58 protein-coding genes, 1 tRNA gene and 1 pseudogene (1 of these 60 cut by a window edge) are annotated in these 56416 nt (G+C 66.1%); 35 read left to right on the top strand and 25 right to left on the bottom strand.

Annotation, left to right across the window (positions count from 1 at the left end; genetic code table 11):
- On the bottom strand, positions 1-866 hold the 5' portion of the coding sequence (locus A5784_RS02740) for an aldehyde dehydrogenase (RefSeq protein WP_064942099.1). 604 nt of this gene lie to the left of the window's left edge; 866 of the gene's 1470 nt are visible here — the first part of the coding sequence; the start codon lies at positions 864-866; its stop codon lies beyond the left edge, outside the window.
- A gap of 189 nt (positions 867-1055) precedes the next feature.
- Here A5784_RS02740 and A5784_RS02735 point away from each other — a divergent pair, with 189 nt between their 5' ends.
- The 10 genes and pseudogenes from A5784_RS02735 (at position 1056) to A5784_RS02690 (ending at position 8345) form a co-directional block, all read left to right on the top strand.
- Complete coding sequence (locus tag A5784_RS02735) at positions 1056-1643, top strand: TetR family transcriptional regulator (protein WP_064942097.1); 588 nt, start codon at positions 1056-1058, stop codon at positions 1641-1643.
- Positions 1640-2842, top strand: coding sequence for a cytochrome P450 (locus A5784_RS02730; protein ID WP_064942094.1), 1203 nt, complete (start codon positions 1640-1642; stop codon positions 2840-2842). The genes A5784_RS02735 and A5784_RS02730 overlap by 4 nt, the downstream gene beginning before the upstream one ends.
- 26 nt (positions 2843-2868) lie before the next feature.
- Complete coding sequence (locus A5784_RS02725) at positions 2869-3696, top strand: SDR family oxidoreductase (RefSeq protein WP_064942092.1); 828 nt, start codon at positions 2869-2871, stop codon at positions 3694-3696.
- Entirely contained in the window at positions 3693-5054 is a 1362-nt protein-coding gene (gene cyp51 / locus A5784_RS02720; protein ID WP_064942090.1) for a lanosterol 14-alpha demethylase, read from the top strand. Before A5784_RS02725 ends, cyp51 begins: the two co-directional genes overlap by 4 nt.
- A gap of 6 nt (positions 5055-5060) precedes the next feature.
- Positions 5061-5267, top strand: coding sequence for a ferredoxin (locus tag A5784_RS02715; RefSeq protein WP_064942088.1), 207 nt, complete (start codon positions 5061-5063; stop codon positions 5265-5267).
- 2 nt (positions 5268-5269) lie between these two features.
- Positions 5270-5818, top strand: coding sequence for a nuclear transport factor 2-like protein (locus tag A5784_RS02710; protein ID WP_064942086.1), 549 nt, complete (start codon positions 5270-5272; stop codon positions 5816-5818).
- An 83-nt stretch (positions 5819-5901) separates the two neighbouring features.
- On the top strand, positions 5902-7029 hold the full coding sequence (locus tag A5784_RS02705; RefSeq protein ID WP_064942084.1) for an NDMA-dependent alcohol dehydrogenase: 1128 nt from the start codon (positions 5902-5904) through the stop codon (positions 7027-7029).
- 60 nt (positions 7030-7089) lie between these two features.
- Positions 7090-7518, top strand: coding sequence for a nuclear transport factor 2 family protein (locus A5784_RS02700; protein ID WP_064942082.1), 429 nt, complete (start codon positions 7090-7092; stop codon positions 7516-7518).
- Positions 7519-7541: 23 nt separating this feature from the next.
- A pseudogene (locus A5784_RS02695) lies at positions 7542-7895 on the top strand (short-chain dehydrogenase); the annotation flags it as partial.
- 33 nt (positions 7896-7928) lie between these two features.
- Positions 7929-8345 carry an HIT family protein gene (locus A5784_RS02690; RefSeq protein ID WP_064942079.1) on the top strand — a complete coding sequence of 139 codons (417 nt, stop codon included), beginning with the start codon at positions 7929-7931 and terminating at the stop codon, positions 8343-8345.
- Here the strand turns inward: A5784_RS02690 and A5784_RS02685 are convergent.
- Entirely contained in the window at positions 8305-9747 is a 1443-nt protein-coding gene (locus A5784_RS02685) for a sensor histidine kinase (protein WP_062832012.1), read from the bottom strand. The genes A5784_RS02690 and A5784_RS02685 overlap by 41 nt on opposite strands.
- Before the next feature lie 58 nt (positions 9748-9805).
- The gene (locus tag A5784_RS02680) at positions 9806-10525 is read right to left on the bottom strand and encodes a response regulator transcription factor (RefSeq protein WP_064942077.1); all 720 of its coding nucleotides are present in this window, start codon (positions 10523-10525) and stop codon (positions 9806-9808) included.
- Between the two features lie 127 nt (positions 10526-10652).
- On the opposite strand from A5784_RS02680, the gene A5784_RS02675 reads away from it, so the two are divergent.
- From A5784_RS02675 to A5784_RS02660, 4 genes are all read left to right on the top strand, one after another.
- Entirely contained in the window at positions 10653-11675 is a 1023-nt protein-coding gene (locus A5784_RS02675) for a hypothetical protein (RefSeq protein WP_064942075.1), read from the top strand.
- 27 nt (positions 11676-11702) lie between these two features.
- Positions 11703-11777 (top strand) — tRNA-Thr (locus A5784_RS02670).
- Between the two features lie 45 nt (positions 11778-11822).
- A complete protein-coding gene (locus A5784_RS02665; protein WP_064942074.1) occupies positions 11823-12227 on the top strand; it encodes an HNH endonuclease family protein in 405 nt (134 codons plus the stop codon).
- Between the two features lie 40 nt (positions 12228-12267).
- A complete protein-coding gene (locus A5784_RS02660; protein ID WP_064942072.1) occupies positions 12268-12876 on the top strand; it encodes a dihydrofolate reductase family protein in 609 nt (202 codons plus the stop codon).
- Here the strand turns inward: A5784_RS02660 and A5784_RS02655 are convergent.
- Positions 12873-13235, bottom strand: coding sequence for a DoxX family protein (locus A5784_RS02655; RefSeq protein WP_064942070.1), 363 nt, complete (start codon positions 13233-13235; stop codon positions 12873-12875). The two genes, A5784_RS02660 and A5784_RS02655, sit on opposite strands and share 4 nt — an antisense overlap.
- Positions 13236-13352: 117 nt before the next feature.
- Here A5784_RS02655 and A5784_RS02650 point away from each other — a divergent pair, with 117 nt between their 5' ends.
- Genes A5784_RS02650 through A5784_RS02640 form a run of 3 tightly spaced genes read left to right on the top strand, consistent with a single transcriptional unit; the run spans position 13353 to position 16797 of the window.
- On the top strand, positions 13353-14261 hold the full coding sequence (locus A5784_RS02650) for an RNA polymerase sigma-70 factor (RefSeq protein ID WP_064942068.1): 909 nt from the start codon (positions 13353-13355) through the stop codon (positions 14259-14261).
- A complete protein-coding gene (locus tag A5784_RS02645) occupies positions 14261-15043 on the top strand; it encodes an enoyl-CoA hydratase/isomerase family protein (RefSeq protein ID WP_064942066.1) in 783 nt (260 codons plus the stop codon). The genes A5784_RS02650 and A5784_RS02645 overlap by 1 nt, the downstream gene beginning before the upstream one ends.
- 14 nt (positions 15044-15057) lie before the next feature.
- Positions 15058-16797 carry a DUF885 domain-containing protein gene (locus A5784_RS02640; protein WP_082944633.1) on the top strand — a complete coding sequence of 580 codons (1740 nt, stop codon included), beginning with the start codon at positions 15058-15060 and terminating at the stop codon, positions 16795-16797.
- Here the strand turns inward: A5784_RS02640 and A5784_RS02635 are convergent.
- A complete protein-coding gene (locus A5784_RS02635; RefSeq protein ID WP_064942360.1) occupies positions 16794-17936 on the bottom strand; it encodes a glycoside hydrolase 5 family protein in 1143 nt (380 codons plus the stop codon). The genes A5784_RS02640 and A5784_RS02635 overlap by 4 nt on opposite strands.
- Before the next feature lie 215 nt (positions 17937-18151).
- Positions 18152-18766: a M15 family metallopeptidase gene (locus tag A5784_RS02630; protein WP_064942063.1), complete on the bottom strand. Its 615-nt coding sequence runs from the start codon at positions 18764-18766 to the stop codon at positions 18152-18154.
- Positions 18767-18894: 128 nt separating this feature from the next.
- Between A5784_RS02630 and A5784_RS02625 the strand changes: the two genes are divergently transcribed.
- Genes A5784_RS02625 through A5784_RS02610 form a run of 4 tightly spaced genes read left to right on the top strand, consistent with a single transcriptional unit; the run spans position 18895 to position 23267 of the window.
- Complete coding sequence (locus A5784_RS02625) at positions 18895-21267, top strand: xanthine dehydrogenase family protein molybdopterin-binding subunit (protein ID WP_064942060.1); 2373 nt, start codon at positions 18895-18897, stop codon at positions 21265-21267.
- A 2-nt stretch (positions 21268-21269) separates the two neighbouring features.
- Complete coding sequence (locus A5784_RS02620) at positions 21270-21908, top strand: SRPBCC family protein (protein ID WP_064942057.1); 639 nt, start codon at positions 21270-21272, stop codon at positions 21906-21908.
- Positions 21905-22780 (top strand): FAD binding domain-containing protein, encoded by an 876-nt coding sequence (locus tag A5784_RS02615; protein WP_064942055.1) that lies wholly within the window; start codon positions 21905-21907, stop codon positions 22778-22780. Before A5784_RS02620 ends, A5784_RS02615 begins: the two co-directional genes overlap by 4 nt.
- Positions 22773-23267, top strand: coding sequence for a (2Fe-2S)-binding protein (locus tag A5784_RS02610; RefSeq protein ID WP_064942053.1), 495 nt, complete (start codon positions 22773-22775; stop codon positions 23265-23267). The genes A5784_RS02615 and A5784_RS02610 overlap by 8 nt, the downstream gene beginning before the upstream one ends.
- Here the strand turns inward: A5784_RS02610 and A5784_RS02605 are convergent.
- Positions 23245-23679 (bottom strand): YdeI/OmpD-associated family protein, encoded by a 435-nt coding sequence (locus tag A5784_RS02605; RefSeq protein ID WP_064942051.1) that lies wholly within the window; start codon positions 23677-23679, stop codon positions 23245-23247. The genes A5784_RS02610 and A5784_RS02605 overlap by 23 nt on opposite strands.
- Positions 23680-23720: 41 nt before the next feature.
- On the opposite strand from A5784_RS02605, the gene A5784_RS02600 reads away from it, so the two are divergent.
- Positions 23721-24608 carry an NAD(P)-dependent oxidoreductase gene (locus tag A5784_RS02600; RefSeq protein ID WP_064942049.1) on the top strand — a complete coding sequence of 296 codons (888 nt, stop codon included), beginning with the start codon at positions 23721-23723 and terminating at the stop codon, positions 24606-24608.
- A gap of 71 nt (positions 24609-24679) precedes the next feature.
- On the opposite strand, the gene A5784_RS02595 is transcribed toward A5784_RS02600, so the two are convergent.
- Entirely contained in the window at positions 24680-25513 is an 834-nt protein-coding gene (locus tag A5784_RS02595; RefSeq protein ID WP_064942047.1) for an SDR family oxidoreductase, read from the bottom strand.
- Positions 25514-25552: 39 nt separating this feature from the next.
- A complete protein-coding gene (locus A5784_RS02590; protein WP_064942045.1) occupies positions 25553-26464 on the bottom strand; it encodes an enoyl-CoA hydratase in 912 nt (303 codons plus the stop codon).
- 266 nt (positions 26465-26730) lie between these two features.
- On the opposite strand from A5784_RS02590, the gene A5784_RS02585 reads away from it, so the two are divergent.
- The 5 genes from A5784_RS02585 (at position 26731) to A5784_RS02570 (ending at position 29635) form a co-directional block, all read left to right on the top strand.
- On the top strand, positions 26731-27087 hold the full coding sequence (locus A5784_RS02585; RefSeq protein WP_029374141.1) for a hypothetical protein: 357 nt from the start codon (positions 26731-26733) through the stop codon (positions 27085-27087).
- Positions 27088-27144: 57 nt separating this feature from the next.
- Entirely contained in the window at positions 27145-27456 is a 312-nt protein-coding gene (locus tag A5784_RS02580) for a hypothetical protein (RefSeq protein ID WP_064942043.1), read from the top strand.
- Between the two features lie 107 nt (positions 27457-27563).
- Entirely contained in the window at positions 27564-27953 is a 390-nt protein-coding gene (locus A5784_RS02575; RefSeq protein WP_064942041.1) for a hypothetical protein, read from the top strand.
- A 47-nt stretch (positions 27954-28000) separates the two neighbouring features.
- Positions 28001-28165: a hypothetical protein gene (locus tag A5784_RS38090; protein ID WP_087079698.1), complete on the top strand. Its 165-nt coding sequence runs from the start codon at positions 28001-28003 to the stop codon at positions 28163-28165.
- Positions 28166-29635, top strand: a complete 1470-nt coding sequence (locus tag A5784_RS02570; RefSeq protein ID WP_064942039.1) for an alpha,alpha-trehalose-phosphate synthase (UDP-forming) — start codon at positions 28166-28168, stop codon at positions 29633-29635.
- Between the two features lie 4 nt (positions 29636-29639).
- Here A5784_RS02570 and A5784_RS02565 read toward each other — a convergent pair whose 3' ends face one another.
- From A5784_RS02565 to A5784_RS02510, 12 genes are all read right to left on the bottom strand, one after another.
- Positions 29640-30122 carry a hypothetical protein gene (locus A5784_RS02565; protein WP_064942038.1) on the bottom strand — a complete coding sequence of 161 codons (483 nt, stop codon included), beginning with the start codon at positions 30120-30122 and terminating at the stop codon, positions 29640-29642.
- Positions 30122-30814, bottom strand: coding sequence for an Rv1363c family protein (locus A5784_RS02560; protein WP_064942037.1), 693 nt, complete (start codon positions 30812-30814; stop codon positions 30122-30124). The genes A5784_RS02565 and A5784_RS02560 overlap by 1 nt, the downstream gene beginning before the upstream one ends.
- Positions 30814-32523, bottom strand: coding sequence for an MCE family protein (locus tag A5784_RS02555; protein ID WP_064942036.1), 1710 nt, complete (start codon positions 32521-32523; stop codon positions 30814-30816). The genes A5784_RS02560 and A5784_RS02555 overlap by 1 nt, the downstream gene beginning before the upstream one ends.
- Entirely contained in the window at positions 32524-33717 is a 1194-nt protein-coding gene (locus A5784_RS02550; RefSeq protein ID WP_082944641.1) for an MCE family protein, read from the bottom strand.
- Positions 33717-35141 (bottom strand): MCE family protein, encoded by a 1425-nt coding sequence (locus A5784_RS02545; RefSeq protein ID WP_064942035.1) that lies wholly within the window; start codon positions 35139-35141, stop codon positions 33717-33719. Before A5784_RS02545 ends, A5784_RS02550 begins: the two co-directional genes overlap by 1 nt.
- Positions 35138-36196 carry a virulence factor Mce family protein gene (locus A5784_RS02540; protein ID WP_064942034.1) on the bottom strand — a complete coding sequence of 353 codons (1059 nt, stop codon included), beginning with the start codon at positions 36194-36196 and terminating at the stop codon, positions 35138-35140. The genes A5784_RS02545 and A5784_RS02540 overlap by 4 nt, the downstream gene beginning before the upstream one ends.
- Complete coding sequence (locus A5784_RS02535) at positions 36189-37229, bottom strand: MCE family protein (protein ID WP_064942033.1); 1041 nt, start codon at positions 37227-37229, stop codon at positions 36189-36191. The genes A5784_RS02540 and A5784_RS02535 overlap by 8 nt, the downstream gene beginning before the upstream one ends.
- Positions 37229-38431, bottom strand: a complete 1203-nt coding sequence (locus A5784_RS02530) for an MCE family protein (RefSeq protein ID WP_064942031.1) — start codon at positions 38429-38431, stop codon at positions 37229-37231. The genes A5784_RS02535 and A5784_RS02530 overlap by 1 nt, the downstream gene beginning before the upstream one ends.
- A gap of 4 nt (positions 38432-38435) precedes the next feature.
- Entirely contained in the window at positions 38436-39278 is an 843-nt protein-coding gene (locus A5784_RS02525; protein WP_064942354.1) for an MlaE family ABC transporter permease, read from the bottom strand.
- A 52-nt stretch (positions 39279-39330) separates the two neighbouring features.
- Positions 39331-40095 (bottom strand): MlaE family ABC transporter permease, encoded by a 765-nt coding sequence (locus A5784_RS02520; RefSeq protein ID WP_029374128.1) that lies wholly within the window; start codon positions 40093-40095, stop codon positions 39331-39333.
- A gap of 261 nt (positions 40096-40356) precedes the next feature.
- Positions 40357-41271, bottom strand: a complete 915-nt coding sequence (locus A5784_RS02515) for a 3-oxoacyl-ACP reductase (protein WP_064942029.1) — start codon at positions 41269-41271, stop codon at positions 40357-40359.
- Positions 41272-41285: 14 nt separating this feature from the next.
- Complete coding sequence (locus tag A5784_RS02510) at positions 41286-41477, bottom strand: ferredoxin (RefSeq protein WP_064942352.1); 192 nt, start codon at positions 41475-41477, stop codon at positions 41286-41288.
- 165 nt (positions 41478-41642) lie between these two features.
- On the opposite strand from A5784_RS02510, the gene A5784_RS02505 reads away from it, so the two are divergent.
- The 5 genes from A5784_RS02505 to A5784_RS02485 are packed head-to-tail and all read left to right on the top strand — an operon-like array spanning position 41643 to position 47187.
- Positions 41643-42824 carry an acyl-CoA dehydrogenase family protein gene (locus A5784_RS02505; RefSeq protein WP_064942027.1) on the top strand — a complete coding sequence of 394 codons (1182 nt, stop codon included), beginning with the start codon at positions 41643-41645 and terminating at the stop codon, positions 42822-42824.
- A gap of 13 nt (positions 42825-42837) precedes the next feature.
- Positions 42838-43935 (top strand): acyl-CoA dehydrogenase family protein, encoded by a 1098-nt coding sequence (locus A5784_RS02500; protein WP_064942025.1) that lies wholly within the window; start codon positions 42838-42840, stop codon positions 43933-43935.
- 23 nt (positions 43936-43958) lie between these two features.
- Complete coding sequence (gene fadD17 / locus A5784_RS02495; RefSeq protein WP_064942350.1) at positions 43959-45461, top strand: long-chain-fatty-acid--CoA ligase FadD17; 1503 nt, start codon at positions 43959-43961, stop codon at positions 45459-45461.
- Between the two features lie 3 nt (positions 45462-45464).
- Positions 45465-46460 (top strand): NAD-dependent epimerase/dehydratase family protein, encoded by a 996-nt coding sequence (locus A5784_RS02490; protein WP_064942023.1) that lies wholly within the window; start codon positions 45465-45467, stop codon positions 46458-46460.
- Positions 46417-47187 (top strand): helix-turn-helix domain-containing protein, encoded by a 771-nt coding sequence (locus tag A5784_RS02485; protein WP_502687484.1) that lies wholly within the window; start codon positions 46417-46419, stop codon positions 47185-47187. Before A5784_RS02490 ends, A5784_RS02485 begins: the two co-directional genes overlap by 44 nt.
- Here the strand turns inward: A5784_RS02485 and A5784_RS02480 are convergent.
- A complete protein-coding gene (locus tag A5784_RS02480) occupies positions 47124-47519 on the bottom strand; it encodes a VOC family protein (RefSeq protein WP_064942019.1) in 396 nt (131 codons plus the stop codon). The genes A5784_RS02485 and A5784_RS02480 overlap by 64 nt on opposite strands.
- A gap of 197 nt (positions 47520-47716) precedes the next feature.
- Between A5784_RS02480 and A5784_RS02475 the strand changes: the two genes are divergently transcribed.
- Both A5784_RS02475 and A5784_RS02470 read left to right on the top strand, forming a co-directional pair.
- The gene (locus A5784_RS02475; protein ID WP_064942017.1) at positions 47717-49270 is read left to right on the top strand and encodes a succinic semialdehyde dehydrogenase; all 1554 of its coding nucleotides are present in this window, start codon (positions 47717-47719) and stop codon (positions 49268-49270) included.
- A gap of 209 nt (positions 49271-49479) precedes the next feature.
- Positions 49480-50541 carry a magnesium and cobalt transport protein CorA gene (locus A5784_RS02470; RefSeq protein WP_082944640.1) on the top strand — a complete coding sequence of 354 codons (1062 nt, stop codon included), beginning with the start codon at positions 49480-49482 and terminating at the stop codon, positions 50539-50541.
- A 111-nt stretch (positions 50542-50652) separates the two neighbouring features.
- Here A5784_RS02470 and A5784_RS02465 read toward each other — a convergent pair whose 3' ends face one another.
- Positions 50653-51774, bottom strand: coding sequence for an NAD(P)H-dependent flavin oxidoreductase (locus A5784_RS02465; RefSeq protein WP_064942015.1), 1122 nt, complete (start codon positions 51772-51774; stop codon positions 50653-50655).
- Positions 51775-51803: 29 nt separating this feature from the next.
- Complete coding sequence (locus A5784_RS02460) at positions 51804-53492, bottom strand: acyl-CoA synthetase (protein WP_197514617.1); 1689 nt, start codon at positions 53490-53492, stop codon at positions 51804-51806.
- Positions 53493-53525: 33 nt separating this feature from the next.
- On the opposite strand from A5784_RS02460, the gene A5784_RS02455 reads away from it, so the two are divergent.
- A complete protein-coding gene (locus A5784_RS02455) occupies positions 53526-54326 on the top strand; it encodes a crotonase/enoyl-CoA hydratase family protein (protein WP_064942011.1) in 801 nt (266 codons plus the stop codon).
- A gap of 296 nt (positions 54327-54622) precedes the next feature.
- On the opposite strand, the gene A5784_RS02450 is transcribed toward A5784_RS02455, so the two are convergent.
- The gene (locus tag A5784_RS02450; protein ID WP_064942009.1) at positions 54623-56218 is read right to left on the bottom strand and encodes a transposase; all 1596 of its coding nucleotides are present in this window, start codon (positions 56216-56218) and stop codon (positions 54623-54625) included.
- Positions 56219-56416 lie beyond the last annotated feature (198 nt).

The following is a 56416-nucleotide window of genomic DNA, read 5'->3' as shown; positions in this document are numbered from 1 at the left end:
GCATGCATGGCGACGGTGAAGGCCGCCATCGCGCACGCGCCGGCCAGGTCGGCGTCGTCGAGCACCAGGAACGCCGACTTACCACCGAGCTCGAGGAACACCTTCTTGATGGTCAACGCGGCGTCCGTCATCACTGCGCGCCCGGTGGCGGTCGACCCTGTGAACGAAACCATGTCCACCCGAGGATCTTTCGACAACAACGCGCCTACGGAGTGATCGCTGGAGGTGACGATGTTGATCACACCGGCTGGAAAATCCGTCTGCTCGGCGATGATCTGGCCGACAGCCGCAGCGGCCCACGGGGTGTCCGGGGCAGGCTTGAGGATCAGGGTGTTGCCCGCCGCCAACGCGGGTCCGACCTTGGCCAGGTTGATCTGGTGCGGGAAGTTCCACGGCGTGATGGCGCCGACCACACCGACGGCTTCGCGCGCCACCACGCGGTTGGTCGGAATCCCTTGCGGGGTAGCGTGTCCCAGGTCGGTGCGCCATTGATAGTTCTCCGCAGTATCGGCGGAGAACGCCAAATCGCTGATGGGGCCTTCCAACTGCGCGCCGGCAGTGAGCATGCGCGGTGCACCGACCTCCGCGATGGTCAGTTCTCGTAGATCTTCGAGGTTCTCCTGCAAGGCATCTCGCAGCTGACGCAGGCAACGTACTCGCAGTGCCGTGTTCGTCGACCAGTCGGTGTCGTCGAACGCCCGCCGCGCCGCCTCGATGGCATTGCCCATGTCCTCGGTATCGGCGTCGGCCGCGACGCCGAGCACCTCTTCGGTCGCGGGGTTGACGGTGTCGAACACGCCGCCGCGACCGGCGACGAGCTTGCCGTCGATGAGCAGTTGACTCTGGCGATCGGCCAGTACCGGCATCGGTGAACTCCACTTCACGATTTCTGGACAACTGTCCGGCTGTCTCATTTCGAACGATAGCCTCAGAGCCCGCAGACCCGCAAGAGCGCACCCGCAGACCCTGCCGAAACACAGGAAAGAGACATATATGAGCAGCGAATATGTGACGCACACTTGCCCAACGTCCGAGTCGTCGGATAATTTGGACATGTGTCCAGCGATGCCGTGGCAGCAGTCACAGAAACACCGCGCAACCGTCGGCAGGAAGAGACCTTTCGCAAGGTGCTCAGCGCCGGGATCGAGATGCTGCGCGAGTCCTCGTACGCCGATCTGACGGTGCGCGCCGTTGCCGCCCGCGCGAAGGTTGCGCCTGCGACTGCCTACACCTACTTCTCCTCGAAGAACCACCTGATCGCCGAGGTGTACCTCGACCTGGTCAACAAGGTTCCCTACTTCACCGACGTCAACGACGCGATGACCACACGCGTCGACAAGGTGCTGCGCGCGCTGGCGCTGGTCGTGGCCGACGAGCCCGAAGTCGCCGCGGCATGCACCACGGCCCTGCTCGGTGGCGGCAGCGATCCGGCGGTACGCACTGTCCGCGACCGCATCGGCGCCGAAATCCACAAACGCATCCGCTCCGCAGTCGGTCCCGACGCCGATCCACGCATCGTCTCGGCCTTGGAGATGACGTTTTTCGGCGCACTGGTCAATGCGGGCAGCGGCGCCTTCACCTACCACCAGATCGCCGACCGGCTGACCTATGTGGTCGGACTGATCCTGGGAGAGGACCAATGAGCGTGGAAGCCCCAGAACTGGTTTTCGATCCGTACGCCTACGACCTGCACGAGGACCCGTACCCGTACTACCGGCGGCTACGCGACGAGGCCCCGCTGTACCGCAACGACAAGCTCAAGTTCTGGGCGCTGTCGCGGCACAGCGACGTGCTGCGGGGTTTCAGGAACAGCACCGCGCTGTCCAACAAGCACGGAGTCTCGCTGGACCCGATCTCCCGCAACGACGAGGCCCACCGGGTGATGTCGTTTCTGGCGCTGGATGATCCGGCCCATCTGCGACTGCGCACCCTGGTGTCGAAGGGTTTCACTCCGCGACGCATCCGCGAGCTGGAGGGTCGGGTCACCGAGATCGCGGTCCAGCACCTCGAGGCCGCGCTGGACCACGAAACCTTCGACTACGTCGACGAATTCGCGGGCAAGCTCCCGATGGATGTCATCTCCGAACTGATGGGGGTGCCGCAGGAGGACCGGGTCCGGATCCGCGCGCTGGCCGACGGTGTCATGCACCGCGAAGACGGGGTGGCCGACGTCCCTGCCTCAGCCATGCAGGCCTCGGCGGAACTGCTGGTCTATTACGCCGACATGGTGAAGCAACGACGCAACCAGATCACCGATGATCTCACCTCGGCGTTGATCGAGGCGGAGATCGACGGCGACAAGCTCACCGACGACGAAATCATGGCCTTCTTGTTCCTCATGGTCGTGGCCGGCAACGAGACCACCACGAAACTGCTTGCCAACGCCGCATATTGGGGATTCAAGAATCCGGACCAGCTGGCGCCGGTGTTCGACGATCACGACCTCATCACCCCGTGGGTCGAGGAAACGCTGCGCTACGACACGTCCAGCCAGATTCTGGCCCGCGCGGTGGTCGAGGACATCACCCTCTATGACACGACCATCCCACAAGGCGATGTGCTACTGCTGCTGGCCGGGTCCGCCAACCGCGACGAACGCGTCTTCGACAGCCCCGACGAATACCGCATCGGCCGCGACATCGGCTCGAAGCTGGTGAGTTTCGGCAGTGGGGCGCACTTCTGCCTCGGCGCCCATCTGGCACGCATGGAGGCGAAGGTGGCACTGACCGAGCTGTTCAAACGAATCCGCGGATATGAGGTCGACGAGGCCAACGCCGTCCGCGTCCACTCCAGCAACGTCCGTGGATTCGCACACCTCCCCATTGCGGTGTCCCACCGCTGAAACCCATGACAGTGGAGAAACGCTAAATGGCCCGTTTTGAACCGCACCCAGACCGCCGGCCCGCGATCGTTGCCGGCGCCTCCTCGGGCATCGGTGCCGCGACCGCGAAGCAACTGGCCGCTCACGGCTTCCCGGTCGCACTCGGCGCACGCCGGGTCGAGAAATGTCAGGAACTCGTCGAGGAGATCAAAGCCGGTGGCGGCGAAGCGGTTGCGCTCCCGCTGGACGTGACCGACGCAGATTCGGTGAAGTCGTTCGTGCACGGTGCCACCGAGGCGCTGGGTGAGATCGAGGTGCTGGTCGCCGGCGCGGGTGACACCAACTTCGGCAGGCTCCACGAGATGAGCACCGACGAGTTCGAGGCCCAGGTGCAGATCCATCTCATCGGCGCCAACCGGATGGCCACGGCGGTGCTGCCCGCCATGGTGGAACGCCGACGCGGCGACGTCATCTTCGTCGGCTCGGACGTCGCCCTGCGGCAGCGCCCCCACATGGGTGCCTACGGCGCCGCCAAGGCCGGTCTGGTCGCGATGGTGACCAACCTGCAGATGGAGCTGGAAGGCACCGGTGTGCGGGCCTCGATCGTGCATCCGGGGCCGACCCGCACGGCGATGGGCTGGACGCTACCCGCCGAGAAAATCGGCCCGGCCCTGGAAGATTGGGCCAAGTGGGGGCAGGCCCGTCACGACTACTTCCTGCGGGCCGTTGATCTCGCGCGGGCCATCACGTTCGTCGCCGAGACGCCACGGGGCGGGTTTATCGCGAACCTGGAAATTCAGCCAGAAGCTCCGCTCGCGGACGTCAAGGACCGCCAGAAGCTCGCTTTGGGCGACGAAGGGATGCCAAACCAATGAGTAATGCCCTCAAGGAAGTACAGCGCGTTTCCGGTGGCGCAGAAGAGCACGGCCACCTGGAGGAGTTCCGTACCGACCCCATCGGCCTGATGCAACGGGTCCGTGACGAGTGCGGGGATGTCGGCTGGTTTCAACTGGTCGACAAGCACGTCATCCTGCTCTCGGGCGCGCAGGCCAACGAGTTCTTCTTCCGTTCTGCCGACGAGGATCTCGACCAGGCCGAGGCCTATCCGTTCATGACGCCGATCTTCGGCAAGGGCGTGGTGTTCGACGCCAGTCCTGAGCGGCGCAAGGAGATGCTGCACAACTCGGCGCTGCGCGGTGACCACATGAAAGCGCACGCCGCGACCATTGAGGGCGAGGTGAAGAAGATCATCGCCGGTTGGGGCGACGAGGGCGAGATCGAACTGCTGGACTTCTTCGCCGAGCTGACGATCTACACCTCGACGGCATGCCTGATCGGCCTGAAATTCCGCGAACAACTGGACTCCCGGTTCGCGCGGTACTACCACGAACTGGAACGTGGCACCGATCCCCTGTGTTACGTCGACCCGTATCTGCCGATCGAGAGTTTCCAGCGGCGCGATGAAGCCCGCGTGAAACTCGTTGCGCTGGTGCAGGAGATCATCGACCAGCGGCTGGCCAACCCGCCGAAGGACAAGTCGGATCGCGACATGCTCGACGTGCTGGTGTCGATCAAGGACGAAGAAGGTGGCCTGCGGTTCTCGGCCGACGAGATCACCGGCATGTTCATCTCACTGATGTTCGCCGGCCACCACACCAGCTCCGGCACCTCATCATGGACTCTCATCGAGCTGATCCGTCACACCGAGGTGTACGCCGAGGTGCAGAAGGAACTCGACGAGCTCTACGCCGACGGCCAAGAGGTGAGTTTCCATGCGCTGCGCCAGATCCCGAAGCTGGACAACGTGGTCAAAGAGACGCTGCGGCTGCATCCACCCCTGATCATCCTGATGCGGGTGGCCCAGGGCGAATTCGAGGTCGAGGGATTCCCCATTCACAAGGGCGACTTCGTCGCGGCGTCCCCGGCGATCTCCAACCGCATCCCGGAGGACTTCCCCGACCCCGACGCGTTCAATCCCGATCGCTACAACAAACCCGAGCAGGCCGACGTCGTGAACAGGTGGACCTGGATCCCGTTCGGCGCCGGTCGGCATCGCTGCGTCGGGGCGGCGTTCGCCCAGATGCAGATCAAGGCGATCTTCTCGGTGTTGCTGCGGGAGTATGAGTTCGAGATGGCGCAGCCCGCGGACTCCTACCGCAACGACCACTCGAAGATGGTGGTCCAGCTGGAACGCCCCGCCAAGGTTCGGTACCGCAGACGCACGAAGGGGTGAGCGCCCATGGGTTGCTACCGCGTTGAGGTCGACGCCGACCTCTGCCAGGGCCACGCGATGTGTGAAATGGAGGCCCCGGACGTCTTCGCCGTGCCCAAACACGGCATCGTGGAGATCACCGACCCCGAGCCGCCGGACGAACTCCGCGAGGATGTCGAGCGAGCCGTCGAAATGTGTCCTACCCGAGCACTATCCATCACCGAGAAGGAATAGCGATGCCGTCACGCGAAGCATTGGATCACTGGGTCGAGCGCTGGCTGCAAGCCAACAAGGACGCCGAGAAGGCCGGTGATTGGAAGCCGCTGGCCGACTTCTACACCGCCGACGCCACCTACGGATGGAACATCGGTCCGAAGGAAGACGTCATGTGCGTCGGACGCGACGAAATACGCGACGTGGCACTGGGTTTGGAGATGGAGGGCCTGGAGAACTGGGTCTACGAATACCAGAAGGTTCTGGTCGACGACAGGCAGGGCGAGATCGTCGGCTTCTGGAAGCAGATCGTCAACAAGTCCGACGGCACCACCGACGAGATCTACGGTATCGGCGGGAGCTGGTTCCGGCTCACCGAGCAGGACGGTGACCTGCTGATCGAATGGCAACGCGATTTCTTCGATTTCGGCCATGTCTCGTCGATGTTCATGAAGCTCATCTCCTCCGGCGACCTCAGCGCGGGCATGCAGAAGCGCATCGAACGGAGTCTGGCCGGCGAGCAGTTGCCCGGCTACTACCCGCTCGGAGAAGCGCCGGTTCCGATCTGGTGAGCCGGAAGGTCAAATGCGACCTTCCTTATGTGACCTAGATAACTTAGTCTGGCGCGGGAAGCCTCCAACGAAAGTAGGACGTGATGAAGACAAAGGGTGCTCTCATCTGGGAGTTCAACCAGCCGTGGTCGATCGAGGAGATCGAGATCGGTGATCCCGTCAAGGATGAGGTCAAGATCCAGATGGAAGCGTCGGGCATGTGCCACTCCGACCACCACCTGGTGACCGGCGGCATTCCGATGGCCGGATTCCCCGTCCTGGGCGGCCACGAGGGTGCAGGCATCGTCACGGAGGTCGGGCCCGGCGTCGAAGGCATCGAGCCCGGCGACCACGTGGTGCTGTCGTTCATCCCGTCCTGTGGCCAGTGCCCGTCGTGTCAGGCCGGGCTGCGCAACCTGTGCGATCTGGGCGCCGGGCTGCTCGGCGGCCAAGCAGTGTCCGACGGCACGTTCCGCATTCAGGCCAAGGGCCAGAACGTCTTCCCGATGACCCTGCTCGGCACGTTCAGCCCGTACATGGTGGTGCACAAGAGCTCGGTGGTGAAGATCGACAAGTCCATTCCGTTCGAGGTGGCCTGCCTGGTCGGCTGCGGCGTCACCACCGGCTACGGCTCAGCGGTGCGCGCCGGTGACATCCGCCCCGGCGAGGACGTGGCCATCATCGGCGTCGGCGGCGTCGGGATGGCGGCCCTGCAGGGCGCGGTCAATGCCGGCGCTCGGCACGTCTTCGTGGTCGACCCGGTCGAGTGGAAGCGTGATCAGGCGCTCAAATTCGGCGCCACCCACGTCTACCCGGACATCTTCGCTGCCATGGCGGGCGTCGCCGAGGTGACGTGGGGCCTGATGGCCAAGAAGACGATCGTCACGGTGGGTGAACTCAAGGGTGAGGACATCGACAACTACCTCAACCTCACCAGCAAGGGCGGCACCTGCGTGGTGACAGCGATCGGCAGCCTGCTCGACACCAACGTCACGTTGAACCTGGCCATGCTGACGCTCATGCAGAAGAACCTGCAGGGCACCATCTTCGGCGGAGGAAACCCGCACTACGACATACCGCAACTGCTGTCGATGTACAAGGCCGGCAAGCTCAACCTCGACGACATGGTGACGCGCCAGTACAAGCTGGAGCAGATCAACGACGGCTATAAGGACATGCTCGAGGGCCGCAACATCCGCGGCATCATCCGCTACACCGACGCCGACCGCTGACAACCGTGATCCGGTGAGTGGCTGCGATGCGCGCCGCCGCTCACCGGGTAGGAGACGAATATGACCCAGACCCAAGAGCTTTCGCCCGTCCAGATCGCATCGCAGGCCTCCTGGCGCTGCGTGCAGTCCGGCGACAGGGACGGCTGGCTGGCCTTGATGGCCGACGACGTCGTGGTCGAGGACCCGATCGGCGAGGCCATCACCAACCCCGACGGCTCAGGGGTTCGTGGCAAGGAAGCCGTTGCGGCCTTCTACGACGCCAACATCGCTCCGAACACGTTGACCGTCACCTGCGAGGAGACCTTCCCGTCGAGCTCGCCGACCGAGATCGCCTACATCTTGGTGCTGCACACCAGGTTTCCCAACGGCTTCACCGCGACGGTGCGCGGGGTGTTCACCTACAAGGTCGATGACGCCGGCTTGATCACCAATCTGCGGGGCTACTGGAACATGGATGCGATGACGTTCGCCCAGGACGGCGAGAGCTGACCACCGGAGCACTGGCCGGCCGCGCGGCCGAACTCAAGGAGCACGGGGTGCGCGCCAACGTGGTATGCCCCGGAGCGCGCACGCGGCTGTCCACCGGCTCCGACTACGAGCAGCACATCGCCGAACTCAACCGCCGCGGCCTGCTCGACGACGTGAGCATGCAGGGTGCCCTCGACGCCGCGCCATCGGACTACGTGGCGCCGACATATGGCTTCCTGGTCCGCGACGCCGCGCGGGACGTGACCGGCCCGATCTTCATCGCAGCAGGCGGTTTCGTCGGTGAATTCGCCCGTCCCACACCCGGTTTCATCGCCTACCGGGACCACCATGCCGCACCGCCGTGGACTGTCGGGGAACTGGCCGAGTTGATCGGCTGAGTCGGTCGAGACAGCGCTCACTATGCTCGGGGCATGGCGACCGTCTTCACCAAGATCATCAACGGCGAACTACCGGGCCGATTCGTCTATCAGGACGACGAGATCGTCGCGTTCCTGACCATCGCCCCGATGACCCAGGGCCACACGCTTGTGGTGCCCCGCGCCGAGATCGACAACTGGCAGGATGTCGAGCCCGCCGTTTTCGCGCGCGTGATGGAGGTGTCGCAGCTGATCGGCAAGGCCGTGTGCAAGGCCTTCGGTGCGGAGCGCGCCGGGGTGATCATCGCCGGGCTTGAGGTTCCCCACCTGCACGTGCACGTCTTCCCGGCCTACAACCTGTCCGACTTCGGGTTCGCCCACGTCGACAACAACCCGTCGCCGGAATCCCTCGACGAGGCCCAGTCGAAGATCACAGCCGCGCTGGCAGATCTGCAATCCGCGGCAGGCTGACGGTAAACCGGCAGCCCTGGCCCGGGGCGGTGGCGACGCGCACCGTCCCGCCATGGGCATAGACCAACGAATCGACGATCGACAGGCCCAGCCCGGTACCACCGCTGGCCCGGGTGCGTGAGGTGTCGGCACGGTAGAACCGCTCGAAGACCCGTCGGGCATCTTCCTGGCTCATGCCAGGGCCTTCGTCGCACACCTCGAGCACCGCGTTGTCCCCGTCGGTGCCCACCCGCACCGTGATGCCCGCGGTCTCCGGCGTGTGCTGCAGCGCGTTGGCCACCAGGTTCCCCAGCACTTGCCGCAATCGGGCGTCGTCCCCGAGCACTTCGGGTGTTCCCGGCCCGTCGAACACCTCCATGGACACCTTGCGCTCAGGTGCGATGGACTGCGCGTCGTGCACAGCGTCGGTGGCCAGCGTCAGCAGGTCGACCCGTCGGCGTTCCAGCGGTCGTTGTGCATCGAGGCGCGCCAGCAGCAACAGATCCTCGACGAGCAGGCCCATGCGCCGCGACTCGCTCTCGATGCGGCCCATCAACATTTCGGTGTCGCGGGCCGCGCCCTGCCGGTACAGCTCGGCGAAACCGCGGATGGTGGTCAACGGCGTGCGCAACTCGTGGCTGGCATCGGTGATGAACCGTCGCATGCGCTCCTCAGAGCTGCGCGCCTGCTCGGCCGAGGCCTCCGACGCTGCCACCGCCCGCTGGATCTGTGCGAGCATCCCGTTGAGCGCCAACGACAACCGCCCGACTTCGGTGCGCGGATCCCGTTCGGGGACACGACGATCGAGCTGCCCGGCAGCGATCGCGGCAGCTGTCTGTTCGACCTCCACCAGGGGACGCAGGCTCCGGTGGACCACCGCATAGCCGGCGATACCGAGCACCAGCAGCACAGCCGCGCCGATCCCGATCTGCGACCAGATCAACGCCCGCACCGACGACTGCACGTCAGACAGATCGATCGCGACCGTGGTGAGCGAGCCGTCCGATGACCGCACCGTCATCGCCCGCCATTGGATGTTGGAATCCCCGATCGACCCGACGGTCACCGGGATCGGCCCGACGTCGTTGTTGTCGGGTAGGTCCGGTTCGGCTTCCCGGTCGTTGATCGCGATCCAGGTGCGCCCATCCTCGTCGACGCCGCGCACGTAGAAGTTCGACGGCGGCCGGGCCGGGTTCGGACCTTCCATCGGCGTGGACGGCATGCGCCGCGGTTCCAGCGCCCAGCTGCGCGATGCGTCGAGCAACGTCTGATCGATCCGGTCGACCTCGGTGTGCCGCATGATCGAGGTGACGGCGACGCCCGACGCGAGCAGGCCGCACGCCACCAGAACCAGGGCAGCGGCAACCAACCCCACCCGCAGCGGCACGCCTTGCCCGCGCGCGCGGTTAACTCGGTCTAACACCACTCAAGAAGTATGCCGCCGGACAATTGCCATCTGCGCGGCTCGCCGCGGAGAGTCCTCAGCGTGGCTCGCGCAGCACATAGCCGACGCCGCGCAGCGTGTGCAGCAGTCGCTTGTCGCCTGTGTCGATCTTGCGGCGCAGGTAGGAGACGTAGGACTCGACGACGTTGACGTCGCCGCCGAAGTCGTAGCGCCACACGTGGTCGAGAATCTTCGGCTTCGACAACACGGTGCCCGCGTTGATGATGAAGTAGCGCAGCAGCGTGAACTCGGTCGGCGACAGCGAGACCGGCTCGCCGGCCTTCCATACCTCGTGGGTGTCCTCGTCGAGTTCGATATCGGCGAACGACAACCGGGCAACGCGGGTTTCTTCGACGCCGCGGCCGGACCGGCGCAGGATCACCCGCAGCCGGGCCACCACCTCTTCGAGGCTGAACGGCTTGGTGACGTAATCGTCGCCGCCGAGGGTGAGCCCGGCGATCTTGTCCTGCAGGCTGTCGCGCGCGGTCAGGAACAGCGCAGGCGCGTCGATGCCGTCGGCGCGTAGCCGACGCAACAGGCCGAAGCCATCCATGCCGGGCATCATCACGTCCAGGATCACCGCGTCAGGACGAACTTCCCTGGCCTTGTCGAGGGCAGCCGCGCCGTTGGACGCGGTGTGCACCTCGAAGCCCTGGAATTTGAGGCTGACGGACAGCAACTCGACGATATTGGCCTCGTCGTCGACGACAAGGATCCGCGCTTCAGGGACGTTCTCGGGTACTGCTGGCATGGCCATCCTGCCATGTTGCCGCTGCCGCATAACTTAATCCTGCGCGCTAGCTGTGAGCTTCCTGGAAGTTTTGCTTCAAGGTCCCGAGAGAACCCCTCGGGTGACGCCGGCCACACGCCCCTAGACTGGCGTCATGAACCTCGGCAAAACCCTGGTCCAGGTTGCCACCGCCCCGGTCAAGGTCGGTCTGGCCGTCGCTGACCTCGGCCTCGGTATCGCCGGGGGCACCCTCAACGTCGTGCAACGGTCCCTCAATGACGCCAACCCCATCCAGGGCAAGCCGTCGGTGGCCGGGTTGCTCGGGCTCGACGACGCGGTGGATCGGGCAAACCGGCTGGCCCACCTGATGGACGACGATGCCCCGATCGGTCGGGCCCTCGCACCGGAGGGCCCGCTCAATCAGCTCCTGCAGCCGGGCGGCCTGGTCGACCAGCTGACCAAACCCGGCGGCCTGCTGGATCGGCTCAACTCCGACACCGGACCGGTGTCGCGCGCGCTGGCCGAAGGTGGACTGGTCGATCAGATTACCGCCGAGGGCGGGCTCGCGGACCGGTTGACGGCCGAGGACGGCGTGGTGTCGCGAGTGCTGGCCCCGGGCGGTCTGGCCGACCGACTGCTCGCCAAGGACGGCATCGTCGAAAGGATCCTGCGCGACGACGGTGTTGCCGACAAACTGCTCGCCGAGAACGGACCCGTCAACCGTGCACTGCAAGAAGGCGGCCTGGTAGATCAAGTCACCTCCGAAGGTGGCCTGATGGACCGGCTGACCACCGAGAACGGCGCACTCTCGCGCGTCGTCTCCCCCGGCGGCCTGGCCGATCAGCTACTCGCCGACGACGGTCTGATCGAACGCCTGCTGCGGGAGGACGGTGTCGTCGACAAACTGCTCGCCGACGACGGTCTGCTGGAGACCCTGGCCGATCCGGATGGGCCGCTAGCGAAGCTCGTCGACCTCTCCGACACCCTCAACCGCTTGGTGCCTGGCCTGGAAGCACTGGCACCGATGGTCGACACCCTGCACGACGCGGTCCTGTCGCTGACCGCTGTGGTCAACCCGCTGAGCAACATCGCCGACCGGATTCCGCTCTCCCGGCAACGGCGCCGCACCGCAGCCCGCGTCGTCGCGTCCCAGCGGGTCATCGACCAAGACATGTGACCCGTTAGGATGTAGCGCGGTCCACCCGCCTCCTTAGCTCAGTGGTAGAGCGTTCGCCTTGTAAGCGGAATGTCATCGGTTCAATCCCGATAGGAGGCTCCATTCGCGGCACGTTCTGATGTCGGTGGCTGGTCGTAGTGTCCGCTCATGAGGTCGTGTCTCGCTTGCGGTGCTCCGCTGACGAAGCGCAGCCAGAAGATCTATTGCAGCAATGTATGTCAGGCTTCGGCCCGCAGCGCCGCGCGTAGGAAACGATGGCTCGAGACCGGCGAAGCGTTCGTCGGCACGTACCCGGATCACTACATCCGGCAGTATCTCGCCGAGACTCAGGACGGCTGCTGCGCAATCTGCCGTAGAGCCACCACGTGGCAGGACCTCCCGCTGGTCTTGGTGCTGGACCACATGGATGGCGACGCGACCAACAACCGCCGGGACAACCTGCGCCTGATCTGCCCGAACTGTGACTCCCAACTGCCGACGTACAAGAGTCGCAACCGTGGCAAAGGGCGCCACTACCGTCGTGAGCGGTATGCCAACGGCCAGTCGTACTAGCCGCAGATGAATTTCTCGCGCGCCGGCGGTCTACTAGTACATGACTTTCACCACTGCACACATGTCGATCTCACTGGACGGCTTCGTCGCAGGCCCCGACCAGTCGCGCGACGACCCTATCGGCCGGGGCGGGCTGCGGCTGCATCATTGGCACCTCGATCAGCCCCAGCATGACGTCGACGCCCGCTGGACCGCCCAGCTGCTGCGCCCCCGCGGGGCATATGTGATGGGGCGCAACATGTTCGGGCCGATCCGCGGCGAGTGGGCCACCGACGGTGAGCAATGGCGGGGCTGGTGGGGTGACGAACCGCCCTATCACGCACCGGTTTTCGTGTTGACGCATTACGAGCACGAGCCCATCGAGATGGAGGGTGGTACCACCTTTCATTTCGTCACCGGCGGCATCGGCGACGCGCTGGCGCAGGCTCGCGCTGCCGGCGACGGTGACGTCGACATCGCCGGCGGCGCCTCTGCGGTCCGCCAGGCCCTCGCAGCCGGCGAGCTCGATGAGCTGACGCTCGACATCATCCCTGTACTGCTCGGACGCGGCGAACGGATCTTCGACGACACCACGGTCAATGAGCTGACGCTCGTCGAGACCGAGCATTCGCCGTTGGCGACGCACGTGCGCTACCGAATCACTCACTAGAGCAACCGCCCGACGAACACGAATGCGGCCAGCCCGAACAGCACGGCGTTGGCCAGGACGCTGCGGGGCTCGTGCAGTCGGCTGTGTGCCCACGCAGCGCCGACCATCACCACGCACAGCCCGGCGGCCGCAAGCGGCGTGAATATCAGGCCGATTCGCGTGAGCCCCGGTGCCACCAGCCCGATCACCGCGAGCAACTCCATGGCCGCGGTGAACCGGACCACCGGCATGGGGAACATGGCTATCCCGGTCTGGCCGGTGTCCAGCAACCGTTGGCGACTCATGGCGAGTTTGGCCGTGCCGGACAACGCGAATGTCGCGGCCAGGACGAGTTGCGCGGTCCACAGTGCGATGTTCATGGTCGTATCCCTTTCTGTTGGTGTGCAGACCTGATGACGGGCCACCGCCGCCGGCTGTGACATGCCGTGTCACAGATCCGCTCGCCGGATCGTCTAGGGGACAGAGAGGGAGGTGCCATGACTGACCCGGAAGACCCCACCGAGCTGCGGCCGCTGCTGTTCTCGATCGCCTACCGGATGCTGGGCAGCGTCACCGAGGCCGAAGACACCGTGCAGGCCGCATACCTGCGGTACTTCGACTACCTGGACCGCGGCAGCGAGGCGGATTCGCCGCGTTCCCTGCTCACGACCATCACCACGCGGCTGGCTATCGACCATCTGCGTTCGGCCCGGGTGCGGCGCGAAACCTACATCGGCCCATGGCTTCCGGAGCCGTTGCTCACCTCCGCCGATCCCGACGTCGCAGAACTCGCGGCGACATCGGACTCGTTGTCCATGGCATTCCTGGTGCTGCTGGAGACACTCTCTCCGGTCGAACGGGCGGTGTTCCTGCTGCGCGAGGTGTTCGCCTACGACTACGACGACATCGCCCGCATCGTCGGTAAGGAGCCCGCGAATTGCCGGCAGTTACTCAACCGGGCGCGCAGGCACATCGAAGCAGGCCGGCACCGCTTCGACGTCGACGCCGCACATCGCGCCGAACTGGCCGACCGGTTCTTCCACGCCGCCGAAGACGGCGACCTCGATGATCTCGTGCAGCTGTTGGCTGCCGACGTGGCGTTCTACGGCGACGGCGGCGGAACGGGCCGGGGCCTGCCGCGTCCCGTTTTCGGACGCGACCGCGTCCAGCGAGTGCTTGCCGGCATCGTGCACGCGTATCACGGCGTCGGCGCGCGGTTGCAGCGCTCACCGGTCAACGGGCAGCCCGGGCTGCTGGCGTTCGACCCTGACGGCGCTCTCATCAACGTGCTGACGATCGATGTCGAAGGCGACAGCATCTGCACTGTCCGCTCGGTGATCAATCCGGACAAGTTGGGCCATCTCGGATTCCCGCTGTCCCCCTTGGCCCGGCGGGCGACACGCTGATGCCGGACTACGAGGCCATCCGCTATTCGCGCCGCGCCGGCATCGGCACGCTGACGCTGAATCGCCCGGCCAAGCTCAACGCACTCAACCCGCAGATGCGCGAGGATCTCGAGCGTCTCGGCGCGCTGTTGGCCGATGACGACACGCTGCGGTGTCTGATCGTGACGGGCGCGGGAACATCGTTCTCGGCCGGCCTCGACCTGACCGAGGCGATGACCGGCACCCTGGCCCAGTTCGCCGACTGCGCACCCGACGAGAAAACCGTCGAGCTGGGACTGACTGTGGCCGGGGTCTTCGAGTTCATCCCCGAGCTGCCCTGCCCCAGCGTCGCAGCGGTGCGCGGCCACGCCTACGGTGCGGGTCTCCAACTCGCATTGGCGTGCGACTTCCGAATCTTCGCCGCCGACGCCCGCGTCGGCCTCACCGAATCGCGCTATGGCCTGCTTCCCGATATGGGGGCCACCTTCCGGCTTCCACGTATCGTCGGTGAGAGTCGCGCACGCGAGCTGATCCTGCTCGGTGAGATCATCGACGCGGCAGAGGCGTTGCGTATCGGGCTGGCCAACCGTGTCGTTGCAGGCGACGAACTCGATTACGCTGCTGACGAATTCGCTGACCGGCTGGCCGCGCTGCCGCCACTCGCCGTTCGAGGTGCGCGGGCCGCCATCGAGGCAGGCAGGCACCTCGGCTCGGCGGCTGCTTTGCGGGTCGCAGTCGAGGCCCAGGCCCGCTGTCTGAACTCGGCGGATTTCACGAAGGGTTTCCCATCGGCGGCCCCGTGACTTAGCCTCCGTCCATGAAGCGTCTGGGGTCAACGCTCACGGTTTTGGTACTCGCCATCGGTTTCCTGCAGGCATGCGACAAACGCGCCGAGCCCGCAGCCGCTGCCGGTGACACCGCTTTCCAGCAGCTCACCGCTGAGATTCTCGAATACACCTACCGGCAGAATCCTTCCCACGCCACGTCCCTGGGTATCCACAAGTACGACGACGTGATCGCCGACTATTCCGCGCCGGCCGTGGCGGCCGACACCGAGGCCGTTAAGTCCTTCCGGTCGCGCCTCGACGGGATCGACGCCGACACTCTCACCCTCGACAATCAGCTCGATCTCGAGCAGACCAAACACGCGCTCGATGGAATCCTGTTGCAGAACGAGGTTATTCGCCGCTGGGCGAAGGATCCTGACGTCTACAGCAGCGGGATCACCAACGACGCCTTCGTCATGATCTCCCGCAATTTCGCACCGCCGGAGCAGCGCCTGCGGTCCTTGACCAACCGGCTGAAGCTGATGCCGAACGCCTTGTCCGCGGCGCGCGACAACCTCGACGATCCGCCACGGATCTACACCCAGATCGCGATCGACCAGCTCGACGGCAATCGCGATTTCTTCGCCAAGGACGTGCCCGCGGCATTTACGGACGTGAAAGACACGACACTGCTTGCCGATTTCGCGACGGCAAATGCCGCGGTGATCGCCGCGCTCGACGACTACAAGGGATGGCTGCAGAACGACCTGCTGCCGCGTTCCAACGGATCGTTCGCCTACGGCGCCGACACCTATCGGCAGGTGCTGGCCGCCGACGAGATGATCACCACACCGCTACCCGACCTGTTGAACATCGCGGAGGCGGACCTCAAGCGCAACCAGCAGGCATTCGCCGACGCGGCCCATGCGATCGATCCTGTCAAGGCACCGTTGGATGTGCTGGCCGACGTGCAGAAGGACTACCCGCCACCGTCGCAACTGCTCGCTGTGACGCAGAGCAATCTCGACAGCGTCGAACAGTTCGTCCGCGACAAGCAGATCGTCGACGTCCCGCCTGCGCCTGCGGCGCGGGTGGTGGAGACCCCGCCCTTCCTGCGCGCGACCACGTCGGCGTCGATGGACATCCCCGGTCCGTTCGAAAAGGTCGCCACCGAAGCGTATTTCAACATGACCCTGCCGGATCCGACGTGGCCGAAGCCGGAACAGGACGAGTTCATGTCGCAGTGGTACCGCCCGGCGATCAGCAATGTGTCGGTGCACGAGGTGTGGCCCGGTCACTACCTGCAGTTCCTCTACGCCAAGGACTATCCCTCCGACGTCCGCAAGGTGTTCGGCGCGGCCAGCAATTTCGAGGGCTGGGCGCACTACTGCGAACAGATGATGCTCGACGAGGGCCTGCACGGCGGCGATCCGCGGGATCGGCTGGCCCAACTGCAGGATGCGCTGCTGCGCGATGTCCGCTTCATCGTCGGCATCAAGATGCACACCGAAGGGATGACGGTCGAGCAGGCGCAGCAGATGTTCGTCGAGCAAGCGCACGAGCCGGCGCCGGTGGCCGAGTCGGAAGCCAAACGTGGCACGTCGGACGCGACGTACGGCTACTACACCATGGGCAAGCTGGCGATCCTCAAACTGCGCGACGACTACAAGGCGAAGATGGGCGACGCCTACTCACTCAAAGGCTTCCACGACGCCTTCGTGAAGATCGGTCCACTGCCCTTGCCCCTCATCCGCAGGGCGATGCTCGGCGAGACCGGCGACCTGTTCTAGGTCGCGCCCGGTGTACTCGTGAGCTTACGGAGCGTCTGGTATTCGGTGTCGCGATAGGGCCGGCCGTCGGGCTGCAGCAGATCGCTGAACCACACCTTCGGCAGCGTCTTGTAGGGCTGGCTCCACGAATCCCACGGGAAGTACGTCTGGCTCTTCCCGGCGACCAGTCCCCAGGTGTAGGCGCCGACGTTGTGCCGCTTGGCGACCGGCAGCACCCCTTCGATCGTGCTGCCGAGCGTACGGGCCAGGTACTCCGTGCACAGGATCGGTCGTCCCAGCGGCGTCAGTTCCCCGATCCGCGCCTCGAACTGATCGGGCGTGCCATAGGAGTGGAACGTGATGATGTCGGAGTTGTCGAGCTGGAAACCGCTCATCGCGCTGCGGTCCCCGGATCCCCAACTGCCTTGCCAGACACCACTGGTCAGCGGCTGGGCCGGATTGACCGACCGCGCCCACTGAAACACGAGCGGGAGCAGCGCCCCGACCTGTTGCTGCTTGTCTTTGCGTTCGACGGAGCGGTACTGGCCCGAGGGATTGTCGGGCTCGTTCCACAGATCCCAGCCGAGCACCCTCTGGTCGTTGCGGAACTGGCCGATCACCCCGGTCACATAGTCGTAGAGGACCTGTCGATACCGCGGGTCGGCGATCCGCTCGGCGCCGGGACTCTGCACCCATCCCGAGTTGTGCACGCCGGGCCGCGGCGCACGCTGGGCACCGAGCCGCGGATACGGATCCCAGCACGAGTCGAAGAAGACGAACAGCGGTTTGATGCCGTGGTTCGCCGAGATACCGACGAATTGCGCCAGTCTGCTCATGAATCCACCGCGGTCCTGCGCCCACAGCAGGTCATGCAGAAAGACCCGTACGGTGTTGAACCCGAGCAGCCGGGCCGCACCCAGTTCGGCGTCGATTCGCCGCGGGTCGTACGTGCCTGCCTGAAACATCTCGATCTGGTTGATCGCGGTCGACGTGATGTAGTTCGCGCCGACCAACCAGCCCTGCGCCTGGTACCACGCGTTCGCGCGGTCGGCCGGCCAGCGTCCCGTGTCGGCGCCGGCGCTAGGCATCGCGGACATGGCGGGCAGAGCCGCGGCGGCTGCCAGCGCCAGCGGGAGCTTCAGGGCCGTTCGACGGTGCACCAAGTGACCGTAGTGTGTGCGAAGGATAGGCTTCGTCTCTCGTATCACTTTGAAATCGTTGAGGTTTCAAATCGTTATCCATCAGGGTCGTGTGCACGCGCAAACGCATACCCGGGACGACCTCGACGCGAAACGTTCGATGTGTCAAGTGAAATTGGCGCCAGCGTCAGAGCTGACTCACGCGAAAGATGCGGCGCTGCGGGTGATCCCGCGGTTCAGTCGAGGGGGACGTCGAGGAACGGTCGTGGATCGGCGGCGCCAGGGCCGTCGAAGTGCCACCACTCCCCCGAGTACACCGAGAGCCCACCGGACTGCATGGCCTGCCGCAGCCTGGCGCGGTTGGCCTGTTCGGCAGGACTGACTCCGTCGGTCGCGTATGCCTTGGCTCGCGGCGTGAAGTCGTCGAACCCGGTTCCCATGTCGAGGCCCGCGATGGTCACGTCCACCGACCGGCCTGCCTCGTGGCTGCGCGCCGAGGTGCCGGGCCGGGCCACCCAGTTCGGATCAGGCACCGCCTCGAACATGCGGACCTGTACTTCGTGTGGGCGGTAACAGTCCCAGAACACCAGCCGGTCGGGCCGCAGTGCCGCGGCGGCTGCGGCCAGTCCGGCGGCCATGGACTCGTGCACCAGGCAGTGGGCGTCGGCCGGGTAGAGCTGCAGGCCGACGAAGTTATCCACGGTGGCGTACCGCAGATCGACGATCGCATCGGGGACCACGGTGTGAATGTCGACGAGCCCGGCGGCGGCCGCGGGCACGGCCGACGCGGCAGGTGCCGGAACCAGCGCGGCGGCCACAGCCACCAGCAGCCCGAACGCGATGCGACGCATAGTCGGCAAGCTTAAAGGCCGGTGGGCACCCGAGTGGGAAATATCACTCTCCTATACAGGATGATCGACTTCCGTTATACGATAATCCGACTCTACTTACGCGCAGAAGCCCACGAATCGGAGCAGCTATGGCGTCAGCCACATCCGAGACCGTCAGCACCCGCTACGCGGGCCGGCGGATCGAACGCGTCGAGGACACCCGATTACTCACCGGGCGCGGCACGTTCGTCGACGACATCACCCGCGCCGGGATGCTGCACGCCTGCTTCGTCCGCAGCCCGCTGGCCCGGGCCACCATCACGGGCATCGACACCGCTGCTGCACTCAGCCTCCCCGGCGTCCGCGCGGTGTTCACCGCGGCCGATCTCAACCCCGACGTCAAGGAGGCCTGGCACGCCGTGGCCGGCAAGGACATGCCGGACACGCCACGACCGCCACTGGCCGAGGGCGAGGTCAAATTCGTCGGCGACCCGGTCGCCCTTGTGATCGCCGAGAGCCGCTACGTCGCCGAGGACGCGGCCGATCTGGTCGACGTCGGCTACGAACCCCTGCCCGCCATCGCCGATTTCCGCACCGCCCTGACCTCCGATGTGGCGGTACACGCGGCGTACCCCGACAACAACGCGGGCGGCCTGGCCGGGGCACCACCCGACGAGGACACCTTCGCCTCGGCCGCCCACGTGGTCAAAGAGCATATCTACCAACAGATGTACGTTCCCGTGCCGATCGAGACCCGCGGCATGGTCGTCGAATGGGTGACGTCGACCGGTGAACTGACCATCTGGGCGTCCACCCAGACGCCCCACGAACTGCGGGCCTTCGGAGCACGGCTGCTGGGTATCCCGGCCCACCACGTCCGCGTCATCATGCGCGACACCGGCGGCGGTTTCGGGCAGAAGGTGGTGCCGATGCGCGAAGACATGTGCATCATGCTCGCCGCACGCAAGGTTGCCACCACGACGCCGAGCGCGCGATCAGGCACAGCGGTCAAATGGATCGAGGACCGGCGCGAGAACCTGATGTCGGCTGGGCAATCCCGCCACGTCGACGGCGACGTGCGGATGGCTTTCGCCGACGACGGCACCATCCTGGCCGCCGACATCGACTTCATCCAGGACGTCGGGGCCTACCCCACCCCCTACCCGGTGCTGACCACCGCGGCCATCGGCATGTTCTTCCCCGGCCCGTACCGGGTGCCCAAGGCCAGCTTCAGCTACAAGACGGTGTTCTCCAACACCCCAGGCCTGCACGCCTACCGCGGGCCGTGGCAGTACGAAACCCTCACGCGGGAAATCCTTCTCGACATCGCCGCACGGAAGATGGGCATGGATCCCGTCGACCTGAGGCGCAAGAATCTGCTGCGCCGCGACGAGATGCCGTACTTCAACCCCAACGGCATGCCCTATGACCACGTCGCCCCCATCGAGACCTTCGAACAGGCGGTGAAGATCCTCGATCACGAAGGCTTCCGTAAGGAACAGGCCGAGGCGCTCGCACAGGGCCGCTACCTCGGGCTCGGTTTCTCCGCCTACATCGAGCCGACCGGTGCGGCGACCGGTCACCTGGCCACCGAGGGCTGCACGATCCGGATGGAGCCGACCGGAAAGATCAACGTCTACGTCAACGGCGGGTCGACCGGAAACAGTCTGGAAACCACCGTCGTTCAACTCACCGCCGACGCCCTCGGCGCAGATATCGCCGACGTCGCCACCATCCAGGGCGACACGGCGGTGACGCCGTACGGCGCGGGCACGCAAGGCAGCCGCAGCGCGCCGATGACCGCAGGCGCGGTCAACGAGGCAGGCACCATCCTGCGCAAGCAACTCGTCGCCATGGCCGCCGCCAGGCTCGGCGTCGACGAATCCGACATCGAACTCGCCGGGTCGCGAGCGACGGTCCGCGACAACGCCGAAAAGGCGGTCACCTTCGCCGATCTCGCGTACCGCGCGTACTACGAGCCGCAGCAGCTGCCGCCGGGGATGTCGGCGACGCTGGAAGCCACCGCGCGCTTCACCGCTCCACCGACGGCACCGATCCACTGGGCCAACGCCACCCACGCCTGTACGTGCGAGGTGGATCTGAACACCGGCCGGGTCGACATCACGCGCTATATCGTCAGCGAGGACGTCGGCCCGATGATCAACCCGAACGTTGTCGAGGGCCAGATCGCCGGTGGCACCGTGCAGGGCATCGGCGGCGCCCTGCTCGAACAGCTCTCGTACGACGACGCCGGAAACCCGCTCTCCTCAACCTTTGTCGACTATCTGCTTCCCACCGCGACCGAGGTGCCGCTCATCGAGTACGGCCACGTAGAGATCCCGGGACCTGGCGTGGGCGGCTACAAGGGAGCGGGCGAGGGCGGTGCCATCGGGTCCACGCCCGCCGTGATCAACGCGATCAACGACGCTCTGGCCCCACTCGGAGTCACCGTCACCAGCCTGCCCGCCAGCCCTGCCGCCATCGTCGCGGCCCTCGAACGATCCGAAGGGAAGGACCACTAGCTGTGGAGCTCAACAACGAATTCCGGGTCGCGGTGCCTGCGGCGCAGACGTGGAAGGTACTCACCGACGTCGAACGCGTGGCGCCGTGTCTGCCCGGCGCGACCCTGCTGAGCGTCGACGGTGACGACTTCACCGGCGCTGTCAAGGTCAAGGTGGGGCCCATCACGGTGTCCTATCAAGGCAATGCGAGGTTTCAGGAGAAGGATGCGCAAGCCCAGCGCGTGGTACTCACGGCCAACGGCAAGGAGGCCCGCGGCAACGGCAGAGCCGCCGCCGTCGTCACCGCCCAACTGAAAGACGACGGCACCGCAGGCACCCTTGTCTCGGTGACCACCGACCTGACCATCTCGGGCAAGGCCGCCCAGTTCGGCCGCGGTGTGCTGAGCGATGTCGCCGGAACCCTGATCGACCAGTTCGCAGGCAACCTCGAAGCCGAACTGCTCGCCGGTGCCGCACCCGCAACCGAAAGCGTCTCCGCCACAACCACACCCGAGGGTCAACAGGGCGCCCCGATCAACGCGATCGCGCTGGCCAAGGTGATGGCGGTGCCGATGGCCAAGCGGTTCGCCCCGACCATCGGCGCCGTGGCGGTCGCGGGTGTGCTCGGTTATCTGCTGGGCCGGCTCCGGTCGGTCTCGTGAAAGCCGCTCCGTTCGCCTACCACCGGCCGACCGGCATCGACGACGCGGTCGCGCTCCTCGATGAGTACGGCGACAACGCGAAAATCCTGGCCGGCGGGCAGAGCCTGGTGCCGATGCTGGCCATGCGGCTGACGCATTTCGACAATCTCATCGACATATCCCGCATCGCCGGGCTCAGCGACATCGCCCGGCGCGGCGACGAGGTCGTGATCGGCGCCGCCACGCCGCATGCGCTCGTCGGCCTCGATGACGAAGTCGCCGAATCGGTTCCGCTGCTCACCCTGGCCACCCCGCACATCGGGCACTTTCAGATCCGTACGCGGGGCACCCTCGGCGGCGCGATCGCCCACGCCGATCCGGCGGCCGAATACGCAGCTGTGGCGCTGGCGCTCGACGCGACGATCGAGGCGACCTCACCCCGCGGCGTCCGCGCGATCCCGGCAAGCGATTTCTTCACCGGATTGTGGGAGACCGCACTGGCCGCCGACGAGATCCTCACCGCAGTGCGGTTTCCGGTGTGGTCTGCGCGCAGCGGCTTCGCGGTCGAGGAGTTCGCCCGCCGCCACGGCGATTTCGCCATTGCCGGAGCGGTTGTCGGTATCGAGCTCGACGACGACAACCGGGTGCGCAGGTGCGGCATCGGCCTGCTGGGCCTGGGGTCGACGCCGAAGCGGGGCACCGCGGCCGAATCCGCCGTGACCGGCACGGCGATCGGCAACGTGACCGCCGAGCATATCGGCGAACTCGCGATGTCAGCACTGCCCGACATCCCCTCGGACCTTCAAGGCTCGGCGTCCTATCGGGCCCGCGTCGGTGCCGCCATGGTGGCCCGGGCCTGGAAACACGCAAGTGCGGAGGCGCTCAATGCATGAACTGCCCGTTGCTGTTTCGGTCAACGGCCGCGATTACCGCAGTGTGGTCGAGCCTCGCGTCACGCTCGCGGATTTTCTGCGGGAGAACTGCGGGCTCACGGGCACCCACCTGGGCTGTGAACACGGCGCGTGCGGTGCCTGCACCGTGCTGCTGGACGGTCAGGCCGTGCGGTCCTGCCTGATCTTCGCGGTGCAGGTGGACGGCCAACAGGTGACCACCGTCGAGGGTATCGAGGGTCCCGACGGCGCGCTCTCCCCGGTGCAGGCCGCGCTCAAGGAGTGCCACGGGCTGCAATGCGGCTTCTGCACACCGGGTTTCGTCACCTCCATCACCGCTCTGCTGCGGGACAATCCCGCCCCCACCGACGCCGAGATCCGCGAAGGGCTCTCCGGCAACTTCTGCCGGTGCACCGGCTATCAGGGCATCATCGCCGCGGTACGCCGGGCCGGCGCCGCCGTGGAGTTCAACCCTGTAGCGCAGCAATGACTTTCGCGATGCGACGAGCCCGGGTGTCGGCCGCCTTGGCGCCTTCCACCGCGGTGACGTGGCCCTTCTGCGTGCTGTAGGACAGCGTCTCCCAGCGTTTGGCCGCTGCGGGCGACGCGTCGAGTGCGGCACGTAGATCCTCGGGCACCTCGACGAGGCGCGGCTCGGTGTCGACGGTCAACTCGACGTCTATCGCGTCTCCTCCCCCGATGCCGGATTCGGTGCGCCGTTCGGCGCTGAACGGGATGAGGTACTTGCCGCCCATAGGCGCGACGGTCGAGCGGTACCGATAACCGTTGACGTCGACCACCACAGCCGGACGCTTGCCCGCACCGAGCGCCTCCACCACCTCGGCAGGAACCTCGATACCGGTGTTGTTGCCCATCTGGAGCATTTCCGTCGAGAATTTCATGAGCCCTCCCGACTCCAAACTAACCCGGTAAGAGTGGAGTCATGAGGATCGGATTCATCGGACTGGGCAACATGGGTGCGGCGATGGCCGCCAATCTGCTGACGGCAGGTCACGACGTGACGGCGTACAACAGGTCCCCGGACAAAGTGACGGCGCTGGCCGACCGGGGCGCGCACCCTGCGGCGTCGGTCGCCGAGGCATGTCGCGGCGAGGCCGTCGTCACCATGCTGGCCAATGACGCCGCAGTGGAAGCAATCACGTTCGGGGACAACGGCATCCTGGCCGAACTGCCCACAGGCGCCACGCACATCTCGTGCTCGACCATCAGCGTCGAGCTGGCCGACCGGCTGGCCGCACGCCATGCCGAGGCAGGTCAGCAGTTCGTCAGCGCACCGGTGTTCGGCAGGCCCGAGGCCGCTGCCGCCGCCAAGCTGTTCGTGGTCGCCGCCGGTGCGCCGGCCGCCGTCGAGGCGATGGCTCCGGTTTTCGATGCGGTCGGTCAGCGCACGTTCGTGCTCGGCGAGCAACCGAGCGCCGCCAACCTGGTGAAGATCAGCGGCAACTTTCTGATCGCGTCGGTCATCGAATCGGTCGGCGAGGCCATGGCTCTGGTCGGCAAGGCAGGCGTCGACAAACAGCTCTACCTCGAGCTGTTGACCTCCACCCTGTTCGACGCTCCGGTGTACCGCACCTACGGCGGGCTGCTGGCCCGCGGGGAATTCAGCCCGGCCGGTTTCGCCGCGAGCCTCGGACTCAAGGACGTCAAACTCGCACTCAGCGCGGGCGAGGCGTTGCAGGTGCCGCTGCCGGTGGCCAGCCTGCTGCGCGACCGCTTCCTGACCCTGCTGGCCACGGGCGGTGGTGAGCTGGACTGGGCGGCGGTGGGTGCACTCAGCGCCTGGGAGTCGGGCGCGGACCACCCTGCCTAGGCAATGTCACGGCCAGTGGCCAGCTATGCCCGGAAATACGGACATTGCGTACATAACTGGCCACTCGGCAGCTAGGACTGCACCACGCCGCGCAGGCCGTCGGCTCCGAAGAGTGGCTCCAGCATCGCGGAGATGTCAGGGCCGCGGCGCAGCCCATGACCGCCGTCGACGTTGATGGCCTGTCCGGTGATCCAGCCCGCCGCATCGCTGAGCAGGAACACCGCCAGGTTGGCGATGTCCTCGACCTCGCCGAACCGCGGCAACGGCGTGCAGGCCTGGTAGTCGTCGCGGGCTGCTGGTAGCTCGAAGACCGGACCGACCATGTCGGTGCGGGTCAGCCCGGGCCGGATGCTGTTGACCCGCACCCATGACGGCCCGAGCTCGTCGGCGGCCAGCTTGAGCAGGTGATCCAGCGCGGCCTTGCTCACGCCGTACGCGCCGAACCACCGGTGGGTGTTGCTCGAGGCGATCGACGAGATCCCGACGAACGATCCGCCGCCGCCGCGCACCAGCTCGCGGCCGGCATGTTTGAGCACGTACATGGTGCCGTTGACGTTCAAATCGATGGTCCGCCGCCACAGCTCGGAATCGATCTGGGTGATGGGCCCGATGGTCTCCGACCCGCCCGCGCTGTGCACGACGCCGTGCAACCGGCCGTGCCAGGCAGTGGCGGCGTCGACCGCGCGGCTGACCTCGTCCTCGTTGGTCACGTCGGCGGGTTCGTACCGCACCGAACCGGGGCCCTGCGCGGCGATCTCATCGGCCGCGGCGCTGAGCTTGTCCGTATTGCGGCCCACGAGCACGGCGTTACCGCCGGAGGCGACGATCGCGGCGGCAGCACCCTTGCCGATGCCACTACCGCCGCCAGTTACCAGATATGTCCGATCCGCCAACGACAGCTGCACTGCTGCGACCCCTTAAAACTGGAACACGTTCTTATCGCGTCAAGGTGTATCACGCCGGGCCGGCTTCGGGGCGCCCAATGTGCGCCAATCCGGAACATCGGGCGGCATACCCACCGGGAACCGGTTCTCATTGGCCGCCGCCCAGTGCGCATGCCCGAGTTCATGGATGTGGAAGCCGTGCCGCAACGCCTCGGTGAATCCCATGGCGTCACTGGCCGCATTGACCGAATCCTTGATCAGCAGCGCCGCCATGGTGGGCCTCTCGGCGATGCGGCGCGCGAATTCCAGCGTCTTGGCGTCGAGTTCCTCGCGCGGAAAGATCTTCGACACCATGCCGAGCCGGTAGGCGTCTTCGGCGTCGATCGAATCACCGGTCAGCAGCAGCTCTTTGGCTTTACGAGGCCCGAATTCCCAAGGATGGGCATAGTATTCGACGCCGGGCATGCCCATCCGGACACCCACGACGTCGCTGAACTTGGCGTCGTCGGCCGCCACGATCAGATCGCACGCCCAGATCAGCATCAGCCCGGCCGAGATCGCGTTGCCCTGCACCTGGGCGATGGTGATCTTGCGCAGATCGCGCCAGCGCCGGGTGTTCTCGAAGTAGAAGTGCCACTCCTGCAGATACGTCCGCTCGGCGACCCCCGCCGCGGTGGCGCCGTGGGAGCTGAAGGTCGGATGCTGGCCGGGGCCCGGTTGGCGTTCGGCGAGCGCCTCCTCCGAGCCCAGGTCGTGGCCCGCCGAGAAGTTCTTGCCGCGCGCAGCCAGGATCACCACCCTGACCGCGTCGTCGGCCTCAGCCCGGGTGAATGCCTCATCCAATTGCACGAGCAGCGTCCGGGTCTGGGCGTTCTGTGCCGCGGGCCGATTGAGCCAGATCCGCGCGATGCGGCCGTCGTCCAGAGTTTCGTAATCGACCTGGCGCGTCGAGCCGTCGTCGGAACTGACCATCGAGAACCACCTTGTCGAGCGGGCCGGCACGTAACAAACTGCACACTACGTGTATCACGCGGGGCTTCCGCCACCGGTCCTACAGCATTTTGCCAGTGGGCTCACAGGCGAGACCCCGGCACGCACCGACACCCCCGATCCTGCAGCACATTTCGCCGGTTACGCGTAATCTGTGCATCACCAGACGACATCGTGGCCAGCGATGGTGCAACCATCGCAACCGTGCAGTCAGCAAACTGGTCAGCACTCTAGAGAAAGCATGACTCATGGCCATTTCCCAGCTTTCAGCACGCCGGTTCATCGTGGCGGGCGGACTTGCGCTGGCAATCGTCGGCGCCCCCGCGCTGACCGCATTCACCCTGCCGGCCACCGCGCTCGCGGACTGCCCCAGCGGCGAGTCCGAGGACCTCTTCACCGGGATGTGCACGTCGGACATCGCGCCGAACACCCCGTCGATCAACTCGGCACCCGACCAGCTCCCGCAAATCGACGGGATCCCTTGCACCGGTGGCAATTCCGGCCAGTGCATCGGCCTGTCCGAGGAGCAGCAGGCGCAGGGGCCGCAACCGGTTCCACAGTCGACCGTGGGCAGCAGCCCGACCGTCACCGGTTCCATCGGCTGACACAGCGGATCCGCAGACCGCACCCAGGAAACGCCCAGCAGCCATAAGCTGCCAGGTGTGATCCCACGCCTGACTCTGCCCGCCGGTTTCGCGGTGGTCATCGCCGGTTCGACGCTGCTCGCCCCCGCTGCGCACGCATCGTGCACAGCGGGCGAAGAAGAGGACGTCTACACGACGGTGTGCACGCCGTTCATGGCGCCGAACACCACGTCACCGTTCACCGCCATCCCGGGCAATCCGGACATCCCGGCGATCGACGGCGTGCCGTGCACGGGGCGCGATTCGGGTCAGTGCATCGGCCTGGCCGAGGATGCCGAGGCCGAGGGGCCGGGGGTGGTGCCTCGCTCGACCATCAGCGCGAGCCCATAGCCACGAAGCGCACGGACACTCAGACAACAGGCAGAACCAATGCAGATTGCTCTCAGCTTTCATAGAATCCACCGACAAGCAGTCGAATAACTACAGAAAGCGTGACGATGGCGACCTTCCCGTTCCCGATGCGACGTTTGATCCTGGCCGGCGGGTTCGCCGTCGCAGCGGTCGCTGCTCCGGCAATTGCCGTTGCCGCCCTCCCCATGTCGCCCGCACCCGCTGTGGCCTGTGTCGCCGGTGAAGAGGAAGACCTCTACACGGGCATGTGCGTCCCCCACACCGTGCCCAATTCCGGCTCTCCGATCGCGGCGACCCCGGACAACCCGACCCTGCCGTCGGTCGACGTACCCGGTGGCGGCGGCTCGATCCCGTGCACGGGCGCCAACTCCGGCGAGTGCATCGGCCTGTCCGAGGAACAGCAGTCCGAGGGCCCGCAGCCGGTGCCCGAATCGACCGTCGGCAGCAGCCCGACCGTCACCGGTTCCATCGGCTGACGGCCGCTGTGGCGACCGGGCACCGCCCGGTCGCCTAGAGTTGCCGTATGTCTGCAAAAACTGATCCCACTGATATCGACGACGTCGAACCGTTGGCCGATAGCACTGCCAGCCAGGCCAGACGGGTTGTCGCCACCTACGCGACCGATGCCGACGAATGCCGGATGTTCCTTTCGATGCTCGGCATTGGGCCGTCGAAAATCGAGGCGTAAGTGACTCCGGACGGCGGTCTGACAGCTGCCTCCGGGGAGTCCGATTTCGTCGTGGTGGCCAACCGGCTGCCCATCGATCTTGAGCGGCTGCCCGACGGCACCACCCGATGGAACCGCAGCCCAGGTGGGCTGGTCACGGCCCTGGAGCCGCTGCTGCGGAAGCGCCGCGGCGCGTGGATCGGTTGGGCCGGCATACCGGACAGCGACGAAGAACCGATCGTCCAGGACGATCTGCGGCTGCACCCGGTGCGGCTGTCGGCCGCCGACGTGGCGGCCTATTACGAGGGGTTCTCGAACGCCACGCTGTGGCCGCTCTACCACGATCTCATCGTCAAACCCGAGTACCACCGGGAATGGTGGGACAGCTACGTCGAGGTCAACCGGCGCTTCGCCGAGGCCACCGCCCGCGCCGCCGCGCACGGCGCCACCGTGTGGATCCAGGACTACCAGCTGCAGCTGGTGCCGAAGATGCTGCGGATGCTTCGGCCCGATCTGACCATCGGCTTCTTCCTGCACATCCCGTTCCCGCCGGTCGAGCTGTTCATGCAGATGCCGTGGCGGACCGAGATCGTCGAAGGACTGCTCGGCGCCGACCTGGTCGGTTTCCACCTGCCCGGCGGGGCGCAGAACTTCCTGGTGCTGGCCCGTCGTCTCGTCGGCGCCAACACCTCACGCGCCTCGATCGGGGTGCGCTCACGCTTCGGCGAGGTCCAGTACGGCTTCCGCACCATCACGGTGGGCGCGTTCCCCATTTCCATCGACTCGACCGAGCTCGACGCCAAGGCTCGCGACCGCTCGGTGCGGCAGCGGGCCCGGCAGATCCGCGCCGAGCTCGGCAACCCCCGCAAGATCCTGCTCGGGGTGGACCGACTCGACTACACCAAAGGCATCGACGTCCGGTTGAGGGCGTTCTCGGAACTGCTCGACGAGCATCGCGTCAAGCACGACGACACCGTGCTGGTCCAGCTGGCCACCCCCAGCCGCGAACGCGTCGACAGCTACATCGCCATGCGCGAGGACATCGAACGGCAGGTCGGCCACATCAACGGCGAGTACGGCGAGGTCGGCCATCCGATCGTGCACTACCTGCACCGGCCCGTGCCGCGCGAGGAGCTCATCGCGTTCTACGTGGCCGCCGATGTCATGTTGGTGACCCCGCTGCGCGACGGCATGAATCTGGTGGCCAAGGAGTACGTGGCCTGCCGCAGCGACCTGGGCGGCGCCTTGGTGCTGAGCGAATTCACCGGCGCGGCAGCCGAATTGCGACAGGCCTACCTGACCAACCCGCACGACCTCGAGGGCGTCAAGGACGCCATCGAGGCTGCGCTGCAGCAGCAGCCCGAGGAAGGCCGACGACGGATGCGAGCATTGCGCCGTCAGGTGCTGGCCCACGATGTGGACCGCTGGGCACGGTCGTTCCTCGACGCACTGGCGGGCACCAGTTCGGCTGCCGACCAGGCCGATCAGTAGCCCGCTAGATCGGCTTCATCCCGTCGATGAGCCACTTGCCGTCCACCCTGCGGTAGTCGACCTTGAGCCGTGAGCCGTCGTACAGGGACTGCTTGCTCTTGTCGGTAAGCACGCGGTTCATGAAGACCAACACCGATCCCGAATTACGTTGTGCGTCAAGCATTCCCGCGCCGACGACGTTGACCTGGCTGATCAGTTGCCGGTCGTGGGCCTGCGGGATGACGTTCTTGGTGGTGTCGTCCTCGTATTGGCTGCGGAACGTGGGCGTCATCAGCTGGTAGGCCTTCGTCCTGGTATCCAGGATGGTCTGGTAGTCGAAGCCGAGGATCAGCGGGACCTGCGTGGCGGCGAGGCCCGGCAGCTCCGCCCGGGTCTGCTGCTCGCCGTGCTGCTCGACGCGGTTCCAGTACAGCACGCCGCCCGCCCCGGACACCGCCACAAAGGCGACCGCGAGCAGCGCGACGACGACGCCGGCGATGCGGTTCATCAGTTACCCCCGTCGGGGTATTTGAGGTCGTATCCCGTCATGTGGCCGTTGTCGTCCTCGTGCACGACGACCCGCATGCGGTACGGCTTCGACGGCGCGTTGACACCGTCGGGGTCGGTGACGGTCACCCGGACGGACACCAGCACCGAGGCGTTGTTGGCGATGTTGTCGATCTTCTCCAGAGCCGCTCCGCTGACCACGGTCTCAGAACTGGCCTTGGTGTCGCGGAACAGCGCCTTGAGATTGTCGGCGTTGTTGCCCTGGCTCATCATGTCGCGCAGCGGCCCGCTGGTGCCGTCGATGAAGCGGTTCACGCTCTCGTCGATGGTGTCCTGGGTGTAGCTGAACATGTTCACCACGGTCTGCGTGGCCGTGTCGACGAACCGTCCCTCACGGGCCTGCTCGGCCTCGGCGGCCCGCTGCTCGTTGAGCATGGCGTATGTCAGCCCGCCTACCGCGCCGGTCGCAACAGCCAGCACCGCAGCGGCGACGCTCACGACCAGCCTGCCGTTCGCGCGCCGACGTGGCGGCGGCTTCATCTTCGTCGCCGGTTTCGCCCGCACCGGGGTGATGGCCGGTTCGACGCGCACCTCAGTGGTCGTCGTGGCCGCCTCACCCGCTGGGCCGGCTGCCCGCGACGCCTTGCGTCGCACCGGCCTCGTGTCCTGCGTCAAGGCCGTTTCTTCGGTCATCAAGCCTGCCTTGGATCCATCATCAGGTCTACCCAGGTTTCCGCGGGTTTCAGATTCTCGGCGCCGGGCGCGTACACACCGGTGCCACCGTTGGCGTCCGCGAAGACCCCACTGTGCTGATCGTAGGTGCCCAAGCTGGCAGCACTGGCCTGCGGTGTCGCTTCCGCAGGTAGGGGTGCCTGCGGTGCAGGCGGAGCCTCAGGCGCCGGGGCCTCCGGTGCAGGCGGCGCATCCGGAGCCGGTGGGGTCCGCCCGTACGGCGGCACCACCTGGTCCGGCGGCGCGAAGTACGGCCATGGCGGCGGCTGCGGACCCGGCTTGTTCGGCGGCACGGGCAACGGGAACGGCGCGTGTGGCGCCGGCCCGGGGCCCGGCTCGACACCGGGCGGCAGCTGTACCACCGGCGGGCCCGGATCCGGGTCCACCTGCGGCGGGATATTTGGGAACTTGTTGGGCGGCAGGATGTTCCGGCCGTCCTCGATCGGCGTGCCGTACGGCACGGGCGGCCCGCGCCACGGGTTGCTACCGAGGGGGATGTAGCCCTTGGGGTCGCGGCACAACTGCACCGTGGGCGCCCGCTTGCCGGGGAACTCCTGGCACGGGTAGTTGCGCGCACCGCGCACAACCGCCGGATCGTTCTGGGCGGTCTTGCAGTACATGTCGGTCGGCAGATCCCGCAGTGTCAGATCGGCGGGAGACCGGATCTGGGTCGGCGGCAGGAAGCCTGTGTTGCACGGCGGCGGATCACCCAGGTCGATCTTGAAGTCGAGCTTGCCACCCTCGTCGGACGGCACGCCGCCTGCCACGGTGTTCAGCGCGGCCAGCAGGGCCGGGAAGATCACCAGCGCCTGCTCGATGGACTTGTTGTAGATCACCCCGATGCGGCCGAAGTTGGCCAGGTTGGCGGCGAGCACCGGGAACGTCGGGCGGATGCCACTGAACGTGGTGTTGGCCTCGGCGGTCGCTCCCGGCACGGTCTTGAGCACCGAGCGCAGCTGTGGATCGGCGTTGTTGACCTCACCGGTGAACCGGGCCAGCCCGTCGGCGAGCGAGCGGATGCTGTCGCCGCTGCGCATCTGGGCGTCCAAGAACGGGCCGGCCTGGTCGATCAGCTGATTGGTCTGCGCGGAGTTCGCGTTGGCCTCATCGATGAGCAGCCTCGACGACTGGATGAGCCGGGCCAACTCCGGTCCCGAACCGTTGAAGGCCTTGAACGTCTCCCGCAGCAGATCCTGCAGCCGGCTGTTGCTGACGCTGCTGACCAGGGTGTCGGCCGTGGCCAACAGCCCGGCGATGTCCTGGCCGACCCGGGTGTTCTTCTGGTCGATGCTCGCGTTGTTGCGCAGCTTGTTGGCCGACGGGTCGGCCGGTGGCACCAGATCGATGTACTGCTCGCCGACCGCCGAGACACTCTTGACCGTGGCGACGACGTTGTCCGGGATCGCCGTGTTGCTGTTGAGCCGCAGATTCGCGACCACACCGTCTGGGGCCAGCCCGACCGACTCCACCCGACCGACCGTGACGCCGCGGTAGGTGACGTTGGCGTTCTGGTAGATGCCACCGCCGGTGACGAAGTTGGCGTTCACGTGATACGTGCCGATACCTACCGCGGCGGGCAGGTGTAGGTAGAACAGCGATATCGCCCCGACGGTCAGCACGGTGACGACGCCGAAGATCATCAGCTGCATACGGGTGAGCCGGTCAATCATCTACGGCTTCCCTTCATGCTGTGTCGCGGTTCCCGGTGGGATCTTGAACGGATCGGCGGCCTGCCCCGACAGGTTCGCCATCTCGCCCGTCAGCCAGTCCGGCGGGTTGATCACCTCGTCGAGGTGCTTCATGTTCGGGTCGAAACCGCCTGTGGTGAAGACCGATTCGCCGAAGCGGCGCAACGTCAGGTCGAACGTCACGAACACGTTGAGGTAATCGCCGCGGACCGCGTTGCGCAGGTACTTGTAGTGGAACGGGAAGGTCGGCAGGAACTCGAGATCCTTGATGAAGTCGTCGGCGTTGTCGTTGAACGACTTGATCACCGGGTAGAGGTCCTTGAAGTCCGCGGCGAAGTCGTCCTTGGTCTGCGACAGGATGCGAGCGCCCACCTCGGCGAAGCTGCGCAGCGCGGTGAACGCCTCGACGATGTTGGACCGGTTGTCGTTGAGCACCTTGAGGGCACCGGGCAGCGTATCCAGCGTGCGGCCCAGATTGTCCTTGCTGCGCGCCAGGATTGACGCGAAGCGGTTCAGTCCGTCGGCTGCCGCGATGATGTCGTTGGTCTGCCGGTCGAGCGACTGGGTGAGCTCAGCCAGTCGCGGGATCAGGTCGGTGAACTGGCCCGCCCTGCCGGCCACGGCCGCGTAGGCCTCGTCGGTGATGTCTTGCAGCGCACCGAGATTGCCCTTGTTGACCACCATTCCCAGTGAGGAGAGCACCTCCTCGGTGGTCGGGTAGCGACCGGTCTGCTTCAGCGGGATGTTGGCGCCCTGGCGCAGCTGACCCTCGCCGGGCTCGTTGACCGGCGCGGAGAGTTCCACGTGTTGCGATCCGAGCAGCGACGTCTGGGCGACCTTGGCGGTGGCGTTGGCCGGCAGCTTGACGTTGCCGTCGAGCGACAGTTGCACCGCGGCGTAGAACGAGCCGTCCGGACGTTGCATCGCGTCCACCCCGGACACACTGCCCACAGTCACGTCGTCGACCATCACCGGCGAGTTCTGGGGCAGCGTGGCCACGTCGGGCAGCTCCACGGTGACGGTGAACGAACCCGCACCGTGCCCGGCGGTGCCCGGCATGTTCAGCGAGTTGAGCCCGCCGAACTGGCAGCCCGCAAGCAACACCGTGCCGCACCCGATCGCCACGGTCCGGCTGCTCAGCCGTGATGCCTTACGCCTCAATGCCTTACCCCGCATCATCCGCCGGCCCCCGGCTCGGCGGGCTGTGGCGCCACGGGAGCCTGCGCGGCCGGGGCCTGCTCAGCCGGAGCGGGCCCGGGAGGTGCGGCGGCCTCGGGACCACCGGCGTGCGACGTACTCGGCGCCGCAGCCGGCGCCGGGGGCACCATCAACGAACTCAGCGATGCGTCCGCGGGAACCTGCGGCGGCGTGACGCCCGGTGCGTTCTGCCACTGCAGATAGGGCACCGGCGTCTCCGACTTGGCCTCCGTTTGGGGAGTGTCGTAGATGATCTGTCCCTTGTAGGCGGTGATGCTGTTGATCGGGTGGAACAGCACCGGCGGGTAGTTCATCGTGATGCGCTTGAGCACGGGGCCCATCCGCTGCCGGCAGATCTCGGCGCGCTTGTAGTTGTCCGGGTTCGCCCCGACGTCGAACGTACCGCCGCAGATGAACTGCACCGGGTTGGCGAAGTTCGGCAGCGACAGCAGACCACCGACGGTGCCCTGGGCGGGGTTGTAGATGTTGTAGAAGTTGGCCAGACCGTTGGGCGTCACGTGCAGGATCTGCTCGATGTCGTCGCTGTGATCTGTGAGGATCTGCGTGAACTCGGCCAGCTTGCTGACCTGCCCGATCAGCGCGTCGTTACTGTCGTGCAGCAGACCGCGCACATCGCCGAGCGCCTGGTTGAGCGTGGCCAGCGTGGTGTCCAGGCCGCTGGAGCTTTGCGCCAGCACCTGCGATACCGACGACACATGGTTGGTGAACTGCACGATCTGCTCGTTGCTGTTGGACAGCGCATCGATGAGAATCTGCAGATTCTTGATGGTGCCGAACAGGTCGGTGCGCGAATCGCCCAGTCGCCCAGCTGTTTGCGACAGCTCGCGCAATGCGTTGCGGAACGAGTCACCGTTGCCGTCGAAGGTATCGGCGGCCTGGTTGACGAACTGGGCCAGCGGTCCCTGAACCGAACCCTGCTGCGGGCCGAGCTGTGTGCTCAGCTGGGTCAGTTGCTCCTTGACGTCATCCCACTCCACCGGAACCCCGGTGCGGTCCAGGCCGATCGACGCTCCGTCGGCCATCGCGTCGCCCTTGGTGTAGGCGGGAGTCAGCTGAATGAACCTGGCGGACACCAGGTTCGGGGCGATGATCAGCGCCTTGGCGTCGGCGGGCACCTTGACCCCGCGATCGAGCGTCATGTTGACCTTGACGTCGGTCGGCCGCGGCTCGATCGAGTCGATCCGGCCGACCGGAACCCCGACCACGCGCACCTCGTCGCCGGGGTAGAGCCCCACCGCGTTGGTGAAGTAAGCGGTCAACTTGTTGCCGACCCGCGACGGCCACACCTCGTAGACGCCCACCGCCAGCATGATCAGCAGCACCGCGGCGAGCCCCGTCCGCAGCCAGCGGCTGCGCTTGGACACCGAATTGTCTTGCGTCATGGCGACTTCGGCCTCACGATCGTCCGCTCCGAGATGTAGCCGCGCAGCATGTCGGCAAGGCTGTCGGGGAGCTTGCCCGGCTGGAAGTAGACATCGAGCAGCACCTCGGACATCGACGCAGGCGGCAGACCGTACAGGTTGATGTTGAAGCCCGGCCCGTTGCCGACGACCTCGGCCAGGGTGGTCGCGTACGGCGGCAGCCGCTTGAGTGCCTCGCCGATGTGTTCCTTGCGCTCCAGCAGGTTGTCCATGACGGCGTTCAGCTTCTCCAGCGCCGGCTTGAACTCCCGCCGGTTGTCCGCGACGAATCCCGAAAGTTGTTCGGACACACCGCGGATGCCACCGATGAGGTTGCTCAGCGCCTGGCGGCGCTCATCGAGCGCGGCGAACAGCTGGTTGCCGTCGGTGACGAGCTGGTTGACCTGGCCGGCACGCTGGGCCAGCAGATCCGATACGCGCTTGGCGTGCATCAGCAGCTGTTCGAGAGCCTCGTCGCGCTTGTTGATGCTGCGCGACAGATTCGCCACGCCATCGAGCGCACCACGCAGCTGCGGGGTGGCATCACGCAAGGTGTCGGTCAGGGTCTGCAGGGCCTCTTCGAAGCGCGGCTTGTCCAGTTCGCCCACGTTGCGCCCGAGGTCCTGCAGCGCGGTGTTGAGGGTGTAGGGAGTCGTGGTGCGTCCCAACGGGATGACCGACGAGGTGCCCGAGCCCTTCGGCGTGACTGCCAGGGACTTCTGCCCCAGCACGGTGTCGGTTTTGACGGCGACCAACGACTGGTCACCGACCTTGATGTCCCGGTTGACGGTGAAGCTGACCTTGGCGGTGTCACCGGCAAGCGCCACGCCGGTCACCTTGCCTACCCTGATTCCGGACACGTTGACGTCGTTGCCGGGACTGATGCCGCCCGCGTCGCTGAAGTACGCGTCGTACACCTTGCCCTGGGGCATGAACGGCAGGCTGCTGTAACCGAAGGACACCAGCACCACACAGGTCACCAGGACGATGCCGAAGATTCCGGTCCGCAGCGCATTGTCACCGTCGCGCCTAGCCAATGTCCGAGCACCTCCCCTTGGACGGGTCCGGCGGACCGCCGAACGGGATCAGGATGTCGCTGCCGGCGGGACCGTTGATCTTCATCCGGATCGAGCAGTAGTAGATGTTGAAGAACGCACCGTAGGCGCCGAGCGCGTTGAGCCGCAGATAGTTTTCGGCGAGCGGCTCGATCACCTTGTTCACGTCGGCCTTGCGTTCGTCGAGACGTTGCGCAAACGGGCGCGCGTTCTCGATGACCGCCTGCACGGGCCGCCGCGACTCCTGCAGCATCGAGGTCAGATCGTTCTCGGCCGACGCCAGCGGGCCGATGGCACCTGCGATCGGGTCCCGCCCCTGAGCCAGCCCGGTGATGAGCTTCTGCAGCTCGTCGACGCTGGCGTCGAACTTGGCGCCCTTTTCGTCGACGGTGCCCAACACGGTGTTCAGGTTGGTGATCACGTCACCTATGAGCTGATCGCGCGCCGCGAGATTCTGCGTGAAGGCTCCGGTGCTCGTCAGCAGGTTCGAGATGGCGCCGCCCTGGCCCTGCAGCAGCTCGATCACCGCGTTCGAGATCTCGTTGACCTTGGCTCCGTCCAGGCCCTTGAGCACTGGGCGCAACCCGCCGAGCAGCGCGTCGAGGTCCAGCGCGGGCTGGGTGTTCTGAAGGGCAATGGTTCCGCCGGGCGGTAGTTTGCGCAGCTCACCCGGGCCTGCGGCGATCTCCATGTACCGGTCGCCCACCAGGTTCTGGTACCGCACCAGCGCGCGGCTGGAGGTGTAGAGCTGGTAGCGCTTGTTGACGTCGAACGCGACGTCAACGGTGTTGTCCGGGTTGAGCTTGACCTTGTTGACGGTGCCGACCGCCACGCCCGCGATCCGCACGTCCTGGCCTGCCTTGAGCCGGGACGCCTCGGTGAACGTGGCGTGGTAGCTGTTGTTCGAAGAGAACCGGAACTGGCCGAAGACCACCACCAGCATGGCCGCCACCAGCAGCATGGCGACGGCGAAGATGGCGACCTTGAGCAGGGTGCGGTCGTGACGCGCGGTCATCAGAATCTGTCCCTTTCCGCGAACGCGCCGTTGAACAGGAACTGCAGGGTCGACGGGGCGTCGAACTGCACTTCGGTGTTCGGCTGGAACGGCACGTAGGCGTTGTCGGTGACAAGGAAGGGCGAGTGGTACCAGCTACCGCCGAACTGCTTGCTCGGGATGTCCGGCAAGCCGCGGCAGTTCGGACCGCCGGAAGCGTTCACGATGGGCAGGCTTTCCGGGTAGGTGTAGGCCGGCGAACCGGGCAGGAAGTTCGACGACACGAAGAGGCCCGGCCGGATACCGCCGATGATCGGGGCGAACCGTTCGGTCGCGACCCTGGTCCCCTTGAGAATGCAGCCGAACTCCGGGGAGTAGTCGCCGGCCACCTTCAGCGGCGCCCGCAGCCGCTGAATGGCGGCGATGTAGTTGTCCGCAGCGGGGGCCAGCGTGGCAGTGCCGTTGTTGGCCAGCCCGATCGCCGACAGCAGCGTCGCGTTCAGATCGTCCTTCTCGTCGACGATGGTCTTGTTGAGCGCGGGCAAGTTGTCGATGATCTTGGCCAGGTCGGGGCCTGCATCGCCGTAGATGTTGGCCACCACGGCGGTCTTGGCGAAATCGTCCTGCAGCGTCGGCAACTTCGGATTGAGTTGCTGCAGGTACTGGTTGAGCCCCGTCATGGCGGCACCCAGGTCATCGCCGTGGCCGCGCAGGCCCTCCCCCAACGCGCTCACGGTCGCGTTCAGGTTGACCGGGTCGATCTTGTTCAGCACGTCGGACAGGGTCTGGAAGAGGGTATTGACCTCCAGCTGCACGTCCTTGGCGGCAACGTTGGTACCCGGCCGCAGCGATTTCCTGTCCGGGTTGTCCGGCGTCAGGAACTCGACCGACTTGGCTCCGAAGATGGTGTTTCCCGCGATCCGCACGCCGGCGTTCGACGGGATGTAGCGCATCTCGTCGCTCTTGATCGACAACGTCAGCTTGGCCTCGTGGCCGGCGTACTCGATGTTCTTGACCTGGCCGATCTGGATGCCGCGGTATTTGACCTTGGCGTCCTGCTCCATCACCAGACCGGCCCGCGGTGCGGTGACGGTGACGGTGTCGGTGCTGGTGAATGCGGCTGTGTAGGACAGGTAGGTGAAGGTCACCGCCACGGCCACGATGGCGGCCAGGATCGCCGCGGCGATCCTGACATGGCTCTTCTTCGCGTTTCCGTCAGACATGGGCCTACCCGGAGAGGTTGAAGTTGCCGGACGCGCCGTAGACGGCCAGGGAGATGAACAGGGTGATGGTGACGACGACGATGAGCGAGGTACGCACGGCCTGCCCGACCGCGATGCCCACGCCGACCGGGCCGCCGGAGGCGTTGTAGCCGTAGTAGGTGTGCACGAGCATGACGGCGACAGCCATCACGATGGCCTGCAGGAACGACCACAACAGGTCGCTGGGGATCAAGAACGTGTTGAAGTAGTGGTCGTACAGGCCCGCGGACTGGCCGTTGATGAAGACCGTGGTGAACCTCGCTGCGAAGAAGGCGGCGAGCACCGACAACGAGTACAGCGGCACGATCGCGATCAGCCCGGCCATCAGCCGCGTCGACACCAGGTAGGACACGGCGTGCACGGCCATCGCCTCCACCGCGTCGATCTCCTCGGCCACCCGCATCGCGCCCAGCTGTGCGGTGGCGCCTGCGCCGATGGTGGCGGCCAGTGCGATTCCCGCGATGACCGGCGCGACGATGCGCACGTTGAGGAAGGCCGACAGGAAGCCCGTCAGCGCCTCGATGCCGATGTTGCCGAGCGATGAGTAGCCCTGGACGGCGATGACGCCACCCGAGGCCAGGGTCAGGAAGGCCGCGACGCCGACCGTGCCACCGATCATGACGAGCGCGCCTGCGCCCATCGTCATCTCGGCGACCAGGCGGATGGTCTCCTTGCGGTACCGGGTGATGGCGTTGGGGATGTACCGCATGGTCTCGCCGTAGAACAGCGCCTGTTCTCCGACGGTGTCGACGACCCGCGGGACACCGCGGAACAGTCGGCGGAAACGAAGCGTGGCGTCGTAACTCATACCGTCGCCTTCTTCGATCCCGCGGTTGTTTCGCACGCAACAATCATGCCGGTCATCGGACGAGCACCCGGACGCCGATGGCGGTCATGATCACGTTGATGACGAACAAGCAGATGAACGCGTAGACCACGGTCTCGTTGACGGCGTTGCCCACACCCTTCGGGCCACCCTTGACGGTCAAGCCGCGATAGCAGCCGACCAGTCCGGCGACCACACCGAACAACAGCGCCTTGATCTCGGCGAGCACCAACTCGCCGAGGCCGGTCAGCACTGTCAGGCCGTTGATGAAGGCCCCCGGGTTCACGCCTTGCAGGAAGACGGAGAAGACGTAACCGCCCGCCAGGCCGATGGCGCACACCAGGCCGTTGAGCAGCAGGGCCACGAACGTCGAGGCCAGCACGCGAGGCACCACCAGGCGCTGGATCGGGTCGATGCCCAGCACCCGCATCGCGTCGATCTCCTCGCGGATGGTGCGGGCCCCCAGGTCGGCGCAGATGGCCGTGGCACCGGCGCCCGCGACGACGAGCACGGTCACGACCGGGCCCAGCTGGGTGATGGTGCCGAACGCCGTGCCCGCCCCGGACAGGTCGGCGGCGCCGATCTCGCGCAGCAGGATGTTGAGGGTGAACGCCACGAGCACGGTGAACGGGATGGCGACCAGCAGCGTCGGTACCAGCGAGACGCGCGCGATCATCCAGGTCTGATCGAGGAATTCCTTGAGCTGGAACGGGCGGCGGAAGATCTTGGCGAAAGTGTCCAACGACATTTCGACGAACCCGCCCACGGCCCGGGCCGGAACCGCAAGCTGTTCGATCAACCTCGGCTCCATTCTCGGCGGTCGGGGCAGGTGTTGGGCTGCATGGCGAAAGACCCTAGGCCGTCGTTCCCGGCGGCGCTCCCACCCCATGTTCTTACGTCGCTCATAGTGAGCCGGCTCATATTAACTAGAACACGTTCGCAGTGTCAAAGAACCGCAAAAACAGTCAATATTCACGCGTTTTTGCTGATCAAGACACGTAACGACGACACCTTTTTAGAACGTGTTCTACCCGGCACTGAATCCTGGAGACCGAGACGGTCAGTCTCGTTCCGTCATCAGCGCGGTGGCCGAAAATCCACGCTCAGGGTCACGATCAGCAAAGTAATCGCGAAGTGTCACGCTGAGGTCTTCCGGCGCCCACGCGTCGGCATTCGCCGTGAAGCGCTGTTCGGCCGTCGGCGCCGCGACCAACGTGACAGTTGGACCATAAACGATGAAGAGCTGCCCGTTGACGGCTTCGGCTGCCGGTGAGCTGAGAAAACGCACCAGGGTGACCACGTGATCGGTGGACAGCGGGTCGACCGCGCCGTCAGCAAGCTCCGGCGCGTCACCGAACACCTCTGCGGTCATGGCCGTGCGGGCGCGCGGCGCGATGGCGTTGGCCCGCACCCCGAAGCGCTCCAGGGCCCTCGCCGCTGAGAGGGTCAAGGCCGTGATGCCGGCTTTCGCGGCGCCGTAATTGGGTTGCCCGACGGGTCCGGACAGGCCGGCCTCCGACGAGGTGTTGACGATGCGGCCGTAGACGCTGCCGTCCCCTGCTTTGGCCTTCGCGCGCCAGTAGGTGGCCGCGTTGCGGGTCAGCAGGAAGTGGCCGCGCAGGTGGACCGCGATGACCGCGTCCCATTCCTCGTCGGTCATGTTGAACAGGATCCGGTCGCGGGTGATGCCGGCGTTGTTGACGACGATGTTCAGGCCGCCCAGCTCGTCCGCTGTCTTCACGAGCTCGTCAGCCGTCGAACGCTGGCTGATGTCACCTGCGACGGCCACCCCCTTGGAGCCCGCTGCCGCGATCTCGTCGAACACATCCGAGGCGTCGAGCGCGGCGGCCATGTCGTTGACCACCACGGTGGCTCCGGCCTGGGCCAGCCCGATGGCCTCGGCGCGGCCCAGTCCCGCCGCCGCGCCGGTCACCACCGCGACTTTTCCGGACAGGTCGATATCAGGGTCGGTCATATTTATGAATACCTCTAGTCTTTACGGAGCAGGGCGGCGCGGGGGCATTCCGCGATGGATTGCTCGGCCAGATCCTCCTGGTCGGCAGGCACCGGATCGGCCTTCACCACGGCGTAGTCCTCGTCGTCGAGATCGAACAGGTCGGGGGCAATTCCCACGCACACTGCATTGCCTTCACACCGATCACGGTCAACTTCAACTCGCATCACGACCTCCTCAAGACGTGTGTGCGCACCGGGCTGCCTGCACGCAGCCACAGAATACGACCCGGTCCGGCCGATGCCAGTCCAGCACCGGCCTGGACCCCAAGACTAGAACGTGTTACAACCGGGTGAGAACTCAGGTCCATCAAGCAGTGAGGATGCAAGCGGATGCGGATCGGTTACACCCCGGAGCAGGAGGAGCTGCGCCGCGAACTGCGCGCGTACTTCTCCCAGCTGATGACGCCGGAGCGCGTGGAGGCGCTCACCTCCTCAGAGGGCGAGATGGGTCGCGGCAACGTCTACCGCGAGACGGTGGCTCAGATGGGCAAGGACGGCTGGCTGACGCTGAGCTGGCCGAAGGAGTTCGGCGGCCAGGCCCGCCCGCCGATGGACGGGCTGATCTTCACCGACGAGGCCGCGATCGCAGGCGCCCCGGTGCCGTTCCTGACCATCAACAGCGTCGCCCCGACGATCATGCACTTCGGCACCGAGGAGCAGAAGAAGTTCTTCCTGCCCAAGATCGCCGCCGGTGAACTGCACTTCTCGATCGGCTACTCGGAGCCCGGTGCGGGCACCGACCTGGCCGCGCTGCGCACCACCGCGGTCCGCGACGGCGACGACTACATCGTCAACGGCCAGAAGATGTGGACCAGCTTGATCGCCTACGCCGATTACGTGTGGCTGGCCGTGCGGACCAACCCCGAGGCGAAGAAGCATCGCGGGATTTCCATGCTGATCATGCCCACGACAGCCGAAGGCTTCTCGTGGACTCCGGTGCACACCATGTCCGGCGTCGACACCAGCGCCACCTATTACCAGGACGTGCGTATCCCGGTGACCAACCTCGTCGGCGAGGAGAATGCCGGCTGGAAGCTGGTCACCAACCAGCTCAACCACGAACGCGTCGCGCTGGTCTCCGCGCAGCCCATCTACGTCGCGCTCAACGGTGTCCGCGAGTGGGCGCAGAACACCAAGGACGTGCACGGCAAGCGGCTGATCGACGCGGAGTGGGTGCAGCTCAACCTGGCCCGCGTGCACGCCAAGGCCGAGGTACTCAAGCTGATCAACTGGGAACTGGCCTCTGCACAGGACGCCGCGCCCTCACCCGCCGACGCATCGGCGGCCAAGGTGTACGGCACCGAGTTGGCCACCGAGGCCTATCGATTGCTCATGGAGGTGCTCGGCACCTCGGCGACGCTGCGGGCCGACAGCCACGGCGCGCTGCTGCGCGGCCGCATCGAACGCTTCCACCGCTCGGCGTTGATTCTGACCTTCGGCGGCGGCACCAACGAGATTCAGCGTGACATCATCGGCATGGTTGCCCTCGGCCTGCCCCGAGTGAACCGGTAAGGACAGCACAGCAATGGACTTCACGACCACAGAAGCCGCCGACGACCTGGGCGGCCTGGTGCGCACCATCACCGAAGCGGTGTGCACTCCCGAACATCAGCGTGAACTCGACGGGCTGCCGCAGCGTATCGACCGCGACCTGTGGGCCAAGCTGATCGAGTCCGACGTACTTTCGGCCGCGGCCCCAGAGTCGCTGGGCGGCGGCGGTTTCGGCGTGCTCGAGCAGACCGCGGTGCTGACCGCGCTGGGGCGTCAGCTGGCCGCGGTGCCGTACCTGGAGTCGGTGGTGCTGGCTGCCGGTGCGCTCGCCGCGTTCGGATCCGATGAGCTACGGGACCAGTGGGCGACGCCGGCGGTGACGGGCGAGAAGATCCTGACGGTCGCGCTCGACGGCGAGATGGGCCAGGGCCCCGTGCAGGCCCAGTCCGCAGGCGACGGGTATCGGCTCACCGGTACCCGCACCCTGGTGGGCTTCGGGCCGGTCGCCGACGCGTTTTTGGTGCCCGCCGAGACAGGCTCGGGGACAAGGGTTGTCCTGATCGCCGCCGATGATCCCGGGGTGACGGTGACGGCGCTGGACACCACCGCCCGCGGCAGCGTGGGGCTGCTGGAGTTGCAGGGCACCGAAGTCAGCGCCGGACGCCTCGTCGGCGGTGCCGACGTCGTGGACTGGCTCACCACGCACACCGACCTGGGCCGCACCGCGTATCAGCTCGGCGTCCTGGAACGCGCCCTCGAGCTCACCGCCGAGTACGCCCGCGAACGCGAACAGTTCGACCGGCCGATCGGCAGCTTCCAGGCCGTGTCGTCACGGCTGGCCGACGGGTACATCGACATCAAGGGACTGCGCCTGACGCTCACCCAGGCCGCCTGGCGGCTGTCGGAGGACCTTCCCGCCGACATCGACGTCGCGAGTGCCGCGTTCTGGGCCGCCGAGGCCGGCCACAGGGTCGCGCACACCACCGTGCACGTGCACGGCGGCGTCGGCATCGACATGGATCATCCGGTGCACCGCTACTTCCTGGCCGCCAAGCAGACCGAGTTCGGTCTCGGCGGCGCGACCGGGCAGCTGCTGCGGATCGGACGCGAATTAGCAGACACGCCAGCTTGATTGTGCCGAGTCCGCACGCCCGCTTGACCGGTCCCACCGTCACACAACTCCTGGCCCCGCTGGCGAACGTGACCGACCGCGGCATCTACGCGGACGACACCTTCGTCAGCTGGGCCGACCACATCGCCGCCGGAGCCCAGCTGGCGGCGGCGTTGCGGGCCCGGCTACCCCGCCCGGCCAAGCCACCGCACGTCGGCGTGTTGCTGGGCAACACGCCGTTCTTCTCCAGTCTGCTGGTGGCTGCCGGGCTGACGGGCCTGGTCCCGGTGGGGCTCAATCCCACCCGACGCGGCGCGGCACTGGCTCGCGACATCGCCCGGGCCGACTGCCAGCTGGTGCTCACCGACAACCCCGACATCGTTCCGCCCGAAGTCGACCACATCGACGTCGAATCGCGTTCATGGGCAAGCGAACTCGGATCTCACGCGGGCGCCCCGGTGACGTTCGCGAGCCTGTCCGCCGACGACCTGTTCATGCTGATCTTCACGTCTGGCACCAGCGGCGACCCCAAGGCCGTCCGGATCACCCACGACAAGGTCGCCTTTCCCGGCCGGATGCTCGCCGACCGCTTCGGACTCGGCCCGGCCGATACCGCCTACCTGTCGATGCCGCTGTTCCACTCCAACGCGATCATGGCCGGCTGGGCGGTCGCCGCAGCGGCCGGAGCGTCAATTGCTCTGCGCCGCAAGTTCTCCGCATCGGGTTTCCTTCCAGACGTGCGGCGCTACGGCGCCACCTACGCCAACTACGTCGGTAAACCGCTGTCCTACATTCTGGCCACCGAGGCCCACCCCGATGATGCCGACAATCCCCTGAAGATCATGTACGGCAACGAGGCCGCGCCGCGGGATATCGACCGGTTCGCCAAGAGGTTCGGCGTGATGGTCGTCGACGGGTTCGGCTCCACCGAAGGTGGAGTGGCGATCGCCCGCACCCCCGATACTCCCGACGGATCCCTCGGCCCGCTCACCGATGAGGTGACGATCCTCGATGTCGACACCGGCGAGCCCTGCCCGCCGGGCGTCGTCGGTGAGCTGGTCAACCCGACGGGGCGCGGCTGGTTCCGTGGCTACTACAACGATCCCGACGCCGAGGCCGAGCGGATGGCCGGCGGTGTCTACCACACCGGCGACCTGGCCTACCGCGACGAGAACGGCTACGCGTATTTCGCCGGGCGGCTCGGCGACTGGATGCGGGTGGACGGCGAGAATCTCGGTACCGCGCCCATCGAGCGAATCCTGTTGCGCTACCCCGACATCGTCGAGGTAGCGGTGTACCCGATCCCGGATCCGGCGGTGGGCGATCAGGTGATGGCCGCGCTGGTGCTGCGGCCGGGCGCGGTGTTCGATCCCACTGCGTTCCGGATATTCCTGGCCGATCAGTCCGATCTCGGGCCCAAACAATGGCCTGCGCACATTCGGGTCGCCACCGCACTGCCGCGCACCGAGACGTTCAAGGTGATCAAGCGGCAGCTGTCCGCGGAAGGTCCCGACTGCGCCGACCCGGTATGGCCCATCGAAAGGTGAACTGTGCGAATCGCATTGACCGGCGGGACGGGATATGTGGGCGCGCACATCGTGCGCGGTCTGCTGCGGGCGGGGCATGAGGTCCGTCTGCTGGCCGCACCCGGATGCGCCGACGATCCGGTGCTCGGCCACCTCACGAATGCCGGGAATCTGACGGTCGTCGAGGGCGACATCCGCGACGACGGCGTCGTCGAGCAGCTGCTCGCCGAGTGTGAAGCCGTTCTGCACGCCGCAGGCGTGGTGGGTACCGACCGACGGCGCACCGAGTTGATGTGGCAGATCAACGCCCACGCCACCGAGTCCGTACTGACCCGCGCGGTCGAGGCAGGGCTGGATCCTGTTGTCTGCGTGAGCAGTTACAGCGCGCTGTTCCCGGCGCCTGATGGCGTCATCTCCGCGGACACCCCACCGGCTCCCGGACGCAGCCCCTATGCGCAGACCAAGGCATACGCCGATCGGGTGGCGCGGCGACTGCAGCAGCAAGGCGCGCCCGTCGTCGTCACCTATCCGTCCTCGGTCGTCGGCCCCGCCTACTTCACCGCCGCCGGTGTCACCGAACGGGGCTGGGCGCCGATCGTGCGCGCCGGGATCGCGCCCAAGCTGCGGGGCGGCATGCAGATGATCGACGTCCGCGACGTCGCCGACGTACATGTGCGGCTCATGCGACCCGGCCGGGGTCCGCGGCGCTACGTCTGCGGCGGCGTCATGCTGACGTTCGACGAGATGATCGATGCGCTCGCTCAGGGAACCGGACGCAGTATTCGACGAATCCCCCTGTCGCCGAGTGTGTTCCGAGCCATCGGCTGGCTTGCCGACCAGGCCGGCAGCGTGCTGCCGCTCGGCGACGGACTCAGCTACGAAGCCGCGCTGCTGCTCACGGCTGCCACGCCGACCGATGACGCCGACACGCTCGCCGACCTCGGCATCGACCGTTGGCGGTCGCCGCAGGAGGCGATTGCCGCGTCGTTCGGGCCGAGAAACGTCACCGTGGGCGGGTAACGTCGCGGTCGGGGGCTACCGCGAACTGCCACCACCGCGCGGGATGGGTGACTTGATCGAGTGCCGGTGGGAGCGCACCGGTCCGGCAGCACCGGGACTGGTGTTGCCCGACGGATGCATGGACTTGATCCGGGTCGACGACGACATCGTGGTGGCCGGTCCCGACACCACGGCGTTCACGGCGTCCGGTAGCCAGGAATCGGTGCAGGGCTTGCGATTTCTTCCCGGCGTACTCCCGCGACTGCTCGGCGTCCCGGCCGTCGTGCTTCGCGACACCCGGACCGCATTGCGGGAGCTGCGCCCGATCCGCCAAGACACCACGCTGGAGCGGCTGGCCCGCACGCTCGTCGCCGCATCCCCGCGCGCCGAGACCGCGCCCTGGTCGCTACCGGTCCTGCACCGGGTCACCCGACGGCTGGCCGAGGGTGCCAGCGTCGTCGAAACAGCCCGTGCCACAGGCTGGTCCAGCCGAAGCCTGCAGCGGCACTGCACGACGGTGTACGGCTACGGCCCGGCGCAGCTGCGGCGCATCCTGCGCTTCCGGCGGGCCATGCGGCTGCTGCAGTCCGGCCTCGCGCCCGCCGCCGTCGCGGCCCAAGCGGGCTATGCCGACCAACCCCATCTGCACCGCGAGGTGCGGTCACTGGCCGGGGTGCCCCTTGGTCAGCTCGGTAGCGCCGCAAACAGGTCCACCGAGGTGCCGTCAGGATCTTCGACGGTCGCGTAGCGCTGGCCCCACGGCGCATCGAACGGTTTGAGCGTTCCCGCGTGCCCCGCAGCGGTGAGCCGTTCATACAGATCGTCGACCTGGGCGGGCGCGGCGAGACCGAACGCGATCGCGACCCGGCCGGCTGAGGTGGGCGGAGCCCAGTCGGCGTGCATCCCGGCTATGACGTCCTCGGTGTCGAACGCCAGCGTGTTGCCGCCGGGCAGGGCCACCTCGACGTGCGGTCCGTCGGGCTCGGGGACCGCGAGGCCGAGCAATCGGTAGAACTCCAACGAGCGGTGCAGGTCTTTGGCGACGATTTCGACCACGGTCGACGTGAACTCAACAGGCATATCTGCAGGTTAGAACGGTGCGGGTAGCACCGTCGTGAACAGATCGGACAACGTTGGGTCCACCGTCGCCGGCAGGTCTAGTCGGCAACAGACGAAGTTTGACGGATTTATCGGCTCCCGGGAGGGTTGGTCGGACCACGGGTACCGGGTAGGTTGGGCCTAATACGCTAGTTACTCGTCAGTAGGGAGGGTCCTCCATGCCCGCTCCGTCCGCCGCCGACTTCGCCCGGCTCCGCAATCTCGTCGCGATCGCCGATCCGAACGCACGCCAGTCGAAGTCGATCGAGGAGGTCTTCACCGGCAGAGAGCTGACCACCATTCCGGTCGGTACCGCCGAAGACGTCACCGCTGCGTTTGCAAAAGCCCGCGCTGCCCAGGCGAACTGGGCGAAGCGTCCGGTCAAGGACCGGTGCGCGATCATCGAGCGATTCGGCGAGTTGGTGGCGCAGAACCGCGACTTTCTGATGGACGTGGCTCAAGCCGAGACCGGTAAAGCCCGGTCGGCCGCGCAGGAAGAGATCGTGGACATGATTCTCAACTCGCGCTACTACGCGCGCGAGGCCGCCAAGCTGCTCTCCCCCAAGCGAGTCCAGGGCCTGCTGCCCGGTTTCGTCAAGACCGTGGTGAACCACCATCCCAAGGGCGTCATCGGCGTGATCTCGCCGTGGAATTACCCGATGGCACTGTCCATTTCGGACTCCATCCCGGCATTGCTCGCCGGTAACGCCGTCGTCGTCAAGCCGGACAGCCAAACGCCGTACTGCACCCTGGCCAACGCCGAACTGCTGTACCAGGCCGGGCTGCCCCGCGACCTGTTCGCGGTCGTTCCCGGGCCGGGTTCGGTGGTGGGCACCGCAATCGTCGAGAACTGCGACTACCTGATGTTCACAGGGTCGACGGCCACCGGCCGCTCACTGGCCGAACAGTGCGGCCGCAGGCTGATCGGTTTCTCCGCGGAACTCGGCGGCAAGAATCCGATGATCGTCACCAAAGGTGCCGACCTGGACGTGGTCGCCAAAGCCGCCACCCGCGCCTGCTTCTCGAACGCCGGCCAGCTGTGCATCTCCATCGAGCGCATCTACGTCGAACGGGATATCGCCGAGGAGTTCACCGCCAAGTTCGGGGAACGAGTGCGAAACATGAAGCTCTCAAGCGCCTATGACTTCACTGCCGACATGGGCAGCTTGATCTCCGAGGATCAGGTGAAGACCGTCTCCGGCCACGTGGACGACGCGAAGGTCAAGGGCGCCAAGGTGATCGCGGGCGGCAATGCCCGTCCGGACATCGGACCGCTGTTCTTCGAACCGACCGTGCTGACCGACGTGACCGACGAGATGGAATGCGGCCGCAACGAGACGTTCGGCCCCCTCGTGTCGATCTATCCGGTGGATTCCGTCGAGGAGGCCATCGCCAAGGCCAACGACACCGAATACGGCCTGAACGCCAGTGTCTGGGCCGCGTCGAAGGCCGAAGGCGAGGCCATCGCGGCCCGGTTGCAGGCGGGCACGGTCAACGTCGACGAGGGCTACGCGCTGGCGTTCGGCAGCACCGCGGCACCGATGGGCGGCATGAAAGCTTCCGGCATCGGTCGCCGCCACGGCGCCGACGGCATCCTCAAATACACCGAGTCACAGACGGTTTCCACCGCACGGGTGCTCAACCTCGACCCGCCGCTGGGCATATCACAGACTTTGTGGCAGAAGGCTTTGACGCCCATGATCCAGGCCGTCCAGAAGCTGCCCGGCCGCTGACCTTTCCCGCGCGAGCAGCTGTCTGGGGGCTGCTCGCGGGAGATACCCAGGCATTCTGCAGCTAGTTCTCAGTTAATCTCCGCGGAAACCCCTTGGCACGTCATGACATTGGGATTTGAGGAAGGTGTGCGCTCATATGCCGACCGTAGATTTCGACGGCGGTGTTGAATACAGCCAGTAGCTACCCCATGTTCTGCAGGAGGTGCCCCGTGATTGTCGACTGCGCGCACTATCTCGACGGTAGCCGGCAAAGCGACCGGACGATCTCTCTGGACGAAGCGGCACAGCAATGCCATCAAGGCGGGTTCGTGTGGCTGGGCCTCTTCGAGCCCAGCAGCGAGGAACTCGACGAGGTGCGGGACTCCTTCGATCTGCACGAGCTGGCCGTCGACGACGCCAAGACCTTTCACCTGCGTCCCAAGGTCGAAGAGTACGAATCCGGGGTGCAGCTCGTCATCCTGCGCACGGCCCGCTACAACCACGAGCAGGACGAGGTCGACTTCGGCGAGATCAGCATCTTCGTCGGGCCCGGCTTCGTCATCACAGTTCGCCAAGGCGTCGCGAGTGAGCTGCACGGTGCCAGGACCCGACTCGAACAACACCCGAAACTGCTTGCACTGGGCCCCAACTCAGTGTTGTGGGCGATCCTCGACCAGGTGATCAAGGGGTACGGCCCGGTGGTCGCCGGCCTGGAATCCGACATCGAGCTGGTCGAAGGCACCGTATTCTCCGGCGCGGTCGCGCCGACCGAGCAGATCTACGATCTCCGTCGCGAGGTCACCAACTTCTATCGCGCGGTCCACCCGTTGCTCGCGGTGCTCACTCGCGTCGAGCGCAATGTCGAGGAGGCCGAACTCGCGCCGTATCTGCGCGATGTGCACGATCACGTGCATCTCATCAGCGAGGAAGTCGCCGCGCAGAAGGAACTCCTGGCCACAGTCCTGCAAGCGAACATGGCCGTCATCTCGGTGGAACAAACCGAGGTGAGCGTGCGCCAGAACAGCACGATCGAGCAGCTGACGATCCTGGCCACGGTGTTCCTACCGCTGACTTTCATCACCGGTTTCTTCGGGCAGAACTTCGCCTGGCTCACCGAACACATGAGCGGCTTCACGAGTTTCATCGTGTTCGGCGTCGGCGGGCTGGTGGTTCCGCTGATATTGCTCTGGGCGTGGATGCGCTACAACAAGCGTGCGACGGCGGCTACCTCAGGTCGCATCGCGGTCGCGCGGGCGGCGGCGGCCGATCACGTCCGACCACCGGCTCCGTAGCTGCCCACTTCTTCCGCGCGAGTTTTTCGCGCGAGTTTTTCCGGCCAGCAGACACTCAGGTCCGCAACACGCCGCAGTTCCGGTACCGGCGTGACTGCTCGCGGAAAGAAATCAGCTGTCGCGGACGTCGTCGAGGCGCCTTGTGGCCGCCTCGAAACCGCTCACCAGTTCCCCGATGATGTCGGCGACGGGACGGATCTCGTTCATCCGGCCCACGATCTGACCGACCGGCATCGACACGGTGTCCGGGTTGTCCGACTCGTTCATCCGCTGATGCGCCTCGCTGACCAGGATGTTCTGCAGCGGCATCGGCAGTGGTTCCGGTGCGTCCGGGGCATCCCAGGCATCGGTCCACTTGGTCTTGAGCAGCCGGGCCGGCTTGCCCGTGTAGATCCGGCGGCGCACGGTGTCGGCGGTGCCGGCCCGCAACAGCGCCTCCTGGATGGTCGACGTGCCGCCGGGAAGCCGATGCCCCAGGTCGTATTCGGCCGACGTCAGGAATGCCGAGCCCATCCACACGCCCGACGCCCCGAGAGCCAGCGCGGCCGCGACCTGCTTACCGGTACCGATGCCGCCGGCGGCCAGCACCGGCGCTTTACCGTCAAGCGCGTCAACGATTTCCGGCCACAGCACCATCGAGCCGATCTCGCCCGTGTGCCCGCCGGCCTCGTGTCCCTGCGCGACGACGATGTCCACGCCGTTCTCGACGTGGCGCAGCGCGTGCTTGGCGCTGCCTGCCAACGCTGCCACCGGCACACCTGCGGCGTGCACCTGCTCGATGACGTCGTTGGGCGGTGAGCCCAGCGCGTTGGCGATCAGCTTGATCGGATGCTTCAGCGCCACCTCGACGTGGCTGCGGGCCACCGAGTGCAGCCAGCCCAGCACGCCCTCATTGCGCTCCTCATCCTCCGGGAGGGGTGGAACACCAAGATCGGCAAGGGTTTTGGCGACAAAGTCACGGTGACTCTGCGGGATCAGCTTGTTGATGTCGACGGCGGTGCCCTCGGTGGGGATCTTGGCGGGCATCACGACGTCGACGCCGTAGGGCTTTCCGTCGGTGTTGGCGTCCATCCACTGCAGGACGTTCTCCAGGTCGTCCGCGTCGTTGAATCGCACGCAGCCGAGCACGCCCAGCCCGCCGGCCTTGCTCACTGCGGCGGCGACCTTCTCCGACGGGGTGAAGACGAAGATCGGGTATTCAATCCCGAACCGCTCGCACAGATCTGTCTTCATCTAATTCCCCCGTCGCTTCGCTCGCCCGGTCATTTGGTTGCTCCCACGTGATTTGCGTGCACCTCGTCGGCGGCCCGCTGTTCGGTTTGCTCCTTGGCCCACCGATAGTCGGGCTTGCCTGCCGGTGAGCGCTTCACTTCGTCGACCAGCCACAGGCTGCGCGGCACCTTGTACCCGGCGATCTCCGAGCGCACGAACGCGTCCAGGTCGGCCAGTGACGGGCGGGCGCCCTCGCGCGGTTGCACCACCGCGGCGACATGCTGACCGAAACGCTCGTCGGGAACACCCACCACCAAGGCGTCGAACACGTCGGGGTGACCCTTCAGCGCTGCCTCGACCTCTTCGGGGTAGACCTTCTCACCGCCACTGTTGATCGACACCGAGCCGCGGCCCAGCATCGTCACGCTGCCGTCGGCCTCGACCTCGGCGTAGTCACCCGGAATCGCGTACCGCACACCGTTGATGGTCCGGAACGTCTCGGCCGTCTTCTTCTCGTCCTTGAAGTAGCCGACCGGGATGTGGCCGCATTTGGCGATGATGCCGCGCACGCCGGAACCGGGGACCACCTCGTTGCCGTCGTCGTCGAGCACCTTGGTGTTCTTGTCGATGGTCACGCGCGGGCCGCCGGTGTGACTCTGTCCCTTGGCCACGATGCTGGTGCCGCCGAAACCCGTCTCCGACGAGCCGATCGAGTCGGTGATGATCCGATTCGGCAGCAGCTCAAGGAATTTCTCCTTGAGGCTGGTCGAGAACAGCGCAGCAGTGCTGGCAAGCAGGAACAGTGACGACAGGTCGTACTCGTTACCCGCGTCCTGATGCGCGAGCAATGCATCCAACAGCGGGCGGGCCATCGCGTCGCCCGTGAAGAACAGCAGATTCACCTTGTGCTCGTGGATCATTCGCCAGGCCGCATCGGCGTCGAACTCCGGCATCAGCACCACGGTGTGGCCGGTGAACAGCGCCATCCAGGTGGCCGACTGCGTCGCGCCGTGAATCATCGGAGGGATGGGCAGCCGGATCATCGGTGGGTTCGCGACGGCCTGCTTGGACAGGTCGTATTCGTCGGCGATCGGTTCGCCGGTGGCAAAGTCGGTGCCGCCGAACAACACCCGGTAGATGTCCTCGTGACGCCACATCACGCCCTTGGGGAAACCCGTGGTGCCACCGGTGTAGAGCAGGTAGATGTCGTCCTCGCTGCGCGGCCCGAAATCACGCTCGGGTGACTGGTCGGCGATCGCGGTATAGAACTCGACGCCGCCGTATCGCTGGTAGTCCAGGTCGCTGCCGTCCTCGACGACCAGCTTGGTCTTCAGCAGCGGCAGCTCCGGCAGCACGTTGGCCACCCGGTCGGAGTACTGGCGTTCATGGACCACAGCGACCATGTCGGAGTTGTCGAACAGGTACTTCAGTTCGGCCTCGACATAGCGGAAGTTGACATTGACCAGGATCGCGCCGGCTTTGACGATGCCCAGCATCGCGATGACGATCTCGTTGCGGTTGCGGCAATACAAGCCGACTTTGTCGTCCTTCTTGACGCCCTGGGCGACGAGGTAGTGAGCCAACTGGTTGGCCTTGGCCTCGAGCTCGGCGTAGGTCAGCTGTTCGTCCCCACAGATCAGGGCGACACGGTCCGGCACAGCGTCGATGGCGTGCTCGGCGAGATCGGCGATATTCAGAGCCACAGAACCTAAACTAGAACGTGTTACATTTCGTGACAAGTCTGGGTCGAAAACGCAGAGAGGCGGACACCCGTGAGCGATACCCCAAAGGGGCCCGACGCCCTCATTGAGCAGCGCGGACACACCCTGATCGTGACGCTGAACAGGCCGGAGGCCCGCAACGCACTTTCCACCGAGATGCTCTCGATCATGGTCGAGGCCTGGGACCGCGTCGACAACGATCCGGAGATCCGCACCTGCATCCTCACCGGTGCGGGCGGCTACTTCTGCGCGGGCATGGACCTGAAGGGCGCGACCAAGAAGCCGCCGGGTGACTCCTTCAAGGACGGCAGCTACGACCCGTCACGCATCGACGGCCTGCTGAAGGGCCGCCGCCTCACCAAGCCGCTGATCGCCGCGGTCGAGGGCCCCGCCATCGCAGGCGGCACCGAGATCCTGCAGGGCACGGACATCCGGGTGGCCGGCGAAAGCGCGAAGTTCGGCATCTCCGAAGCCAAGTGGAGCCTGTACCCGATGGGCGGCTCGGCCGTGCGCCTGGTCCGCCAGATCCCGTACACCATCGCGTGCGATCTGCTGCTGACCGGTCGCCACATCACCGCGGCCGAGGCACTGTCCTACGGGTTGATCGGCTACGTGGTGCCCGACGGCACAGCGCTGGACAAGGCCCTGGAGATCGCCGAGGTGATCAACAACAACGGTCCGCTGGCCGTGCAGGCCATCCTCAAGACCATCCGCGAGACCGAGGGCATGCACGAACTCGACGCGTTCAAACCGGACACCGCCAACGGCATCCCGGTGTTCCTGTCCCAGGACGCCAAAGAAGGCCCCCTGGCCTTCAAGGAGAAGCGGGCGCCCAACTTCCAGATGAAGTAAGCCGGTCCGACGGACGTTGCGCCGAGGATTGCGGTCACCATGTGGCTGTTGCAATTTTGGCGGTTTGTCGGCGCGACGGTGGCGAGGTTGGACTGAATTCGTCTCCACGAGTGTGAACTGTCTGCGAAATCCGGCGCTCAGATTCGCAGAGGGTTCACGCTCGCGGTAGGCAGTGGGTGTCGCGGTGCTTACGTCTCGGATTGCAGCCACTGGGTGGCTGTTGCGTTTTCTGCTCGGCTGATGAGATTCCCTTGGCATGTCGTTGGATGTGCCAAGGGGTTTCTTTGTGTGGTGGCCTAGATGGCCGGTTGTGCGTTGTGCAGGCGCAGGAGGTTGATGACGGAGGCTGCGAGGTGGAGTTCGGCGGTGACTGCGGCCAGTCCTCGGCGGGAAAACCGGCGGAGTTTGATCTGGTCTTTGAGGTGGGCGAAGACGGGTTCCACGGTGGCGCCGCGGCGTTTGTAGCGTTCGGTGTTGCCGGGATGGCGTAAGCGGTAGCGCATGGCGTCTTTGGGCGCGAGATCTGCTGGCGGCTTCCCGTCGGTGGGATCCTCGCGTGCCTCGATGTGCAGGTCACGGTTCTTGCCGGGGGCAATGAGCCGATCGGGACCAGCAGCGGTGAGGTTTTCGTCGGTGAAGTAGCCCGAGTCCATCAGGACCAGACCGATCTGTTTTCCCAGGACGTCGGCCTGTGTGGTGGCTTCGGCGATGGCCGGCAGATAGCAGTGGGCGTCGTTGGCGTCCTGGCTGATGTGCACGCCTAGGACGTAGTGATCATCGGTGACAACGAACTGGGCGTTGTAAGCCTGCACCGACCCACCGGTGGAACCTTCGAGCATCAACCGGGAATCGGGGTCGGTGGTGTTGACCGGATCGGCCGAGGCGCCGCGGGCGTGTGCTCGTCTGGCCCGGCGATCGCGTCGCTGAGCAGCCCTGCCGCGCAGGTCGGGTTGATGACCGGCGGCGATGTCTGCTTGGACCTTGTCCAAGGCCTGCTGGGCGACCTTGAGTTTGAAGCGGGCATCGCGGCGGACCTTATTGGCGACGGCACCTTTGATGCCTTCGACGGAGTCAATCTGGTTGCAGGCACGGTCAATTCGGGCTTGGTGGTAGCGCACAGGGTCCACATTTCCCGGTCGGTGTCTTATCGGGCCACCGGCGGCGATCCGAGCCAGGTATTCCTCGGCGGCAGCCGCGTCGGCGGCATCGGCGCGCGCGTCAGCGTCGCGACGGCGGTTGAGTTCGCCGAGCGCTTTGGCGATGTTCGCCGCTCGGCCGCTGTGCCGGGAGAACTGCTCAGGCAGCCCCTCACCATCTCGACCACCACCGTCCCGGTGGTCGTGCTCGGCGTCTTCGGCCGCGTCGGTGGCCGCCGCCTCGCCGACCACGGTCTCGGCGATCTGGCGGCTGATCCGCTCGACCTCGCGCCCCACTGATTCCGGTGACCGGTTGGCACCGTGCGATGCGTTCGCGGCGATCTTGCTGCCATCGATGGAGATCACCCCGACCTTGACCATCCCCGCAGCTGAACACAATTGCAGGATCTGGGCGAACAGGTTGGTGAACGCGTCGTGATGCGCGGCGCGGAACCGGGCGATCGAGGTGTGATCAGGAGCGTCCTGGGCACACAGCACCCGAAACGCCACATGATCGCTGCACAGCTGTTCGATACGCCGTGACGAGCGTTCCCCGCTGGCGTAGGCGTAGATCAACAACGCCAGCAGCATGTCCGGGTCATATGCCTGTCGACCTGCCCCACCCAGCTTGCGGTTGGCGTGGAACGCCGTCGTATCCAACTGCTCGACGACCTCGATCACAAACCAGACCAGATGATCTTCGGGTAACCAATCGATCATGTTCGGCGGCAACAGGAACTGCTGATCCCTGGCCACCGGGCGATATCCACGAGCCATACCCGAGTGTCTCGAGAACCACACCCTCAGTCACGCGTTTCGACCCCGCGATTCTGCAACAGCCACTGGGTGGCCGCAATCCTCGGCGCTGTCGTTCAATTCGGCCCGTCGCTCACCAACGCCGATGTGGTGGTCCCCCTGTCTCTTATACACATCTGACGCTGCCGACGATCGCAT

The sequence above is a fragment of the Mycobacterium sp. 852013-50091_SCH5140682 genome, from assembly GCF_001665685.1.
Taxonomy (GTDB): Bacteria; Actinomycetota; Actinomycetes; order Mycobacteriales; family Mycobacteriaceae; genus Mycobacterium.
This window is presented reverse-complemented; position numbering and strand designations above follow the sequence as displayed.

What these genes read in the sequence shown, in the direction of transcription:
- A5784_RS02730 (WP_064942094.1), top strand. Translation starts at nt 1,640, where the DNA reads ATGAGCGTGGAAGCCCCAGAACTGGTTTTCGATCCGTACGCCTACGAC.
- A5784_RS02725 (WP_064942092.1), top strand. Translation starts at nt 2,869, where the DNA reads ATGGCCCGTTTTGAACCGCACCCAGACCGCCGGCCCGCGATCGTTGCC.
- cyp51 (WP_064942090.1), top strand. Translation starts at nt 3,693, where the DNA reads ATGAGTAATGCCCTCAAGGAAGTACAGCGCGTTTCCGGTGGCGCAGAA.
- A5784_RS02715 (WP_064942088.1), top strand. Translation starts at nt 5,061, where the DNA reads ATGGGTTGCTACCGCGTTGAGGTCGACGCCGACCTCTGCCAGGGCCAC.
- A5784_RS02710 (WP_064942086.1), top strand. Translation starts at nt 5,270, where the DNA reads ATGCCGTCACGCGAAGCATTGGATCACTGGGTCGAGCGCTGGCTGCAA.
- A5784_RS02705 (WP_064942084.1), top strand. Translation starts at nt 5,902, where the DNA reads ATGAAGACAAAGGGTGCTCTCATCTGGGAGTTCAACCAGCCGTGGTCG.
- A5784_RS02700 (WP_064942082.1), top strand. Translation starts at nt 7,090, where the DNA reads ATGACCCAGACCCAAGAGCTTTCGCCCGTCCAGATCGCATCGCAGGCC.
- A5784_RS02690 (WP_064942079.1), top strand. Translation starts at nt 7,929, where the DNA reads ATGGCGACCGTCTTCACCAAGATCATCAACGGCGAACTACCGGGCCGA.
- A5784_RS02680 (WP_064942077.1), bottom strand. Translation starts at nt 10,525, where the DNA reads ATGGCCATGCCAGCAGTACCCGAGAACGTCCCTGAAGCGCGGATCCTT.
- A5784_RS02675 (WP_064942075.1), top strand. Translation starts at nt 10,653, where the DNA reads ATGAACCTCGGCAAAACCCTGGTCCAGGTTGCCACCGCCCCGGTCAAG.
- A5784_RS02665 (WP_064942074.1), top strand. Translation starts at nt 11,823, where the DNA reads ATGAGGTCGTGTCTCGCTTGCGGTGCTCCGCTGACGAAGCGCAGCCAG.
- A5784_RS02660 (WP_064942072.1), top strand. Translation starts at nt 12,268, where the DNA reads ATGACTTTCACCACTGCACACATGTCGATCTCACTGGACGGCTTCGTC.
- A5784_RS02655 (WP_064942070.1), bottom strand. Translation starts at nt 13,235, where the DNA reads ATGAACATCGCACTGTGGACCGCGCAACTCGTCCTGGCCGCGACATTC.
- A5784_RS02650 (WP_064942068.1), top strand. Translation starts at nt 13,353, where the DNA reads ATGACTGACCCGGAAGACCCCACCGAGCTGCGGCCGCTGCTGTTCTCG.
- A5784_RS02645 (WP_064942066.1), top strand. Translation starts at nt 14,261, where the DNA reads ATGCCGGACTACGAGGCCATCCGCTATTCGCGCCGCGCCGGCATCGGC.
- A5784_RS02640 (WP_082944633.1), top strand. Translation starts at nt 15,058, where the DNA reads ATGAAGCGTCTGGGGTCAACGCTCACGGTTTTGGTACTCGCCATCGGT.
- A5784_RS02630 (WP_064942063.1), bottom strand. Translation starts at nt 18,766, where the DNA reads ATGCGTCGCATCGCGTTCGGGCTGCTGGTGGCTGTGGCCGCCGCGCTG.
- A5784_RS02625 (WP_064942060.1), top strand. Translation starts at nt 18,895, where the DNA reads ATGGCGTCAGCCACATCCGAGACCGTCAGCACCCGCTACGCGGGCCGG.
- A5784_RS02610 (WP_064942053.1), top strand. Translation starts at nt 22,773, where the DNA reads ATGCATGAACTGCCCGTTGCTGTTTCGGTCAACGGCCGCGATTACCGC.
- A5784_RS02605 (WP_064942051.1), bottom strand. Translation starts at nt 23,679, where the DNA reads ATGAAATTCTCGACGGAAATGCTCCAGATGGGCAACAACACCGGTATC.
- A5784_RS02600 (WP_064942049.1), top strand. Translation starts at nt 23,721, where the DNA reads ATGAGGATCGGATTCATCGGACTGGGCAACATGGGTGCGGCGATGGCC.
- A5784_RS02590 (WP_064942045.1), bottom strand. Translation starts at nt 26,464, where the DNA reads ATGGTCAGTTCCGACGACGGCTCGACGCGCCAGGTCGATTACGAAACT.
- A5784_RS02585 (WP_029374141.1), top strand. Translation starts at nt 26,731, where the DNA reads ATGGCCATTTCCCAGCTTTCAGCACGCCGGTTCATCGTGGCGGGCGGA.
- A5784_RS02575 (WP_064942041.1), top strand. Translation starts at nt 27,564, where the DNA reads ATGGCGACCTTCCCGTTCCCGATGCGACGTTTGATCCTGGCCGGCGGG.
- A5784_RS38090 (WP_087079698.1), top strand. Translation starts at nt 28,001, where the DNA reads ATGTCTGCAAAAACTGATCCCACTGATATCGACGACGTCGAACCGTTG.
- A5784_RS02565 (WP_064942038.1), bottom strand. Translation starts at nt 30,122, where the DNA reads ATGAACCGCATCGCCGGCGTCGTCGTCGCGCTGCTCGCGGTCGCCTTT.
- A5784_RS02560 (WP_064942037.1), bottom strand. Translation starts at nt 30,814, where the DNA reads ATGACCGAAGAAACGGCCTTGACGCAGGACACGAGGCCGGTGCGACGC.
- A5784_RS02555 (WP_064942036.1), bottom strand. Translation starts at nt 32,523, where the DNA reads ATGATTGACCGGCTCACCCGTATGCAGCTGATGATCTTCGGCGTCGTC.
- A5784_RS02550 (WP_082944641.1), bottom strand. Translation starts at nt 33,717, where the DNA reads ATGCGGGGTAAGGCATTGAGGCGTAAGGCATCACGGCTGAGCAGCCGG.
- A5784_RS02545 (WP_064942035.1), bottom strand. Translation starts at nt 35,141, where the DNA reads ATGACGCAAGACAATTCGGTGTCCAAGCGCAGCCGCTGGCTGCGGACG.
- A5784_RS02535 (WP_064942033.1), bottom strand. Translation starts at nt 37,229, where the DNA reads ATGACCGCGCGTCACGACCGCACCCTGCTCAAGGTCGCCATCTTCGCC.
- A5784_RS02530 (WP_064942031.1), bottom strand. Translation starts at nt 38,431, where the DNA reads ATGTCTGACGGAAACGCGAAGAAGAGCCATGTCAGGATCGCCGCGGCG.
- A5784_RS02525 (WP_064942354.1), bottom strand. Translation starts at nt 39,278, where the DNA reads ATGAGTTACGACGCCACGCTTCGTTTCCGCCGACTGTTCCGCGGTGTC.
- A5784_RS02515 (WP_064942029.1), bottom strand. Translation starts at nt 41,271, where the DNA reads ATGACCGACCCTGATATCGACCTGTCCGGAAAAGTCGCGGTGGTGACC.
- A5784_RS02510 (WP_064942352.1), bottom strand. Translation starts at nt 41,477, where the DNA reads ATGCGAGTTGAAGTTGACCGTGATCGGTGTGAAGGCAATGCAGTGTGC.
- A5784_RS02505 (WP_064942027.1), top strand. Translation starts at nt 41,643, where the DNA reads ATGCGGATCGGTTACACCCCGGAGCAGGAGGAGCTGCGCCGCGAACTG.
- A5784_RS02500 (WP_064942025.1), top strand. Translation starts at nt 42,838, where the DNA reads ATGGACTTCACGACCACAGAAGCCGCCGACGACCTGGGCGGCCTGGTG.
- A5784_RS02480 (WP_064942019.1), bottom strand. Translation starts at nt 47,519, where the DNA reads ATGCCTGTTGAGTTCACGTCGACCGTGGTCGAAATCGTCGCCAAAGAC.
- A5784_RS02475 (WP_064942017.1), top strand. Translation starts at nt 47,717, where the DNA reads ATGCCCGCTCCGTCCGCCGCCGACTTCGCCCGGCTCCGCAATCTCGTC.
- A5784_RS02465 (WP_064942015.1), bottom strand. Translation starts at nt 51,774, where the DNA reads ATGAAGACAGATCTGTGCGAGCGGTTCGGGATTGAATACCCGATCTTC.